57 protein-coding genes and 1 riboswitch (2 of these 58 cut by a window edge) are annotated in these 55,489 nt (G+C 60.9%); of the genes, 25 read left to right on the forward strand and 32 right to left on the reverse strand.

Translation table 11 applies throughout. The annotated features are described in order from the left end of the window. Positions 1-423, forward strand: the 3' end of a protein-coding gene (locus H3028_RS03360) for a mannose-1-phosphate guanylyltransferase/mannose-6-phosphate isomerase (protein ID WP_181295657.1). 1,023 nt of this gene lie to the left of the window's left edge; 423 of the gene's 1,446 nt are visible here — the last part of the coding sequence; its start codon lies beyond the left edge, outside the window; it ends in the stop codon at positions 421-423. 72 nt (positions 424-495) lie between these two features. Here the strand turns inward: H3028_RS03360 and H3028_RS03365 are convergent, their stop codons facing one another. Beyond that, a complete protein-coding gene (locus H3028_RS03365) occupies positions 496-684 on the reverse strand; it encodes a hypothetical protein (RefSeq protein WP_181295658.1) in 189 nt (62 codons plus the stop codon). A gap of 144 nt (positions 685-828) precedes the next feature. Between H3028_RS03365 and H3028_RS03370 the strand changes: the two genes are divergently transcribed. After that, complete coding sequence (locus tag H3028_RS03370; protein WP_181295969.1) at positions 829-1,038, forward strand: hypothetical protein; 210 nt, start codon at positions 829-831, stop codon at positions 1,036-1,038. A gap of 60 nt (positions 1,039-1,098) precedes the next feature. Here the strand turns inward: H3028_RS03370 and H3028_RS03375 are convergent, their stop codons facing one another. From H3028_RS03375 to purU, 3 genes are all read right to left on the reverse strand, one after another. Beyond that, positions 1,099-2,565, reverse strand: a complete 1,467-nt coding sequence (locus H3028_RS03375; protein WP_181295659.1) for a helicase HerA-like domain-containing protein — start codon at positions 2,563-2,565, stop codon at positions 1,099-1,101. A gap of 69 nt (positions 2,566-2,634) precedes the next feature. Continuing rightward, positions 2,635-2,832, reverse strand: a complete 198-nt coding sequence (locus H3028_RS21195; RefSeq protein WP_258237675.1) for a hypothetical protein — start codon at positions 2,830-2,832, stop codon at positions 2,635-2,637. A gap of 25 nt (positions 2,833-2,857) precedes the next feature. After that, on the reverse strand, positions 2,858-3,709 hold the full coding sequence (gene purU, locus H3028_RS03380) for a formyltetrahydrofolate deformylase (RefSeq protein ID WP_181295660.1): 852 nt from the start codon (positions 3,707-3,709) through the stop codon (positions 2,858-2,860). Positions 3,710-4,093: 384 nt separating this feature from the next. Here purU and mvaT point away from each other — a divergent pair, with 384 nt between their 5' ends. Continuing rightward, positions 4,094-4,471, forward strand: a complete 378-nt coding sequence (gene mvaT, locus H3028_RS03385) for a histone-like nucleoid-structuring protein MvaT (RefSeq protein ID WP_181295661.1) — start codon at positions 4,094-4,096, stop codon at positions 4,469-4,471. Positions 4,472-4,565: 94 nt separating this feature from the next. Here the strand turns inward: mvaT and sbcB are convergent, their stop codons facing one another. The 4 genes from sbcB to H3028_RS03405 form a co-directional block, all read right to left on the reverse strand. Beyond that, entirely contained in the window at positions 4,566-5,993 is a 1,428-nt protein-coding gene (sbcB, locus tag H3028_RS03390; protein ID WP_181295662.1) for an exodeoxyribonuclease I, read from the reverse strand. Between the two features lie 486 nt (positions 5,994-6,479). Continuing rightward, positions 6,480-6,914 (reverse strand): PilZ domain-containing protein, encoded by a 435-nt coding sequence (locus H3028_RS03395; RefSeq protein WP_168423545.1) that lies wholly within the window; start codon positions 6,912-6,914, stop codon positions 6,480-6,482. Between the two features lie 49 nt (positions 6,915-6,963). Beyond that, complete coding sequence (locus H3028_RS03400) at positions 6,964-7,392, reverse strand: DUF4124 domain-containing protein (protein WP_181295663.1); 429 nt, start codon at positions 7,390-7,392, stop codon at positions 6,964-6,966. A 39-nt stretch (positions 7,393-7,431) separates the two neighbouring features. After that, positions 7,432-7,809: a tol-pal system YbgF family protein gene (locus H3028_RS03405; protein WP_181295664.1), complete on the reverse strand. Its 378-nt coding sequence runs from the start codon at positions 7,807-7,809 to the stop codon at positions 7,432-7,434. A 173-nt stretch (positions 7,810-7,982) separates the two neighbouring features. On the opposite strand from H3028_RS03405, the gene pyk reads away from it, so the two are divergent. Next, positions 7,983-9,434, forward strand: a complete 1,452-nt coding sequence (gene pyk / locus H3028_RS03410) for a pyruvate kinase (RefSeq protein ID WP_181295665.1) — start codon at positions 7,983-7,985, stop codon at positions 9,432-9,434. Positions 9,435-9,515: 81 nt separating this feature from the next. Here pyk and H3028_RS03415 read toward each other — a convergent pair whose 3' ends face one another. Both H3028_RS03415 and H3028_RS03420 read right to left on the reverse strand, forming a co-directional pair. Continuing rightward, positions 9,516-10,457 carry an iron-sulfur-binding ferredoxin reductase gene (locus tag H3028_RS03415; protein WP_181295666.1) on the reverse strand — a complete coding sequence of 314 codons (942 nt, stop codon included), beginning with the start codon at positions 10,455-10,457 and terminating at the stop codon, positions 9,516-9,518. Beyond that, positions 10,450-11,580 (reverse strand): diguanylate cyclase, encoded by a 1,131-nt coding sequence (locus H3028_RS03420; protein ID WP_181295667.1) that lies wholly within the window; start codon positions 11,578-11,580, stop codon positions 10,450-10,452. The genes H3028_RS03415 and H3028_RS03420 overlap by 8 nt, the downstream gene beginning before the upstream one ends. Before the next feature lie 346 nt (positions 11,581-11,926). Between H3028_RS03420 and H3028_RS03425 the strand changes: the two genes are divergently transcribed. Further along, complete coding sequence (locus tag H3028_RS03425) at positions 11,927-13,450, forward strand: fumarate hydratase (RefSeq protein ID WP_181295668.1); 1,524 nt, start codon at positions 11,927-11,929, stop codon at positions 13,448-13,450. A 114-nt stretch (positions 13,451-13,564) separates the two neighbouring features. Here H3028_RS03425 and H3028_RS03430 read toward each other — a convergent pair whose 3' ends face one another. From H3028_RS03430 to H3028_RS03445, 4 genes are all read right to left on the reverse strand, one after another. Continuing rightward, positions 13,565-13,786 (reverse strand): VF530 family DNA-binding protein, encoded by a 222-nt coding sequence (locus H3028_RS03430; protein WP_181295669.1) that lies wholly within the window; start codon positions 13,784-13,786, stop codon positions 13,565-13,567. Between the two features lie 85 nt (positions 13,787-13,871). Continuing rightward, complete coding sequence (locus H3028_RS03435; RefSeq protein WP_181295670.1) at positions 13,872-14,453, reverse strand: DJ-1/PfpI family protein; 582 nt, start codon at positions 14,451-14,453, stop codon at positions 13,872-13,874. A 52-nt stretch (positions 14,454-14,505) separates the two neighbouring features. Beyond that, positions 14,506-15,666 (reverse strand): phosphatidylserine/phosphatidylglycerophosphate/cardiolipin synthase family protein, encoded by a 1,161-nt coding sequence (locus H3028_RS03440; RefSeq protein WP_181295970.1) that lies wholly within the window; start codon positions 15,664-15,666, stop codon positions 14,506-14,508. Positions 15,667-15,883: 217 nt separating this feature from the next. Next, entirely contained in the window at positions 15,884-16,789 is a 906-nt protein-coding gene (locus H3028_RS03445) for an acyl-CoA dehydrogenase (RefSeq protein ID WP_181295671.1), read from the reverse strand. Between the two features lie 192 nt (positions 16,790-16,981). Here H3028_RS03445 and olsB point away from each other — a divergent pair, with 192 nt between their 5' ends. From olsB to H3028_RS03460, 3 genes are all read left to right on the forward strand, one after another. Beyond that, entirely contained in the window at positions 16,982-17,728 is a 747-nt protein-coding gene (olsB, locus tag H3028_RS03450; RefSeq protein WP_181295672.1) for an L-ornithine N(alpha)-acyltransferase, read from the forward strand. Further along, positions 17,729-18,496, forward strand: a complete 768-nt coding sequence (locus H3028_RS03455) for a 1-acyl-sn-glycerol-3-phosphate acyltransferase (protein WP_181295673.1) — start codon at positions 17,729-17,731, stop codon at positions 18,494-18,496. Between the two features lie 317 nt (positions 18,497-18,813). Next, complete coding sequence (locus H3028_RS03460) at positions 18,814-19,413, forward strand: ACP phosphodiesterase (protein WP_181295674.1); 600 nt, start codon at positions 18,814-18,816, stop codon at positions 19,411-19,413. 18 nt (positions 19,414-19,431) lie between these two features. Here the strand turns inward: H3028_RS03460 and H3028_RS03465 are convergent, their stop codons facing one another. Beyond that, complete coding sequence (locus H3028_RS03465) at positions 19,432-19,884, reverse strand: flavodoxin (RefSeq protein ID WP_181295675.1); 453 nt, start codon at positions 19,882-19,884, stop codon at positions 19,432-19,434. Between the two features lie 245 nt (positions 19,885-20,129). Between H3028_RS03465 and H3028_RS03470 the strand changes: the two genes are divergently transcribed. The 3 genes from H3028_RS03470 (at position 20,130) to folX (ending at position 22,037) form a co-directional block, all read left to right on the forward strand. Beyond that, positions 20,130-20,777 carry a PilZ domain-containing protein gene (locus H3028_RS03470; protein WP_181295676.1) on the forward strand — a complete coding sequence of 216 codons (648 nt, stop codon included), beginning with the start codon at positions 20,130-20,132 and terminating at the stop codon, positions 20,775-20,777. Positions 20,778-20,935: 158 nt separating this feature from the next. Beyond that, a complete protein-coding gene (gene folM / locus H3028_RS03475) occupies positions 20,936-21,646 on the forward strand; it encodes a dihydromonapterin reductase (RefSeq protein ID WP_181295677.1) in 711 nt (236 codons plus the stop codon). A gap of 16 nt (positions 21,647-21,662) precedes the next feature. Continuing rightward, entirely contained in the window at positions 21,663-22,037 is a 375-nt protein-coding gene (folX, locus tag H3028_RS03480; RefSeq protein WP_168423530.1) for a dihydroneopterin triphosphate 2'-epimerase, read from the forward strand. 9 nt (positions 22,038-22,046) lie between these two features. Here folX and H3028_RS03485 read toward each other — a convergent pair whose 3' ends face one another. Then, entirely contained in the window at positions 22,047-22,418 is a 372-nt protein-coding gene (locus H3028_RS03485; RefSeq protein WP_181295678.1) for a sensory rhodopsin transducer, read from the reverse strand. Between the two features lie 148 nt (positions 22,419-22,566). On the opposite strand from H3028_RS03485, the gene H3028_RS03490 reads away from it, so the two are divergent. The 4 genes from H3028_RS03490 to H3028_RS03505 all read left to right on the forward strand — a co-directional run bounded on the left by H3028_RS03490 (position 22,567) and on the right by H3028_RS03505 (position 24,864). After that, entirely contained in the window at positions 22,567-22,860 is a 294-nt protein-coding gene (locus tag H3028_RS03490) for a DUF1244 domain-containing protein (protein WP_181295679.1), read from the forward strand. Then, on the forward strand, positions 22,857-23,216 hold the full coding sequence (locus H3028_RS03495) for a HopJ type III effector protein (protein ID WP_181295680.1): 360 nt from the start codon (positions 22,857-22,859) through the stop codon (positions 23,214-23,216). Before H3028_RS03490 ends, H3028_RS03495 begins: the two co-directional genes overlap by 4 nt. Before the next feature lie 222 nt (positions 23,217-23,438). Continuing rightward, positions 23,439-24,197: a sulfate transporter CysZ gene (cysZ, locus tag H3028_RS03500; RefSeq protein ID WP_181295681.1), complete on the forward strand. Its 759-nt coding sequence runs from the start codon at positions 23,439-23,441 to the stop codon at positions 24,195-24,197. 55 nt (positions 24,198-24,252) lie between these two features. Then, positions 24,253-24,864 (forward strand): flavodoxin family protein, encoded by a 612-nt coding sequence (locus tag H3028_RS03505; protein WP_181295682.1) that lies wholly within the window; start codon positions 24,253-24,255, stop codon positions 24,862-24,864. Positions 24,865-24,978: 114 nt separating this feature from the next. On the opposite strand, the gene H3028_RS03510 is transcribed toward H3028_RS03505, so the two are convergent. The 4 genes from H3028_RS03510 to H3028_RS03525 form a co-directional block, all read right to left on the reverse strand. Next, on the reverse strand, positions 24,979-26,088 hold the full coding sequence (locus tag H3028_RS03510) for an NADH:flavin oxidoreductase (protein ID WP_181295683.1): 1,110 nt from the start codon (positions 26,086-26,088) through the stop codon (positions 24,979-24,981). A gap of 66 nt (positions 26,089-26,154) precedes the next feature. Beyond that, positions 26,155-26,751: a TetR/AcrR family transcriptional regulator gene (locus H3028_RS03515; RefSeq protein WP_181295971.1), complete on the reverse strand. Its 597-nt coding sequence runs from the start codon at positions 26,749-26,751 to the stop codon at positions 26,155-26,157. Positions 26,752-26,908: 157 nt separating this feature from the next. Beyond that, on the reverse strand, positions 26,909-27,391 hold the full coding sequence (locus H3028_RS03520) for a glutathione peroxidase (RefSeq protein ID WP_181295684.1): 483 nt from the start codon (positions 27,389-27,391) through the stop codon (positions 26,909-26,911). Positions 27,392-27,494: 103 nt separating this feature from the next. After that, positions 27,495-27,980: a peptidylprolyl isomerase gene (locus H3028_RS03525; RefSeq protein ID WP_181295685.1), complete on the reverse strand. Its 486-nt coding sequence runs from the start codon at positions 27,978-27,980 to the stop codon at positions 27,495-27,497. 236 nt (positions 27,981-28,216) lie between these two features. On the opposite strand from H3028_RS03525, the gene H3028_RS03530 reads away from it, so the two are divergent. The 3 genes from H3028_RS03530 to H3028_RS03540 all read left to right on the forward strand — a co-directional run bounded on the left by H3028_RS03530 (position 28,217) and on the right by H3028_RS03540 (position 32,670). Beyond that, the gene (locus H3028_RS03530; protein WP_181295686.1) at positions 28,217-29,404 is read left to right on the forward strand and encodes an acetate kinase; all 1,188 of its coding nucleotides are present in this window, start codon (positions 28,217-28,219) and stop codon (positions 29,402-29,404) included. Positions 29,405-29,500: 96 nt separating this feature from the next. Continuing rightward, positions 29,501-31,597, forward strand: a complete 2,097-nt coding sequence (pta, locus tag H3028_RS03535; protein WP_181295687.1) for a phosphate acetyltransferase — start codon at positions 29,501-29,503, stop codon at positions 31,595-31,597. 134 nt (positions 31,598-31,731) lie between these two features. Then, positions 31,732-32,670, forward strand: a complete 939-nt coding sequence (locus H3028_RS03540; RefSeq protein ID WP_181295688.1) for an acyltransferase — start codon at positions 31,732-31,734, stop codon at positions 32,668-32,670. Here the strand turns inward: H3028_RS03540 and H3028_RS03545 are convergent. From H3028_RS03545 to H3028_RS03555, 3 genes are all read right to left on the reverse strand, one after another. After that, positions 32,667-34,808, reverse strand: coding sequence for a bifunctional diguanylate cyclase/phosphodiesterase (locus H3028_RS03545; protein WP_181295689.1), 2,142 nt, complete (start codon positions 34,806-34,808; stop codon positions 32,667-32,669). The two genes, H3028_RS03540 and H3028_RS03545, sit on opposite strands and share 4 nt — an antisense overlap. Positions 34,809-34,905: 97 nt before the next feature. Next, the gene (locus tag H3028_RS03550) at positions 34,906-38,616 is read right to left on the reverse strand and encodes a CHASE domain-containing protein (RefSeq protein WP_181295690.1); all 3,711 of its coding nucleotides are present in this window, start codon (positions 38,614-38,616) and stop codon (positions 34,906-34,908) included. A gap of 152 nt (positions 38,617-38,768) precedes the next feature. Continuing rightward, positions 38,769-39,425 carry an OmpA family protein gene (locus H3028_RS03555; RefSeq protein ID WP_181295691.1) on the reverse strand — a complete coding sequence of 219 codons (657 nt, stop codon included), beginning with the start codon at positions 39,423-39,425 and terminating at the stop codon, positions 38,769-38,771. A gap of 623 nt (positions 39,426-40,048) precedes the next feature. Between H3028_RS03555 and H3028_RS03560 the strand changes: the two genes are divergently transcribed. Next, positions 40,049-42,205 (forward strand): PAS domain-containing sensor histidine kinase, encoded by a 2,157-nt coding sequence (locus tag H3028_RS03560; protein ID WP_219919813.1) that lies wholly within the window; start codon positions 40,049-40,051, stop codon positions 42,203-42,205. A gap of 13 nt (positions 42,206-42,218) precedes the next feature. On the opposite strand, the gene H3028_RS03565 is transcribed toward H3028_RS03560, so the two are convergent. Next, a complete protein-coding gene (locus tag H3028_RS03565; protein ID WP_181295692.1) occupies positions 42,219-43,901 on the reverse strand; it encodes a fatty acid--CoA ligase in 1,683 nt (560 codons plus the stop codon). Positions 43,902-44,054: 153 nt separating this feature from the next. After that, positions 44,055-44,684: a LysE family translocator gene (locus H3028_RS03570; RefSeq protein WP_181295693.1), complete on the reverse strand. Its 630-nt coding sequence runs from the start codon at positions 44,682-44,684 to the stop codon at positions 44,055-44,057. 61 nt (positions 44,685-44,745) lie between these two features. Here H3028_RS03570 and H3028_RS03575 point away from each other — a divergent pair, with 61 nt between their 5' ends. From H3028_RS03575 to H3028_RS03590, 4 genes are all read left to right on the forward strand, one after another. Beyond that, a complete protein-coding gene (locus H3028_RS03575) occupies positions 44,746-45,708 on the forward strand; it encodes a 2-hydroxyacid dehydrogenase (RefSeq protein WP_181295694.1) in 963 nt (320 codons plus the stop codon). Positions 45,709-45,757: 49 nt separating this feature from the next. Then, positions 45,758-46,756, forward strand: coding sequence for a class I SAM-dependent methyltransferase (locus H3028_RS03580; protein ID WP_181295695.1), 999 nt, complete (start codon positions 45,758-45,760; stop codon positions 46,754-46,756). Positions 46,757-46,796: 40 nt separating this feature from the next. Beyond that, a riboswitch (yybP-ykoY riboswitch) is annotated at positions 46,797-46,927 on the forward strand. 92 nt (positions 46,928-47,019) lie between these two features. Then, complete coding sequence (locus tag H3028_RS03585; RefSeq protein WP_181295696.1) at positions 47,020-47,607, forward strand: TMEM165/GDT1 family protein; 588 nt, start codon at positions 47,020-47,022, stop codon at positions 47,605-47,607. Positions 47,608-47,691: 84 nt separating this feature from the next. Beyond that, positions 47,692-48,135: an ester cyclase gene (locus H3028_RS03590; RefSeq protein WP_181295697.1), complete on the forward strand. Its 444-nt coding sequence runs from the start codon at positions 47,692-47,694 to the stop codon at positions 48,133-48,135. Positions 48,136-48,156: 21 nt separating this feature from the next. On the opposite strand, the gene H3028_RS03595 is transcribed toward H3028_RS03590, so the two are convergent. From H3028_RS03595 to H3028_RS03610, 4 genes are all read right to left on the reverse strand, one after another. After that, entirely contained in the window at positions 48,157-48,966 is an 810-nt protein-coding gene (locus H3028_RS03595; protein WP_181295698.1) for a M48 family metallopeptidase, read from the reverse strand. A 183-nt stretch (positions 48,967-49,149) separates the two neighbouring features. Continuing rightward, entirely contained in the window at positions 49,150-49,770 is a 621-nt protein-coding gene (locus tag H3028_RS03600) for an SOS response-associated peptidase (RefSeq protein ID WP_181295699.1), read from the reverse strand. 74 nt (positions 49,771-49,844) lie between these two features. Then, on the reverse strand, positions 49,845-50,105 hold the full coding sequence (locus tag H3028_RS03605) for a DUF2007 domain-containing protein (RefSeq protein WP_181295700.1): 261 nt from the start codon (positions 50,103-50,105) through the stop codon (positions 49,845-49,847). Next, on the reverse strand, positions 50,106-50,288 hold the full coding sequence (locus H3028_RS03610) for a CPXCG motif-containing cysteine-rich protein (RefSeq protein ID WP_181295701.1): 183 nt from the start codon (positions 50,286-50,288) through the stop codon (positions 50,106-50,108). Between the two features lie 250 nt (positions 50,289-50,538). On the opposite strand from H3028_RS03610, the gene H3028_RS03615 reads away from it, so the two are divergent. Continuing rightward, positions 50,539-51,702, forward strand: a complete 1,164-nt coding sequence (locus tag H3028_RS03615) for a 1-acyl-sn-glycerol-3-phosphate acyltransferase (RefSeq protein ID WP_181295702.1) — start codon at positions 50,539-50,541, stop codon at positions 51,700-51,702. A gap of 25 nt (positions 51,703-51,727) precedes the next feature. Here the strand turns inward: H3028_RS03615 and H3028_RS03620 are convergent, their stop codons facing one another. Beyond that, on the reverse strand, positions 51,728-52,006 hold the full coding sequence (locus H3028_RS03620) for a hypothetical protein (RefSeq protein ID WP_258237676.1): 279 nt from the start codon (positions 52,004-52,006) through the stop codon (positions 51,728-51,730). A 428-nt stretch (positions 52,007-52,434) separates the two neighbouring features. On the opposite strand from H3028_RS03620, the gene H3028_RS03625 reads away from it, so the two are divergent. Then, the gene (locus tag H3028_RS03625; protein ID WP_181295703.1) at positions 52,435-53,811 is read left to right on the forward strand and encodes a DUF1329 domain-containing protein; all 1,377 of its coding nucleotides are present in this window, start codon (positions 52,435-52,437) and stop codon (positions 53,809-53,811) included. Between the two features lie 227 nt (positions 53,812-54,038). On the opposite strand, the gene H3028_RS03630 is transcribed toward H3028_RS03625, so the two are convergent. Both H3028_RS03630 and mqo read right to left on the reverse strand, forming a co-directional pair. After that, the gene (locus H3028_RS03630; RefSeq protein WP_181295704.1) at positions 54,039-54,623 is read right to left on the reverse strand and encodes a YajG family lipoprotein; all 585 of its coding nucleotides are present in this window, start codon (positions 54,621-54,623) and stop codon (positions 54,039-54,041) included. A 328-nt stretch (positions 54,624-54,951) separates the two neighbouring features. Next, positions 54,952-55,489 carry the 3' end of a malate dehydrogenase (quinone) gene (mqo, locus tag H3028_RS03635; RefSeq protein ID WP_258237701.1) on the reverse strand. Its footprint extends 968 nt past the window's final position, so 538 of the gene's 1,506 nt are visible here — the last part of the coding sequence; its start codon lies beyond the right edge, outside the window; it ends in the stop codon at positions 54,952-54,954.

Raw genomic sequence — 55,489 nt, forward strand, 5'->3', positions numbered from 1 at the left:
AAGAAGCTGGTGAACAAGCTCGACGCCATGAAGCGCCCCGAGACGCAGAACCATTGTGCCGTGTATCGCCCTTGGGGTTGGTACGACTCGGTCGATATGGGTGGCCGTTTCCAGGTCAAGCGCATCTGCGTTAACCCGGGCGCTCAGCTCTCGCTGCAGATGCACCATCATCGCGCCGAACACTGGATCGTTGTCTCCGGTACCGCTCAGGTCACCTGCAATGACAAGACGTTCCTACTTACCGAGAACCAATCGACCTACATCCCGGTGACTTCCATCCACCGCCTGGCCAACCCCGGCAAGATTCCGTTGGAAATTATCGAGGTTCAATCAGGCAGTTACCTCGGTGAAGACGATATCGAACGACTGGACGATGTCTATGGTCGCGCACCTGATAACATGGCAAGCCATTCAGTCCGCTGAATAGGCGGTGAATGAAAGCCGCGCCGGATCCGGCGCGGTTTTTTAGTGCCTAGAGAAAAGGACGCGGCGGGTTTACAGCGACAGCTCGCGAACAGATAGTTCGCTGCAGCCAAAACTGAGTACAACAACAAAAGACTTCGATTCCGGTCGTTTTTCGACAATCGCAGCCTGTGACAGTGCTTCATTAAGCAAATACTCATCTAGCCGCGAGCCTGGGGCATACGGAACATGGCCGACCCCACCAAGTGCTAACTTCTGCATACAGTTGTTTCTCCCCACCTGCTTGCAATGGCATCACTCAAGCCATTAAATAAGCAATCGTCTGATTTCCATCATCGTGCTGCTTACGGCATTGCCGCTTGCTGGCAACTGACGTCGAATTTCCAAGAAAGGAAAAGATCAAGAGTGACCAAAGAAGAACTACGCGCCGAGCTGGAACGACAGGCCAATCGATTCAAGACCGTATACGGCGGTGAAATAACCACCTATGCCGCGCAACCCGACCCTGAGCGGAAACCGTGGCGCAAAAAAGAGACAATCCACGACCAGGTCTTTAAGAAAGAACTGGAAAAAATCGAGAAAGAGCTGGCGGAACAGGACTCCGAAGGCCGATAAGCAGACGCTGCCACCGCGAATGTTCGGCATGAACGGCCTGTTCGGAATCTGCCGTTCGATTCAGCGCTTCCCACCGAGCAGGGACCCCATCAACCCTCTCGCCAGCTGCCGGCCCAACTGAGAAGCCACCTGACGCATCGCGCTCTTGAATACTCGCCCAGCGAGATCAGCGAAAGCGCCGCCTGCATCATTTTCCAACGGTGCCGCTTTCTCCTGCGACTCGGCTCTCGTCGCCTGTTTTGCCCGATCGAGCAAGATTTCGTAGGCGGACTCGCGATCAACTGCCTTATCGTAGCGAGTGCGCAATGGCGAACTCGCGATCAGCGCACGCCGTTCGTTTTCGTCAAGCGGCCCTACCCTCGACTGTGGTGGAGCGACGGCCACGCGTTGCACCATGGCAGGCGTGCCCTTTTCTTCGAGCCCACCGACCAGCGCCTCACCGATGCCAAGGTCAACCAGAGTATCCAGCGCAGAAAATGCAGGATTGGTTCGAAAGCCCTCGGCTACCGCACGCAAGGCCTTCTGCTCCTTGACCGTATAAGCCCGCAACCCATGCTGGATGCGCAGGCCCAGCTGGGCCAGGACCTCATTCGGCAAATCGGCCGGCGATTGAGTGACAAAATAGACGCCAACGCCTTTCGAGCGAATCAATCGAACGACCTGCACCAATCGATCCTGCAGTGCTTTTGGGGTGTCATTGAACAGCAAGTGCGCCTCGTCAAAAAACAACGCCAGCAGTGGTCGGTCCGCATCGCCGCGCTCGGGCAGTTGCTCGAACAGTTCGGCCAGCAACCACAGCAGGAACGTCGCGTAAACTTTGGGTGCCTGATGCACCAGCTGACTTGCGTCGAGCAGATGAATTCTGCCGCGCCCATCAGCTGCAGGCTGCAGAAGGTCTTCCAGCGCCAGTGACGGCTCGCCGAACAACGCTTCGGCGCCCTGCTGCTCCAGCGTCGCCAGGCGCCGCAACAGCGCCTGGGATGAAGCATTAGTCAGCAATGCCGCATCGTCGCCCAGCACCTCCGGGCTCTGCTTGAGATAACCGAGCAAGGCCTTAAGGTCCTTCAGATCCAGGAGCAGCAGCCCTTCGCGATCGGCGACCTTGAACGCTGCATAGAGTGCAGCCTGCTGGCTATCGGTCAGCTCGAGCAGACTGCCCAACAGAAGCGGGCCCATCTCGGTCAGCGTCGTGCGCAGCGGGTGGCCGCTTACGCCGTATACATCCCATAGCGTGACGGGATACGCCTGCGGTTGGTGACCGAGCCAAGGCATGCTGGCAATACGCTCGGCGATTTTCCCCTCAGGTGCCGCTGCGGCACCCAGCCCGCATAGGTCGCCCTTGATGTCGGCCGCAAAAACGGCGATACCGGCGGCGCTGAACTGCTCTGCGAGCCGCTGCAGGGTTACCGTCTTGCCTGTCCCCGTCGCGCCCGCGACCAAGCCGTGGCGATTGACCAGCCGGAGCGGATGAGTATTGGGCTCCCCGTTGGCCTCAGCACCCAGCACGAAGCGTTCGTTATCTGCCATCTGGCCGTCTCCAGAGCGGGATACTGCGGGAACGAGCGGCACCAACCAGATGCCTCGTCTATGTCTTGCTTAATCGTTATCCGGACCCGGCGAAGCTAGGTCTTCAGCCGCCTCGGCAGCGTACCGGAGGTGCTTCCACAGCGCCTCCGCACCTGGAAATTCGGTGCCGAGTTGTGGAGTAAGATGCTCCGGATCGTAGCGCTGCGTACATCCACTGCCAATCATAGGTGGCGCGTTTGCACCAGCTTTTGCCAATGGATCTGTCATGCGTCCCTCCCGCGCCGGGCGACGGTCAGTTGAATACCAGGGTCTTGTTGCTGTGCACCAACACGCGCTCCTGCAAGTGATAGCGTAGACCGCGCGATAGCACCATCTTTTCCACGTCTTTGCCCAACCGAACCATGTCTTCGATGCTGTCGCGGTGGCTGACACGTACCACGTCCTGCTCGATGATCGGCCCCGCGTCCAGCTCCTCGGTCACGTAGTGGCAAGTCGCGCCGATCAGTTTGACGCCTCGCAGAGAAGCCTGGTGATAGGGCTTGGCGCCGGCGAACGAAGGCAGAAAGCTGTGGTGGATATTTATCACGCGTTGCGCGAACTCTTCGCACAGCTCGGCCGGAAGTATCTGCATATAACGGGCAAGCACAATCACATCGGCGTGTTGCTCACGCACGATACGCGACACCTCGGCGAACGCCTGATCTTTGCGTCCCGGTTCGACTGGTACATGAAAGTAAGGAATGCCATGCCACTCGACCATGCTACGCAGATCGTTGTGGTTGGATATCACGCAGGGAATATCGCAATCCAGTTCACCGCTGTGCCACCTATGTAACAGATCGGCCAAGCAATGCGATTCCCGACTGGCCATCAGCACGGCACGCTTACGCTGTTCCGAATCGGTGATGCGCCATTCCATGGAAAATTCTCGCGCTATCGGCGCGAACGCCTGACGGAACCCTTCGAGATCGAAGGGCAGCGAGTCAGCACGAATTTCATGGCGCATGAAAAACCAGCCGCTCTGGTGATCAGAGTGATGATTAGCTTCTGTGATCCAGCCATTGTAAGTGGCGAGGAAATTGCTGACCTTGGCGACAATGCCAACGCCATCGGGGCAGGCAATAACCAGCCTGAACGTGCGCATTAAAGGTAACTCCGCGTTATAAAGTCGCGCATTCTAGCGCAGCGCTGAAAACGGCAACCACATAATTGAGCCGATCAGACGCTGGTAGGCCCGCCGCTGCAGAACGCACAACGGGAGGCCTAACTCATTTACTGACAAAACGGCTAACCGACACGGGCAAAGCCAAGGAAGGTCGCCAGGGTGTCTTCAGCAGATAAACAGCGTGAGTCTCGCCAAAACGCTTATCTCCTTCATCTGCCGGCTGATGAACTAACTGAACGACATTAGCAGTCAAACGAAAGCCGGAGAAAACCCACTAATCTTTATTCAAGTGATATTTACTTGTGCATTGCGCCTGTCTATGATTGCTAACACATGCGTTCAAACCTATACCAAGGAAGTGATATGTCGCTGATCAACGAATACCGCGCCACTGAAGAAGCTATCAAGGAACTCCAGGAACGCCTGAAGTCTCTTTCTGCAGACGATAAGCTGAAAAAGGAGCTTGAGTTCGAAGGCAAACTGCGCGAGCTGATGGGCGAATACCAGAAGTCGCTCCGCGATATCATTGCTCTGCTCGATCCGGATGCCAGAAATAGCAAAGCACAGCGCACCGCGAAGGCGCCGGCCGCCACCAAGCGTGCCCGTCGCGTAAAGCAATACAAGAACCCGCACAACGGTGAAGTGATTGAAACCAAAGGTGGCAATCACAAAACTCTGAAAGAGTGGAAAGCACAGTGGGGTTCCGACGAAGTTGAAAGCTGGGCCACCCTGCTCGGTTAATTTATCGCTTTACTCCTGAAGCCATCTGATGTGCCATGCCATGCCATGCCAGGCCTGGCGCATCAGATGGCTTTTTCGTAACTTCTGATTAACCTCAGCGAATGTAGCGTCGACGCAATTCGCGTGCATGCTCGGCCCATTGCTGCAGTAGCTGCACCTGTTTCAGGTTGGCTGATTCCAAGAGCACCTGCAAACTGCCCTCGAACTGCGTCAGGGTGTTTGGCGCGCCAAACTCGGGGGAAGTCAAACGCTGCCGACAGAACTCCGCCCATTGCAGCTGTTCTGCTGCCGAAAGGCATTCGGGGAAATTGCGTGCACGGTAACGAAAATGAAGTTCAGGTAGACGGGCATCATCAAAGGGAGGCTTCCCGGCCGAACTTTGCGATGGCACATGATTCCTGACCTGTTCGCACAGGCTCCGGTCCCGCTCACCCAGAAAACCTTCGTAAAGTTGCTGTTCCGGGTCTGCCAAGCCGGAAAACGCCTGCTCCTCGTATATATCGGCAAGTTTCACGCTCCACTCTGCCTGCCGACTGCGTAGGTCACGGGCCCTTGACTCGCAGCATTGAATATCCAGCCCCAGCCGATCGATATCCGATTTGCGCAAGACACTCATTGGCGCCAGTACAGGGCAGCGATTGACATGCACCAGCTTCAGCGGCGTCGGAAGCTTCTCGCCGAGGTCCTCCCGGCGGGTATACAGCCGCTCGCGAAGATCCTCAGCCGCTTCCTCCCATAAGGGCGAGCACTCGGCGTTAAGGTCGCAAACGATCAGTGCGTTACGGTTGCGAGGATGCCAGGCCAACGGCAGTACGACTGATAGGTAATGCCGGGCGGCGGAGAAGCGTCCGGAGATATGCACCATCGGTTTCAGCAGCTCGATCTGTTCGACAACGGCGTTCTTGCGGCGCAGTTTGTACAGATAGTCATAGAGCTTCGGCTGGCGTTCTCGTATCAACCGAGCCAGGGCGATGGTCGCCCGAACGTCCGACAAGGCATCGTGCGCTTGCAGATGCTCAAGGCCGTTGGCCACACTGAGGCGCTCCAGCTTGAGCGATACCCGACCGTCTTCTTCTGGCCAGACTAGCCCTTCGGGACGCAGCGCATAAGCGGTGCGTACCAGATCGATGAGGTCCCAGCGGCTGTTGCCGCCCTGCCACTCGCGCGCATAGGGGTCGAAAAAGTTGCGATACAGGCTGTAGCGCAGCACCTCATCATCGAAACGCAGAGTGTTGTAGCCGGCGCTACAGGTACCCGGTTGCGCCAGCTCCTGATGCAGCCGGGCGATGAACTCGGCTTCGCACAGTCCCTTCTCCATCAAAGTCGCCGGCGTGATGCCGGTCACCAGGCATGCGGCTGGATGCGGCAGGATGTCATCACTGAGGCGGCAGTAGATATTCAGCGGCTCGCCAATTTCCTCCAACGCCTCGTTGGTGCGGATCCCGGCGACCTGCAGCGGCCGGTCGCAACGCGGGGAAATACCAGTGGTTTCAAAGTCATACCAGAAGATGCTGGATGTCACGGGAGCCTCTCTTTGGGTCTTCAGGCACCAGTCTAGCGCGCCGGAGCAATTGAGGACCGGATAGCCTGCTCGCTCTGTGCAACAGGCCCACGCGAAGGCGATCATCCGAGTGTTCGGTTTTACTATTTGGATTCGAGCAGGTTCTGGCCGATAGACGTACGATGCTTTCATAGCAGTCATAACCGGCCGCCGGGGAATCATGGTCAGCGGATCGAATCTGGCACCGGCCTGATCCGCGCTCGAGCCGAGCCGAGCTGGCCTTTATGCCTCGTGCCTCGTGCGCTGGCGTTGCCTTGGATCTGCTGATGCTTGGCGCTGCCGTTTATTTTCGCGCTGGGCAAGCTCGCTACAGGCGCGGGCGCTCCGCTGCTGTTTTTCGCGACTATCTGACCTATGAGGAAGGCGGTGGGGTGGCAAGCGGCCGCCTATGTAACGAAACGGCGGTGCTATAAAAGATGGCCCGAAACAGTGCCGGCACCGGGCCGTTCAGGTCCCGTGACAACGATCCTCATCGGTGGCCCTGCTGGGCGGCGCATCGCTGAGCGGCAGACGAGCCGGAGGAATACTGAGCAAGGGGCGAAAACTGAAGTAATGGCGCAACGCGTCAATCATATCCCGGATTTCGCTGGGTGCTGTATCCAGCACGAAGCCGGAGTCGAAGCTGCCGGGGGTGACATCCTCACGCGACCAGCGGCAGATCGCACTGAAGTCGATGTAACGCAGCTGGCCGTGCTGGCCGGGAATCTTCAGGCGCATCTCGAAACGCGCGTCGGTCATCATCGGATAGGGACTGATGAGCATCAGCCCGGTCTCCGATAGGTTGCCGATGAAACCCAATGGCTTATCGGTGAACCGGTTGAAAACATTGAGGTAATACGGCAGCTGGTGCCGCTGGATACTGCGTTGATTGAGCATGTTCATTGATTCCGGGCCTGTCGCCAGTTTGATGGCTGCGACCGTTGCCGGTCGCTCAGCTGCAGTTTTGACTGATACGACTGGCCAACTGCCGCCGCGCCGCCCCTATTTCCTCATCACTGTAGTAGACCCGCCCACCATTTGCATCGGCACGAAAGTAGCGCCCGCCACGGGACAGACGCGACAATTCTTGGCGCAACTCACGACACCTCTGCTCGCGCTTGACATGCTGTTCGCTAGCCGCCTGATTGGCTGCCTGCTGTTCTTGCCGACGGGCCTCGAAGAAACGTTCGGTGCGCGCCTCTCGTTCGCGAGTCGCGTCGTCGCGCTCGATAACCTGTGGCCGGACCTCGACCTGCTCGGCACCGGGACGCGGCCGCGAGTCAAAATGCACATTTCCCTGGGAATCGACCCAGCGGTAAATCTCCGCTATTGCCAGCGGCGAGGTCAACAAGGCTATAAAGAGTATCGGTGCGACGCGCATGGGGTCCTTCCCGTCCGGTCATCAACGACCGGCTTTGCTTCAGGGTGTGACGGCGTGGGTAACCACCCGCTCCTCCGGCTGATAGTGCCCCAACTGACGCAACGTCTCTAGCCTGGCGCGACCACGAAAGGCATATTCACTGGCTGGATAACGAGCCTGAATAAAGCGATAGGTCTGCGCCGCATCGACGAACAGTCCCTGACGCTCCAGACACTGACCACGCAACAACGATATTTCCGGCTGGACATTGTCGCGTGGCCGGCTGCGGCGCTCGGCCTGAGATAGCTCGAGCATCACCCCGTCGCAGTCGTCGGCCTGGTAATGCCGGTAGGCGGCGTCCAGGTGACGGTCGAGTGCAGTTCTGCTGCTACAGCCTACGCTGAGGATGGCCAGAAAAAGAATGACAAGGGTGCGCATGGGTAGATCCTCCGATACCGGCTTATCGACTACGGTCGTAAAAACTGCAGCCCATTCGCCGCACGGACGGCAACTCGTCCCCTTCGAGCCGCGCCAAAGAGTAGTGCAGGCCAACGATGACTACAGCCGCACGGCATAGTAGCCTCCAGACCATTCTGAAAAAGGAGCATTGAATGATCTCGCGCCGTACCAAAATCGTCGCCACCCTGGGGCCTGCCAGCAGTTCGCCGGACGTGCTGGAGAAAATGATTCTGGCCGGGCTCGATGTAGCGCGCCTGAATTTTTCCCACGGAGCACCGGACGAGCACCGCGCCCGGGCCCAGCTGGTACGGGACATTGCCGCGAAGCATGGCCGCTTCGTCGCGTTATTGGGCGACCTGCAGGGACCGAAGATCCGTATCGCCAAATTCAGCAACAAGCGTATTGACCTGGCCGAAGGCGATCACTTCCGCTTCTCCGTCACCCATCCGCGCGATGCCGGTACGCAAGAAGTGGTGGGCATCGATTATCCGGACCTGATCAAGGACTGCAGCGTGGGCGATGAGCTGCTGCTCGACGATGGCCGCGTGGTCATGCGCGTCGACAGCACCACGGCCGATGAGCTGCATTGCACCGTATTGATCGGCGGGCCGCTGTCGGACAACAAAGGCATCAATCGCCGTGGCGGCGGCCTGACCGCGCCGGCGCTGACCGCCAAGGACAAGGCTGACATCAAGCTGGCCGCCGAAATGGACCTGGACTACCTTGCCGTCTCCTTCCCGCGCGATGCGGCCGATATGGAACTGGCCCGCCGCCTGCGCGACGAAGCTGGCTCCAGCGCCTGGCTGATCGCCAAGATCGAGCGTGCCGAAGCGGTAGCCGATGACGAAGCGCTTGATGGCCTGATCCGCGCCAGCGATGGCGTGATGGTCGCGCGTGGCGACCTGGGTGTGGAAATCGGCGATGCCGAACTTGTGGGCATCCAGAAGAAGATTATTCTTCACGCCCGCCGCAACAACAAGGTGGTGATCACCGCGACCCAGATGATGGAGTCGATGATCCAGAATCCCATGCCGACCCGCGCCGAGGTGTCCGATGTAGCCAACGCCGTTCTGGACTACACCGATGCGGTTATGCTGTCGGCCGAGAGCGCCGCTGGCGAGTATCCGATCGAGGCAATCAAGGCGATGGCGCGCGTTTGCGTCGGCGCCGAGAAGCATCCCACCAGCATCAAGTCCGGTCACCGCCTCGGCCAGCGTTTCGAGCGCAGCGACGAGAGCACGGCGCTGGCGGCGATGTACACCGCCAACCACTTCCCCGGCGTGAAGGCGATCATCAGCCTGACCGAGAGCGGCTATACCCCGCTGATCATGTCGCGCATCCGCTCGTCGGTACCCATCTTCGCGTATTCGCCCCATCGCGAGACCCAGGCACGGGTCGCCATGTTCCGCGGCGTGCAGACCATCCCATTCGACCCGGCCTCGCTGCCCGCCGACAAGGTTAGCCAAGCGGCGGTGGATGAGCTGCTCAAGCGCAACATCGTCAACATCGGCGACTGGGTGATCCTGACCAAGGGCGATACCTATCACGGCACCGGTGGCACCAACACCATGAAGATCCTACGCGTTGGCGATTCGCTGACCTGATAGCCGGAGGCATGGCCTGCGTCGGGCCATGCCTTCCGAACGGTCGGTCCCTTCTACCGACCCGGCGCGTCCTGCGCCTCGTCAGGCTCCAGTATCGCGCGCCACGAAGACGTCGCTCAGTATCTGCCCCCGGGGTATACCTGCCAGGAACAGGCGCTTGACGCAGTCATCGACGAAGGCGCCCGATCCACAGACCAGGGCGAATTCCTGACGCGACACTATCCGTAGCGATTGCAGGCGATTTTGCATCTGGTGCCGGTCGATCAATTCCACACTCAGGTTTGCGTACAAGCCGGCGACATGCTCCAGCGGCGCTTGCAGGTAGGGCTCGCCTCGACTGAAATGCAACAGCCGAATCGGCCCAGTGTGCCCCTGCCGCAACGCTTCTCGCAGAACGCTCCAGAGCGGCGCGAGCCCGGTGCCGGCAGCCAACAACGATAACGGCCGCCCCTGCCACTCGGGTTCGTAATGTAAGGCACCACCATGCAGCGGTCCGAGACGCAGGCTATCGCCGATGATCAACTCGCGCGCTGCCTTGCTGAAGGCACCGGGCCGGGAACAATCGAGGTGGAACTCGAGCCAGGCCTCTTCGACCGGCAAGCTCGCCAGCGAATATGGCCGCGCGACGCCCCCGTCGCTCCATAACAGCACGTGCTGGCCGGCGCGATAGCGCAAAGGCCGCTCGGGCATCAGCCGCAATCGCAATATTTCTTCGCCGAGCCAGTCGAGCGCCTCCACCCGCGCCGGCAGCCCCTCTCGCTCGGGATCGAATACCGCAACGCGGAGATCTTCGGTCACTCGGCATTGACAGGCGAGCCTCCAGCCCTGCATCCGCCGGCCCCCTTCGAGTGCCTCTGGCCGAGCGTCCTGCGGCTCACCCTCCAAGCACCGCACCAGACAGGCATGACAGCTGCCCGCTCGGCAGCTGTAAGGCACGTTCAGGCCTGCGCCGTTGAGCGCATCGAGCAGATTGCTGCCCTCGCCCACCGTCCAGGACCGAGCCCCATGGGTGATTTCAGGCATCGGCCATCGCCCAGCTCGCCTCACAGCGATTGCGCCCACTGTCCTTGGCCCGATACAGCGCCTCGTCGGCACGCTGCAGGGACTCGTCCAGCCCATCGCCGGCATTTAGCAGCGTCAGGCCAACCGATAAGCTGAGATGCCCCGCCTGCAGCTGCACATCCAGCGGCTGTGAGTTAGCGAACGCCTCACGCAGCCGCTCGCAACAGGCGCTGAATTGCTCGGCGTCGGTGTGCGGCAACAGCAGCACGAATTCCTCACCGCCATAGCGCGCAAGAATATCGCCGTCGCGCAGACATGACCGAGCCACCGAAGCGAAGGCCTGCAACACTCGGTCACCCGTGGCGTGACCGTGCAGGTCGTTGATCCGCTTGAAATGATCGAGGTCGATCAGGGCAAGGCCGGACTGATGCCCCGCCCGCAGCCGACTCAGTTCCGCCTCGGCCCGCCGGAGAAAATATCGACGGTTGTACAAGCCGGTCAGCTCATCGGTGGAGGCCAGATCTTCCAGTTGCCGCATCATTCCGCGCAGCGTTTCCTGATGCGCCTGCAGCGCGAAACGCCGCTGCCGCATGCGTTGGCGCAGCCTGTAGACGTACCCGACAAACAGACACATCCAGATCAGGGTGACTAGCAACACGCCGGTCTGCAGCAGCGCGGCCTGCGGATCGGCCAGATGGCCTTCGTGCGCATCGAACAGCGACATGCCGACGAAGCTGAGCAGCGCCAGCACGGCGTAGCGGGCAAAGATTTTCGGCGGAAGGAATACCGCAAACATTAGCACCAGCACATAAAGCACCAGCAACGAGCCGCGGTTATCACCCAGATTGAACAGAAAGAAGGTCAACCAGACCAACGCCACCAGCACCTGCGGCTCGGTCAGGCTGGGATCGCGAAAGCGCAGGTTATAGCCCCGATAGAAGATACCGAAGAACACCAACTGGCAGGCCAGAATCATCACCGAACCGATTACTGCGGTGTCCAGCGACGCCTGGTAAAAGCCACCGGCAACCGTGACCCAGGTCAGCAACAAGGCGAGACCGTACGTTCCGGCAGCCATGCCAAAACGCTTGATTACCAACTGCTGAAGCGCCTGCTGATCGCTCTCATCACGAGTCATGCGCATGGAATCCATCCCATAGTGGCAATTCGACGCACTTTACGCCGACCTTCGAAAAAAGCCCATAAGCAGCCATGTCGGCGTGACCGCAACACTTCGGCAGGCTCGATGGCAATCGCTTTGTCACCTTCCGCCAACTTGTCTTCGCTCGCGTTGCGTCTGTGCGAACCCGGCGGATCGATCCGTTCCCCAAGGGCTGAGCCGCGTCTGTTTTCTATCTGCATCCCTTCACCTATGGTCCGTCTGTGTCCACTGCGTCACGGCGGGTTATACTGCCGCGCCTTTTTAACCTGAGCGCGTCGGTTGCCTTCTCGGCGCGCCTTGTCTCCGCCCCGCCAAGAGGACGCGCTGCATGACCGTGATCAAGCAAGACGACCTGATACAAAGCGTTGCAGACGCTTTGCAGTTCATCTCCTATTACCACCCCGTCGACTTCATTCAGGCAATGCACGAAGCCTACCTACGCGAAGAATCGCCGGCAGCGCGTGATTCCATGGCGCAGATCCTGATCAATTCGCGGATGTGCGCAACCGGTCATCGCCCGATCTGCCAGGACACCGGCATCGTCACTGTATTCGTGCGCGTGGGCATGGACGTACGCTGGGACGGCGCGACCATGAGTCTGGACGACATGATTAACGAAGGCGTTCGCCGTGCCTACAACCTGCCGGAAAACGTCCTGCGTGCTTCGATCCTGGCCGACCCCGCCGGTTCCCGCAAAAACACCAAAGACAACACCCCAGCGGTCATCCACTACTCCATCGTCCCCGGCGACAAGGTGGAAGTGGACGTGGCAGCCAAGGGCGGCGGCTCGGAAAACAAGTCGAAGATGGCCATGCTCAACCCGTCCGATTCCATCGTCGACTGGGTGCTCAAGACTGTGCCGACCATGGGCGCTGGCTGGTGCCCGCCGGGCATGCTCGGCATCGGCATTGGCGGTACCGCCGAGAAGGCTGCGGTGATGGCCAAGGAAGTGCTGATGGAGTCCATCGACATTCATGAACTGAAGGCCCGCGGCCCGCAGAACCGCATCGAAGAGCTGCGCCTGGAGCTGTTCGAGAAGGTCAACCAGCTGGGTATCGGCGCGCAGGGCCTGGGCGGCCTGACCACCGTGCTGGACGTGAAGATCATGGATTACCCGACCCATGCCGCCTCGCTGCCGGTGTGCATGATCCCCAACTGCGCCGCCACCCGCCACGCACACTTCGTGCTGGACGGCTCCGGCCCTGCCGAGCTAACCCCGCCGCCGTTGGATGCCTACCCGGAAATCGTCTGGGAAGCCGGCCCGAGCGCGCGCCGCGTCAACCTCGACACCATCACCCCGGAAGACGTGCAGAGCTGGAAACCGGGCGAAACCGTTCTGCTCAACGGCAAGATGCTCACCGGCCGCGACGCCGCGCACAAGCGCATGGTCGACATGCTGAACAAGGGCGAAGAGCTGCCGGTGGACCTCAAAGGCCGCTTCATCTACTACGTCGGCCCGGTCGATCCGGTCGGTGACGAAGTGGTCGGTCCGGCTGGTCCGACTACCGCCACCCGCATGGACAAGTTCACTCGGCAGATCCTAGAAAGCACTGGCCTGCTGGGCATGATCGGCAAGTCCGAGCGCGGCCCGATCGCTATCGACGCGATCAAGGACAACAAGGCCGTCTATTTGATGGCCGTCGGCGGCGCCGCCTACCTGGTCGCCCAGGCGATCAAGAAGTCTAAGGTGCTAGCCTTCGCCGAGCTCGGCATGGAAGCCATCTACGAGTTCGAAGTGAAGGACATGCCAGTCACCGTCGCGGTGGATGCCAACGGCGAGTCGGTGCACATCACCGGTCCGGCGATCTGGCAGAAGAAGATCGCCGACAGCCTGGCGGTCGAAGTGCAGTAACCGGCTGTTGAACGACAAAGCCCGGCTCAGTGCCGGGCTTTTTTTATTGCGCTCTATGCAACTCTCAAGGGTCCATCGAGCATCCCGTGTCGTCACGGCGCGATGTATCGCTCTTCAAGCCTTCGAGCGGCACAGCTGGACGAACAGTTGCTCTACCTTCGCCCGCGCCCAGGGCGTCTTGCGCAGGAATGTCAGGCTCGATTTGATGCTCGGATCGCTCTTGAAACAACGGATATCGACCCGCTCGGCCAGGCCGTCCCAACCATAGTGCGCCTGGAGCGCGACAAGAATCGACTCCAGCGTCATGCCATGTAGCGGGTCTTTGGCTTGGGTCATGGTGGTCTCGGCGGCTGGACGTCAGCAGTGATTGATGGGATGAAAAAGGCCCACCGAAAGGTGGGCCTTCGAGCGGAGCGCTATATTACAGGCTGATGCGCGTACCGAGCAGCTCCAAAAATGCCGCCAACCAGGCAGGATGGGCTGGCCACGCCGGGGCGGTGACCAGGTTGCCCTGGGTATGCGCCTGGTCGACCGGGATGTCGACGAACTCACCGCCTGCCAGCTTCACTTCCGGCGCGCAGGCGGGATACGCGCTGCAGGCGCGCCCTTTGAGTACACCCGCAGCGGCGAGCAGCTGAGCACCGTGACAAACCGCGGCAATCGGCTTCTTCGCCTCATCAAAGGCGCGCACCAAGTTGCACACTTGTTCGTTCAGGCGCAGGTATTCCGGCGCTCGGCCGCCTGGAACGACCAGACCATCGTAATCTTCGGCACGCACTGCTGCGAAATCGAAATTCAGCGCGAAATTGTGGCCAGGTTTCTCGCTGTAGGTCTGATCGCCCTCGAAGTCATGGATCGCGGTGCGCACCGTGTCGCCCGCCTTCTTGTCCGGGCAAACGGCGTGCACCGTGTGACCCACCATCTGCAGCGCCTGGAACGGCACCATGGTTTCGTAATCTTCGACGTAATCGCCGATCAGCATCAGGATTTTCTTCGCAGCCATCGAAACACACTCCCAGTCAGTGGATGGTCCACGGCCGATCAGCCAGCGCCGGTCAGCCGCTTCGGTTGAATATATTGATCACCAGTCGATCGAGCAGGCCCCACATACGCTGATACATGCGCTGATGCAGTGGCCGGGCGTGCCATTGCTGCAGATCGATCTCGAGACTCTGCAAAAAGTCTCGCTCGAAACACTCTGCTACAGCGGTGCTGAACGAGCTGTCCAGTGCCTCAAGATTGGCTTCGAGGTTCCAGCGCAGGTTCCAATGATCGAAATTGCAGGAACCCACACTCACCCAGTCGTCGACCAGCACCATTTTCAGGTGCAAGAAGTGTGGCTGATATTCGTGAATACGCACGCCGGCCCGTAGCAGTCTCGGATAGTAGCGCTGTCCCGCGTAGCGCACCGAGGGATGATCGGTGTTGCGGCTGGTCAGAAGCAGCCGCACCTCGACGCCACGCCTTGCCGCACGCATCAGTTCCCGGCGGACCCTGCCGGTGGGCAGAAAATAAGGCGTTGCCAGCCAGATCCGCCGCTCCGCACGCTGCAGATTTCTCAACAGGCTGTGCAGGATGTCGCGATGCTGTCGCGCCGCCGAATAGGCGACCCGTCCCAGCCCGTCGCCCGCATCTGGATTGGCTGGAATCTTCGGTAGCCGCTGTGGCAGTGGCAACTGCCAGATACGACGCTTCAGGCACAGCGCCCATTGGGCGTCGAATAGCCGCCGCCAGTCCTCCATCAACGGCCCTGTGATTTCCACCATCGCTTCGTGCCAGTACTCGTCCGGCTTGTCTGGGTTCCAGAACTCGTCTGTGGCACCTGCACCGCCGACAAAGCAGCACGCATCGTCCACCAGTATCAGTTTCCGGTGGTCGCGGTGCAGGTTGCGAAATTTCAGCCGGAGCTTCAGCGGGTTGTACTGACGCAGCTCGACGTCGGCGTCGGCCAAGCGCTGGCGCGCCTTCTGACCCAACCTCAAACAGCCGAACCCATCGAACAGACAGCGCACTCGCACGCCCCGCTTGGCAGCGGCCGCCAGCGTATCAATAAGACGATCCGCACATTGACCGTCCTCGACCAGATAGAGCTCGACGTCCACACGCCGCTCGGCCGCCTCGATGCATTGCAGGATTCTTGGAAAGAATGCCGGGCCGTCGATCAGCAACCGAAAGCGATTACCGTCTCGCCAAGGGAACACCTCCCCCGCGAGCATCACGGTAAGCGCCTCCGAGCAGCCGGCGCTGCGCTCAGGGTGCAGATTTCGATACAGCGGATAGACATTGAACTCCCTGTCCTGACGAGTACTCGGTGGCGTGATTCTTGAAAACGGCACTAACCCTCTGTGGGTGACTGCCGGTGCCGTTGCGACACGCCTGTTATAGGTCCCGTACGACGGCACAGAGTTCCCGTGCCGATCCTCCGTGTTGCGCTCAGGGACGCAATCCTTCGTCCGGGCTCAGGCCAAACACATCGGCGGCCCTGGTCTGCCGCGTGAGACGGGCACTGCGCGCCAGCTGCAACACACCACGGTCACGTTGCCATAGGCACATCCATGATTCGGGGCCGCTGGCCAGCGCCGCATCCAGATCGTTTTCCAAGGCTTCGAACTGCTGATTGAGCGAAGCCAGCAGCAGGTGCGTGGCCGCTTCTGCCGGCGGTAATCGCGAAACCTCCGCCGCCCCACCCAGCACACCCAGCAGCAGAAGCTGCAATCGCTGCGGCCAGCCGCAGTCCAGCCCCACCCCGTAGAGCCAACTGGCAAGCGCCGTCAGGACATACAGATCCTCCAGGGTGCGGAAGGGCTTGACGTAGTCGTCCCAGCCATCGCCGGCCAAACGCCGACAGGGCGCCTGTTCCAGACGCAGGCGACCATGCGCGATGTCCGGGATCAACGGTAACCGCTGGCCTTCTTCAATGTGCACGCCGCGCTCGCCGCAGCCAACCACACAGATGCTCAGCCTGGGGCGGTCATTCGCAGCCTCGTCGCGTGCCGGCACCAATAACCAGGCCGCCGCAGCGCCGGCAATGACGAAGTCCTTGCTGCCGGTAATTGTCAGCTCTTCCACCCGGGTCTGCATATCGGCCGGGCGCAGTTTGCGGTTCTCGGTGGCACATAGCGCGCCGAGCCCCCCGGGCGCGGCGGGCCAGAGCCGACGTAGCGCAGACTGATACCCCGCCAGAAACGCAAGCCCAGGTGTCGCCGCCAGACGCCCACCAAGCACGGCCAGCTCGAAGGATCCGCTCGCGCAACGCGACAGCAGCTCGGCGAACCAGTCGTCCAGCGCAGCGGGGGCAGGCAGGCGTTGCAACGGACCAAGCAACTCATGCCAGGACATGGATCGATCTCCTATGGATTTGCGAAGAGTTGGGCAATGGCACCCGCCGTCATCCAAGCATCACCGATCCGTAACAGAGGTGACACCGCCGCTGCCTAGCCTGAGCCGGCATCACTGATTGACGGAACGCCAACCATAACAATCAAGCGCTCCGAATGCATTGCCACGCCAAGGCTGACCAGGAGACAGAGCATGACCACCATCGCTTTTCCTCGCATTACGCGGCGCCTGCGGGCGGAACGCCTGTACGGGCAAACCGCGCTGCACGAAGCCCAGGCGTTGCGCTACCGGGTTTTCAGCAGCGAATTCGACGCTCGGCTGGAAGGCGCTGAAGCCGGCCTGGACCGCGACGAATTCGACGCGCACTGCAGCCACATCGGCGTGCGTGATCTCGACAGCGGCGAGCTTGTGGCTACCACGCGCCTGCTGGATAACCGGGCGGCGCTTCGGCTCGGGCGCTTTTACAGCGAAGGGGAATTCAGCCTGCACGGTCTGACGGAGCTGGACGCGCCGATTCTGGAAATTGGTCGCACGTGTGTGCATCCGGCCTACCGCAACGGGGCGACCATCTCCGTACTATGGGGCGAGCTGGCGGAAGCGCTGAACCAGGGCGGTTATCGCTACCTGATGGGCTGCGCCAGCATTCCCATGCGCGACGGTGGCGTTCAGGCCCAAGCCATCATGCAGCGACTGCGCGAGCGATACCTTCGCACCGAACTGCTGCATGCCAATCCGAGAACGCCGCTACCTGTGCTGGAATTACCAGAGAACGTGATTGCGGAAACGCCACCGCTGCTCAAGGCCTACCTGCGGCTTGGCGCAAAGATCTGCGGCGAGCCCTGCTGGGACCCTGATTTTCAGGTCGCCGATGTCTTCATTCTGCTCAAACGAGACGAGCTCTGCCCACGCTACGCAAGGCACTTCAAGGCTGCCGTCTGAATGGGCAGGCTGCGGCTCTACGGGCGGGTGCTCCGGCTGGGCGGGGTGCTCGCGCTTGGCCTGTCATTGGCGAGCGGGTTGAAGCTCCAGTCGCTGCTCGGGCTGGGCCCGTCGCCCGCGATGCGCCATCGGCTCTGCCGCTGGTTTCTGGAACGATTGGCCGCCGCGCTGCCGTTCGAGACTCGACTGATCGGCACCCGACCCGCCCAGCCGATGCTATGGCTCGCCAACCACCTGTCCTGGACCGACATTCCGCTGCTCGGAATGCTGCAACCTATGGCTTTTCTGGCGAAATCCGAAGTGCGCCAGTGGCCGCTGCTCGGCTGGCTCGCCGCCGAGGCCGGCACCCAGTTCATCCGACGAGGCAGCGGTGACAATGGTGCGCTAAACCGGCTGCTGAGCGCCGAGCTGCAGCAGGGCCGCAGCCTCCTGATATTTCCCGAAGGCACCACGTCCAACGGTGCGACCCTAGGTACCTTTCATTCCCGATTACTGTCGTGTGCGATCGAGACCGGCACTCCGATCCAGCCGGTAGCAATCCGCTACCTGCGCGACGGCCAGGTTGACCCCATCGCCCCTTTCATCGGTGAGGATGATCTGCCCTCGCATCTGTTCAGGCTGCTGAAGGCTGACGTTGCGGTAGTGGAAATACAGCTGCTTCCGCCCATCGGCAGCCGCGACATGGCGCGCAACCAACTCTGCCGCACCTGCCACGCCGCGATCGCCGAGGCGCTGTACGGCAATCCCTCGGTGAGCGCTGCGGCCTGATGCAAGCCGAACGCAAGGAAACGCTGCTAGACCTGTTCCCGTTTCGCTGCGAGCCGCGTTGCTGCGCCAAATGGCGCCAGGCCGGATGGCGTTCCGCGAGGCATGGGACGTCGATAATGGTCGCTCCCTTACCAAGTCCCGCAACGAACGTGGCGCCATTTATCGCGCAACCTGAAGGGCCGGGCCAGTTTTTGCGCGATACTGCGTTTCTCGTCGCTTTTTTGGAACGACCAAACTGCGCGACTCGCGCCTTGTCTCGCGCAATATTGGCTCCGTCGCGGCCGCGACGAAACGGGAACAGACCCTAAGCTCGTCACATGAACTATCTTGCACATCTCCATCTCGGCGGCGCGCAGCCTGGCGCGCTACTCGGCAGCCTCTACGGCGATTTCGTCAAGGGCCCACTGGGCGGCCGTTGGCCCGCCGACATCGAAGCCGGCATTCGCCTGCATCGCCAGATCGACGCGTTCACTGACAGCCACCCACTGGTGCTACAGGCCAAACAGCGTTTCCCCCGCGAGCGGCGACGTTACGCAGGCATCTTGATCGACCTGTTTTTCGATCATTGCCTGGCCGCGCATTGGCACGAGTATGCCGACGAACCTTTGCAGGATTTCACCGCCCGGGTGTATCAGGTGCTGCGTGAGGAACCCGAGCTGCCCGCCAAGCTGGCGCTGATCGTGCCACGCATGGCCGCTCAGGACTGGCTAGGCAGCTATCGGGAGTTCGCCGTCATGGAACAAGTCGTGGCTGGCATGAGCCGCCGGCTCTCTCGCCCGGAAGGGCTGGCGGGCGGTGTCGCCGAACTGGAACGGCTGTATGTGCCGCTCCAGCAGGATTTCCGCGAGTTCTACCCGCAGCTGCAGGCTTTCGCCCTAGGCGGCAACGGTCCGAGAGTCGACGGTCGGCTGGCGTAAACCGCGCCGCGCCTTCGCTCAGCCCCGCAGGGCTGACGCGAAGCGTTCCAGCCAGGGCTCGGCGTCAGTTTCGGGGGTGACCGTTTCACTCGCATCGAGACGCAGCATGTCCTGTACTTCGCGCACGCCGAGTTCGGCAAACAGCTCACGGACCAGTTCACCGGCACCGCAGAACGTGTCGCCATAGCTGGCGTCGCCCAGCGCGATGACGCCGCCTGGCAAGCCTTGCCAGTCCGGAAACTGATCGCGGATGGCTGAATACAGCGGGACGAAGTTATCCGGCAGCTCACCCATGCCAGTAGTGGCAGTCACGACCAGCAGCGCTTGCGGCGCAAACTCGATGACCTGGGCGAGTTGCGCGCGCGGGTCATGCCAGGTATCGAAGCCGGCCGTCTTCAGCACAGTGGCGGCATGGCGGGCGACGTCTTCGGCTGTGCCGTAGACCGTACCGGAGAGAATGGCAACTTTCATGGTGAACTCCGTTGCGAAATGAAGCGGACCATTATGCCGCATTGGGCGCATCGTCCTCGCGTGGGCAGTTCTACACTGGCAGAAGTGAGCGCTGCGACGTGGGAGCAGGGAATTACGCAGCATCAGCGTTGTCGCAAAGGCGAGCCAGACAGCGGATCTCAGGGGGGGGCATCCCCTCGAAGAGCGCACCGGAGCGACGAAGGCATGGGCAGGCCTGTCCTGCTGCCCTTGAGAGGGAAATCGAGATGCCGAAGAAAACTGTTCTCACCAGCGCCGAGCTGGCATATATAAACGAGCTCGTGAGCGGCTCGCCGGTCGAGCCGGGGGAAACGCGGGCCGGCTTTAAACTGGACGGCGGTGATAAAGCCAATGCGCTGCTGTTGCAACTGGCCGCAAAAGCCAACCTGACACTCGAAGCCGAGCTCGACGACTATTGCATGTCGTTCCCGCTCCAGCTGAACCAGGACGAGTTCCATACGATCCAGTTGCAACTCGCACCGCCGACAATCTATGAACGCGGACCGGTGCTCCGGGCCTGGCGCCTGCATCTCGATGAACCGCTGCCGCTGCTCTCCAACGACGGCAACGAGACAGCGTTGAGCGTCCATGAACTATCCCCCAATGGCCTGTTGGTAGACCCCGGTCCTAAGCACAAGGCGCCCAAACATCTTCACCTGCGCCTGGCGCTCCCGGGCGAGGCCTCACTCGAAGTCGACGCGCACCGGGTCCGCGATACCGAAGACGGAATGACCGCCTACGAGGTCGAATATCCACAGGACAAAGATGCCGAACGCATCCGCTCGTATCTGTATGAGCAGCATCAACGACTACACCCAGAGCTTCAGCCAGAGCTCCCCGACGAGGTGCTCGCCGACGCACCCGAGCGCTCCTAGCCACATAATTTGCTCAGCTTGTCGCAAGCCAAGCGAAAGCCATGACGCGCTGTGACCCGTAAGTGCCGTGGCGGGTACCTGGTGTAAGCTGGCAGGCCACGTATTCCGGCCTCAGATGAGCCGTGTACGACATTCAACCTTCGATTTCCTGTGAATCCATGACCGAGCCAACGGCCCCGATCCTGATTACCGGCGCCAGCCAGCGCATTGGCTTGCATTGCGCCGAGCGCCTGCTTGATGACGGGCAGCCCGTGATCATCAGCTACCGCACACCGCGAGCAAGCCTCGATCGGCTGCGCGAGCGAGGTGCCGTGACGTTGCCGGCGGACTTTTCCGGCGCTCCCGGCATTCATGCCTTTATCGCTGCATTGAAACAGCAGACCCGCACGCTGCGCGCGATTGTCCACAACGCATCGGACTGGCATATCGAGACACCGGGACAAGAAGCCGAAGTGTTCCAGCGTATGTTCGAGGTACACATGCTCGCGCCCTACCTGATCAACCTTCATTGCGCCGAGCTGCTGCAACACGGTGGCCCGGCGGACATCATCCACATCGGTGACGATGTCACCCGTGTCGGCAGCAAAAAGCACATCGCCTATGCCGCCAGCAAAGCCGGGCTGGACAATCTCACGCTTTCATTTGCGGCTCGTCTGGCGCCGGCCATCAAGGTCAACGGCATAGCCCCGGCCCTGATACAGTTCAACGAAGGCGACGATGACGAATATCGACGCAAGGCGCTGGCGAAATCCTCGCTGGGTATCGAACCCGGCGCTGAAGTGGTCTACCAGAGTCTGCGCTATCTGCTGGATAATCCCTATGTCACCGGCACCACGCTGGCCGTCAATGGTGGCCGTCACCTGATTTGATACGCGAAGGAATCCCATGCCCCGATTGGAACCCGCTATGGCGCGCATCCGCGTCAAAGACCTGCGACTACGTACCTTCATCGGCATCAAGGAAGAGGAAATTCTCAACAGGCAGGATGTGTTGATCAATCTGACGATGCTCTATCCCGCAGCCGACGCCGTGCGCGACAACGACATCGAGCATGCGCTGAACTACCGCACCATCACCAAGGCGATCATCCAGCACGTCGAAGACAATCGCTTCGCCCTTCTCGAGCGGCTCACCCAGGAGATCCTCGACCTGGTCATGGCGCATCCGCAAGTACGCTACGCCGAAGTCGAAGTCGACAAGCCCCACGCCCTGCGCTTCGCCGAATCGGTGTCGATCACCCTGGCCGCGCACCGCGACTGAATCGCTCCATCAGTCTCTGCCGTAGGCCAGGGTGGTCATCAGCGCCCGATCGCCGCTGCGGGCATCAAGTCGGGTGTGCTGGATAACCACCGGCACGCTGGAGACGAACACGCTGGCGTAATCAGTCTCGCGCGGCACCGCCTTCGGGGTGTTCAGGTCATCGAAACGAAGATGCAGGGTTCGCCGTGCAGGTACCCGTATTTCGTATGGGCCGACCGGCTCGCGATCAGCGAAGTACAACGTCAGCTCGATTTCCGCCTCCAGCGGTCCGGTATTGAGAATGCAGGCCGTCTCGTGGCTGCGCAGCGCTGGTTCGTCGGGCTTCGGCCCCAGCGCGGGCAGATAGCCTTCGGCAATTACCCAATGTCTTTTTCCGATCACATCCCGTCTCCTCGGCTGCGGACGACCGGTTGGCCATCCCTTTCAGCGGAGACGGGCAAGCGCGATAAAGTTCCCCGCCGCCATCTGGCTCAGGGCACGCGTCAAGGTTATGATCCCGCCCACGTCTGCAACGCCGAGACCCAGCAAAATGAATGATCAAGAACGCACCGAACTCGAAGCCGCCGCCTTTCGCCGCCTGGTCCAGCATCTGCGCAGTCGCCCGGACGCGCAGAACATCGACCTGATGAACCTGGCCGGCTTCTGCCGCAACTGCCTGTCGAAGTGGTACAAGGCTGCCGCCGATGACCTGGATATTGAAGTCAGCATCGACGAAGCTCGCGAAGAGGTCTATGGCATGCCCTACACCGAATGGAAAAAGCGCTACCAGAAGGACGCAACGCCAGAGCAACAGGCCACCTTCGACAAGAGTCAGAAGCCATGACCGATCTCAGGGATTTTCGCGCCAGCTTGCGCAACCGTAACCATCACTTCAGCGAGACATTGGCGTTCATCGCCAGCGCCTATGACTATCAGCCAAGCCGCTTCTTCAATGGCAACGTAGAAAATGCCGCCGGAGAAAACGAAGGCTCGTGTAAGGCGCTCGGGCTGGCCGTACTGGAAGGATTCACCACCGAGGAGGCGCTACTGGCGTTCGGTGAACATTATCAATCGGTCCTGGAGAATCCCAGCGGAACCGACCATCGCAACATCCGCGCCCTGATGGAAACGGGGCTGCCGGGTGTGCGCTTCGATCAGCAGCCGTTGCGGCGCAAACCGATCAATTTCGACGAGAAATAAAAAGAGGGCCTGCCAGGCACTTGGGGAAGGCTTGATAGCGGACGGCCCTAAACCAAAGAGGCGTTTTCCAGGCCAAGTCCGATCATCTGGCGCAACGTTGGCCATTGCGAAGTCTCGATTGCCTGGATAGGCGATCCCTATCGGGCAATTCTGGCAGTCGCCGGGCTTTTCCCACCGCAACAAAGCCGGTAAGGTCCGGACCGGTTTCCTTCGAGTATGCCTATGCCCATCGCTGCCCTTTCCGGCCCGCAGTACCTGCGTGAAGGTCTGAAGCTTATCCTGAGCCCAGGTTTACGACTGTTCGTCATCTTGCCGCTGACGGTAAACCTGCTGCTGTTCAGCGGGCTCGTCTACCTCGCCCTGCGTCAGTTTGGTGGGTGGGTCGATGCCTTCATGCCGAGCCTGCCCGAGTGGCTGACGTTTCTGGAATATATCCTCTGGCCGCTGTTCGTGATCTTGGTGGTGTTGATGGTGTTTTTCACCTTCACCATGCTCGCTAACATCATCGCCGCTCCGTTCAACGGCTTTCTTGCCGAGAAGGTCGAAACGGTCGCGCGGGGCGAGGACAGCTCGCCACCGTTCAGCTGGGCCGAATTGCTGGCGATGCTGCCACGCACCATCGGCCGTGAGGCGCGCAAGCTGGCCTATTTCGCACCGCGGGCGCTGGCATTGCTGATTCTGAGCTTCATCCCAGTGGCCAACCTTTTCGCCGCGCCGCTGTGGCTGTTGTTCGGCGTCTGGATGATGGCGGTGCAATACATCGATTATCCAGCGGACAACAACAAGATGAGCTGGGCCGAGATGATGGTCTGGTTGCGTCAACGGCGCTGGAAGAGCCTGAGTTTCGGTGCGGTGACTTACGCCGCGCTACTCATACCGGTGCTGAACTTGCTGATCATGCCGGCGGCGGTGGCTGGCGCAACCCTGTTCTGGGTGCGCGAAGGCGGCAGGAAGTATCCGGTGCCCGTCGCCGACCAGTGAACTGCGAACCACAGGGGTGTCTAGATTTGAACACCCTTGGTTCAGGAGTCCCGCAATGGCGCTTTCCGCCCTGGCTATCAACTGCACGCTCAAACCATCCTCCAACGCCTCTTCCTGCGGTCTGCTGCTGAGCCAGGCTGAACGTGAGCTGGAAAAGCTCGGAGTCACCTGCGAGCAGATACGCGCCGTGGATTTCAACATTAAACCGGGCGTGACGTCTGATGAGGGAGCGGGCGACGACTGGCCGGCGATCCGTGAAAAGATCCTCGCGGCCGATATTTTGTTGCTGGGCACGCCCATCTGGCTGGGACACCCATCCAGTATCTGTCAGCGGGTGCTTGAGCGACTCGATGCATTTCTCGGCGAAGTGGACGACCAGCAGCGGATGGTCTCCTACGGTCGGATTGCGTGCGTAGCCGTGGTTGGCAATGAGGATGGCGCCCACCATGTGGTGGCCGAGCTCTATCAGGGGCTGAATGACGTAGGTTTCACCATTCCCGCCAATGGCTGTACCTACTGGGTCGGGCAGGCGATGGGCTCGATCGACTACAAGGACGTGGACGATCCCGGCGAGAAGATCGCCAAGACCAACGCGATGCTGGCACGCAACGCGGTGCATCTGGCGACACTGCTCAAGCAGTCCGGCTACCCCGGCGCGTCGGAGTAGCGCCCGGGATAGGCGATGCCATGCCGCGCTTCACCAGGCTTGCAGACCCATCCCGCAACAGCGAGTCGAGCAGTGAGCCGACCGTCGTTACCGGATGGATGCTTACAAACCCGATCAAGCCAGAGTCTTCAGCGCCTCGCGGCTGAACGGCAGAATATCCTGCATGCGCCCTTCGCGGACTTTCAGTGCCCAGTCGGGATCGCAGATCAGGGCGCGCCCCACCGCGACCAAGTCGAACTCCTCCTTGTTCAGGCGCTCAAGCAGGCCTTCGATATTGGCCGGCTGCGCCACCTTGTCGGTCTTGACCATGAACTGAAGGAATTCGCCATCCAGGCCTACGCTGCCGACGGTAATCGTCGGTTTGCCGGTCAGCTGGCGGGTCCAGCCCGCCAGATTGAGGTCCGAGCCTTCGAACTCCGACTCCCAGAAACGGCGCGTCGAGCAATGAAAGATGTCTACACCCGCCGCCGACAGCGGCGCGAGAAACTCACCCAGCGCTTCCGGTGTGGCCACCAGGCGTGCGGTGTAGTCCTGCTGCTTCCACTGCGAGAAGCGGAAGATGATCGGGAAGTTCGGGCCCACCGCTGCCCGCACGGTCTCGATCAGCTCGATCGCGAAGCGTGAGCGATTGGCCAGGCTGCCACCGTATTCATCGGTGCGCTGATTGCTGCCCTCCCAGAAGAACTGGTCGATCAGATAACCATGAGCGCCATGGATCTCGACGCCATCCATGCCAATGGCCTTGGCATCGACAGCGGCCTGGGCAAACGCGGTGGTCACGTCCTGGATATCCTGCTTGGTCATACCATGCACGACGACCTGGCCGTCCTTGCACTTCTCCATCGGCCCGTATCCCACCACCTCCGGCTCCGGCTCGGTGCCCTTGCGGCGCACGTTGCCTACGTGCCAGAGCTGCGGAACGATCTTTCCGCCTGCGCCATGTACGGCCTCGACCACAGCCTTCCAGCCAGCCAGAGCGTCCTCACCGTAAAAGCGTGGCACTTGCGGATAGCCATTGGCGGCCTCGTGACCCACCGTAGTGCCCTCTGTAATGATCAACCCGACGCCTGAAGCGGCACGCCGGCGGTAGTACTCGACGACGTCTGCGGTTGGCACACCCTTCGGAGAGAAGGAACGGGTCATCGGCGCCATTACCACACGCGTCGGCAGTTGCAGGCTGCCGAGCTGGAAAGGCTGAAACAGGGCGTTTACGGCTGCGGTCATGGTTGTCTCCTTTGTTGATCATGGATGTTAAAGCGACCGGTCATCTCACCGCTCGCCACAAAAGAATCAGCGAAGCGTCAGTAGACGCTCCAGCTGGGTCAGGAAAACGTCCAGCGGCACGACACTGCGGCCCACTTTCATGCGCAGCAGGGCACCCTCCCAGGCATTGCCGATGAACTCGGCAAGCGCCTGGCAATCGGTAGTCGGATCGATTTCACCGGCATCCTGAGCTTGCTCGAGACACGCAGCCAGCACCTCGACGGAACGCAGCAGAATGACCTCAACCCGGCGCCCGATCGGTTGCGACAGCTCGGCCATCTCGAAACTGAGGCTGCCAATGAAACAGTGATATTCCGGGCACGCCTGGCGAGCGAAATGAGCGACCAGCTCAGCGTAATGACCGAGGATTCGCTCACGCGGGCTCAACGCTGTATTGGCAAGCGCAGCCTGGTCGCGCTCCAAACGTGGCGTATAGAGATGGTCCAGCGCCTGCAGGGCGAAATCTTCCTTGCTGGCGAAGTAGTGATAGAAGGATCCCTTGGGGATGCCAGCGGCCTGGACGATTTCCAGCACGCCGGTGCCGTGATAACCACGACGGGTCATCACCTGCGCGCCTTTGGCCAGGATCAGTTCGCGCTTGTCGATTCGAGCTCGGCTGTTCATGAAACCGAGCATATGACCGGTCGTCTCGTGCGAACAGCACCATCCATGGCGCTTATGGCGTCGCCATGATTCAGCAATAACAAGTGCGACAGGGTGTGAGGTGGTCGGTAAGAAACAGACGCAGCGGCAGATACCGCTGCGCAACGCGAGGTGGGCGTCAGGCGAGTGCGCTTTCGATCGCCTGGATCAACGCCGGATCATCCGGAGCAGTCCGAGGTGAGAAGCGCGCCAGTACGCGACCGTCCTTGTCGACGAGAAACTTCTCGAAGTTCCAGGTGATGTCACCGGGAAAATCAGCCCCTTCGCCTGCCAACAGACGGTACAGCGGATGACGTTGCGGGCCGTTGACCTCGAGCTTGCCACTCAGCGGAAAAGTGATGCCATAGTTCTCGTTGCAGAACTGCAGAATCTCCGCGTCGCTGCCGGGCTCCTGCGCGGCGAACTGATTGCATGGAATGCCAAGCACTCCGAAGCCACGATCCTGATAACGCTGATGCAGTGTTTGCAGGCCCGCATACTGAGGGGTCAACCCGCATTCGGACGCCACATTGACCACCAGCGTCAGCTGATTTCTCAGCGCCGCAAGGGGCAGCTCCTGGCCAGCGAGGCCGGGTAGAACCAACTCGTGGAACGCGCTCATTCTCTCTTCTCCAGAGGGTAAAAAAGCGCTCCGGTATTACCGAAGCGCTTCCATCGGCCGATCATCTCGATCGAGCCTTGCCACCCGCCTTGCGGCGAGCGAATCAGTGCTGGTGGCCACCTTCGCCATGGACGTGGCCATGAGCGACTTCTTCTTCGCTGGCATCACGTACGTCGACGATCTTGACCTCGAAGTTCAGACGCTGGCCGGCCAGCGGATGGTTGCCGTCGACAATCACGTCATCACCTTCAACGTCACGGATGGTGACGATCTGCATGCCACCGTCCGGACCGGACGCGTGGAACTGCATACCTACTTCTAGCTCGTCGACACCCTCGAACATGGTGCGATTGAGAGTAGCGACCAGCTCCGGGCTGTACTCGCCGTAGGCATCTTGCGGCTCGATGGCGACCTTCACTTCATCACCGCCCTGCTTGCCTTCCAGGGCTCTTTCCAACCCGGCGATGATGTTGCCTGCACCGTGCAGGTAGACCAGCGGCGCGCCGCCGGCCGAGCTGTCGATCACCTCACCGGCGTCGTTGGTGAGTGTGTAGTCGATTGACACAGCCTTGTTCGCGGCAATTTGCATGAGGCAAAACCTTTGCTGGGGAATGTGATGCCAAAGTTTAACCGCGAGCTCCGCCGATTGCGAACCGAGCCCAGATAAACGGGGTCGACCTCAGACTTGACAAACTTCCGTAGCCTCTGCCTGGGACGGTGCCATGTACAACCTTTGGAGAACATCGGTTCTCCATGGCCTATGCCAGAATCCGGAGCGCAATCTAGTGATGTATTCCAACAATATAAGCGTCCCGAGGAGCACCGATGTCGGCTCGAAACATCCTGGTGATTAACTGCGGCAGTTCGTCGATCAAATTCGCCCTGGTCAACGAAACGCAAGCGGCCTTCCCACTGCAAGGTCTGGCTGAACGTCTCGGCAGCCCCGAAGCCGTACTTCATTGGCAGCTAGGCGACGCCAAACAAAGCCTGGATATCCCTGGTGCCGATCATCGCGCCGCGCTGGAGCGCTTGCTCCCCCTCGCGCAGGAGGCCGCTGGCGGCAAACTCGATGGTATCGGCCACCGGGTGGTCCATGGCGGCGAGCATTTCACCGGTTCCAGCCTGATCGACGAAGATGTGCTCAAGGCGATTCGCGACAGTGCACAGCTGGCACCGCTGCACAACCCAGCCAATCTGGTCGGCATCGATGCCGCGATCGCCCTGTTCCCCGGCCTGCCGCAGGTGAGCGTGTTCGACACGGCTTTCCACCAGACAATGCCCGAACATGCATTCCGCTACGCCGTGCCAGAATTTCTCTATAAGGAGCACAGCGTCCGCCGCTACGGCTTCCACGGCACCAGCCATAACTATGTAAGCAAGCGCGCCGCCGAAATGACCGGTCTTGCAGTCGATGACAGCTGCTGGCTTACCGCGCATCTGGGCAATGGCTGCTCGACCTGCGCCATCGTCAATGGAGAAAGCCGGGACACCAGCATGGGCCTCACCCCGCTGGAAGGCCTGGTAATGGGCACGCGCAGCGGCGATGTCGACCCTAACCTGCACAGCTACCTCAACCGAACCCTGGGCTGGAGCCTCGAGCAGATCGATCGCGTCCTCAACCACGACAGCGGTCTGAAGGGCCTGTCGGGGCTGTCCAACGACATGCGTACCCTCTACGAGGCACGCGTTGCTGGCCATCCGGGCGCCAATCTGGCCTTTGAGGTGTTCTGCTATCGCCTGGCGAAATCGCTGGCGGGCATGGCCTGCGCCTTGCCGAAGCTCGACGGTCTGATCTTTACCGGCGGCATTGGTGAGAACTCGGTAGCGGTCCGCAGCCGCACGCTGGAACACCTGAAGCTCTTCAAGTTCGAGCTCGACGAAGAAGCCAACGCACGCTGCACCCGCGGCGTCGGCGGGGAAATCCAGGCGGCAGGCAGCCCCCGTGTCCTGGTAGTGCCCACCAATGAAGAGCGACAGATCGCGCTGGATACGCTGGCATTGCTTGACGCCTGACAACGCCCCGACCCGAATGCGCATCACACAATCCGACGTCCGTGATGGCGTCGGGTTTCCTCTGCGCCATCGCCCTTCGCTCGACAGGAGAACATCATGCACACGCTCTTCCTTGCCCCCAGCGGTTTTGGCGGCGGTCTCAATTCCATCAGCCTCGGCCTGATTCGCGCGCTCGAACGTGCAGGGCTGAAGGTCGGTTTCTTCAAGCCCATAGCTCAACCCTTCCCGCTCGACCAGGGCCTCGAGCGGTCCTGCGTATTGGTGGAGAAGGCGCTGAACATTGCTTCGCCCGAGCCGCTGCCGCTGGAACAGGTGGAGCGCCAACTGGCCGATGGCGAACTCGATCTGCTTCTGGAAGATGTAGTCAGCCGTTATCAGGAGGTCGCCGCAGGCAAGGACGTGGTGATTGTCGAGGGTATGGTGCCAACGCGGGAATTCAACCACACCTCTCGAATCAATACCCATTTGGCCAAGAGCCTGGATGCGGAGGTCATCCTGATCGCCGCGCAGGGCAGCGACACGCTGAAACGCATGGCTGAGCGCATCGAGATCCAGGCTCAGCTGTTCGGCGGTGCCAAGGATCCCAAGGTGCTCGGTCTGATTCTCAACAAGGTCAAGAGCGACGACGGTGTGCCTGCTTTCGTCGAGCGCATCAAGGCCCAGCTCCCCCTGCTGGGTACTCCGGACTTCCAACTGCTTGGTGCCATTCCCTACGCCGAAGAGCTGAACGCCCTGCGCACCCGTGATATCGCCCAGCTGCTGAACGCCAAAATTCTTCATGCCGGGGAAGCCGAGCATCGCCGGGTCAGCAAGATCGTCCTGTGCGCTCGCGCGGTTCCCAATACCGTGCAGTTGCTTCAGCCAGGGGTACTGGTGGTCACCCCCGGTGACCGCGACGACATCATCCTCGCCGCAAGCCTGGCTTCGCTCAACGGCGTCGAACTCGCCGGTCTGCTGTTGTGCAGCGATTTCGCGCCAGATCCGCGCATCCTGGAACTGTGCAAGGCGGCGCTCGATGGCGGCCTACCGGTGATGACCGTGAAGACCGGCTCCTATGACACGGCCACCAACCTGTTCGCCCTGAACAAGGAAACGCCGGCAGACGACATCGAACGCGCCAGCCAAGTGACCGACTTCATCGCTCAGCACCTGCAACCCGAACTGCTGCATACACGCCTCAGCGTGCCGCGTAGCGAGCTGCGCCTGTCGCCTCCGGCGTTCCGCTATCAGCTGGTCAAGCGCGCCCAGCGGGCAAACAAGCGCATCGTGCTGCCGGAAGGCAACGAGCCACGCACCATCCGTGCGGCGGCCATCTGTCAGGAACGTGGCATTGCCCGTTGCGTGCTACTGGCCAAACCGGAAGAGGTTCAGGCGGTCGCCCGTGAGCAAGGCATCAGCCTACCCTCCAGCCTGGAGATCCTCGATCCAGAGCTGATCATCAACCAGTACGTCGAGCCCATGTGCGAGATGCGCAAGGCAAAGGGCCTGACGCCGGAAGATGCGCGCGGGCAGCTTCAGGACACCGTGGTGCTGGGCACCATGATGCTCGCGCTGGACGAGGTGGACGGTCTGGTTTCCGGCGCCGTACATACCACTGCCAATACCATTCGTCCGGCGCTGCAGTTGATCAAGACCGCGCCGGGCTACAGCCTGGTGTCCTCGGTGTTCTTCATGCTGCTGCCGGACCAGGTACTCGTCTACGGCGACTGCGCGGTCAACCCCAACCCGAGCGCCACCGAGCTGGCGGAGATCGCACTGCAAAGCGCCGAGTCGGCCGTTGCCTTGGGCGTCAACCCACGGGTGGCGATGATCAGCTATTCCACCGGGACATCAGGCAGCGGCGCCGAGGTGGAAAAGGTCGCCGAAGCCACGCGCATCGCTCAGGAGCGGGCGCCCCATCTGCCAATCGACGGGCCGCTGCAATACGACGCCGCCTCGGTCGCCAGTGTCGGCAAGCAGAAGGCGCCGAACAGCCTGGTCGCTGGTCAGGCGACCGTGTTCATCTTTCCCGACCTGAACACCGGCAACACGACCTATAAGGCGGTCCAGCGCAGCGCCAACGTGATCAGCGTTGGGCCGATGCTGCAAGGCCTGCGCAAGCCGGTCAACGACCTGTCCCGTGGTGCATTGGTGGACGACATCGTCTTCACCATTGCCCTCACCGCCTTGCAGGCCGACAGTCAAAAGGCCTGATACGCGGCACGCCGACACGCCCGGCCCGTCGAGGCCGGGCATGTCGAACCCTCCAACCCTGTGATAGGTCACTTGCAGTTCAGCGCACAATCAGTACTCTTGCCGCCTTTATTGACGGGTATACGAGCCAATCGATGCTGAGCGTCCTTCCTGCCCCTCTGCGGGGCATCCTCGCCGGCCTGACCCTGGCGCTGAACACGCTGTTCTGGTGCTGGCCGCTTTTCGCCCTCTCGCTGCTCAAGCTCGTCCTGCCGATTCCCAGGATACAGCGCGCGCTGCGCTTCGGCATGCATTGGATTGCCGAATCCTGGATGGCGGTCAACGGTTTCTGGATGAACCAGGTGCGGCGCACCCAGTGGGATGTGCAGGGCCTGGAAAAAGTCGACATGCACCATTCCTTTCTGGTCACCAGCAATCACCAGAGCTGGGCCGATATCCTGATGCTGCAGTATCAGCTGAACCGGCGCATGCCGATTTTGAAGTTCTTCCTCAAGCAGGAACTGATCTGGGTTCCGGTCATTGGCTTATGCTGGTGGGCGCTGGAGTTTCCCTTCATGAAGCGCTTCAGCAAGGAGTACCTGACCAAATACCCTGAGAAGCGTGGCGAGGATCTGGCGACCACTCGCAAGGCTTGCGAGCGCTACCGGACCAACCCGGTGTCGGTGTTCAACTTTCTCGAAGGCACACGCTTCACAGAAGACAAGCACACCGAGCAGTCCTCGCCCTATCGTTACCTGCTCAAACCCAGAGCCGGCGGCATCGCTTTCGTGATTGATGCGATGGGCGAGCAGTTGACGGCACTGATCAACATCACCATCCACTACCCGGACGGTAATCCGAGCTTCTGGGATCTGCTCTGTGGCCGGATCGGCCGCGTGGTGATGCGGATCGACTCGCAGCCCATCCCGGCCGAGTTTCTGCATCGCAGCTACGACCAGGACGAGGACTATCGACTGAGCTTCCAGGAGTGGGTCAACGAGCTCTGGAGCAATAAGGACGCGCAGCTTGAGGCGATGCATCGCCAGTACCCATCGAATCGCTCACACGGCGCTGACGGAAGCGACCGGCGCTAGCCGGCCGTTTGATGATTCAGCTGCTGCCAGTCGATTGTCCGCGGGAATGCCAAGGCATCCTCGACGGCCAGTCCCGGTGCCACTAGAAAGCCCTGCATCACCTGGCAATCATGGGCTATCAGCCAATCGCGCTGGGCCAGGGTTTCGACCCCCTCGGCAATGACTTCAAGCCCAAGGTTACGCCCCAGGTCGATGATAGTGCTGACGACCGCGGCATCACGGGGCGAAACGAGCATGTTGGCAATGAACAACCGGTCGATCTTCAGCGTATCAAGATCAAAATGGCGCAAGTAGGCCAGCGATGAATAGCCGGTGCCGAAGTCGTCTACCGCCACTCTCACGCCCAATTCCCGCAGCTGCCGAAGCTTGTCGCAGCTCTGCTCAAGATCTTGCATCAGGGCACCTTCTGTCACCTCCAGTTCGAGCTGGCGAGGATCGAGCTGGTACTCGTCGAGCAGTCGGCGCAGCTCGTCTACCAGTCCGGCCCGGCTGAACTGCACGGGACTGACGTTAAAGCTCAGGACCAGCTTGTCACCGAATCGCTCGCGCCAATCACGACACTGCGCCAGCCCTTCACGTAGCGCCCATTCGCCAACACGCTCAATCAGCCGGGTCTCCTCTAGCAGCGGGATGAACACGTTGGGCTCGACCTCGCCGCGTCCGGCGTAATCCCAACGCAGCAAGGCCTCGAACCCGCGCAACTCGCCTGTTTCAAGTACTACCTGCGGCTGATAAGCCAGGGCGAAACCATTGCGCTCGATGGTGTTGCGCAGATTCTCCTCCATCATCAGGCGTGCATGGGCACGCCCGTTCATTTCGCTGGAGAAGAAACGATATTGTTGCCGGCCGTTGCGTTTGGCTTCATACATCGCCATGTCCGCTGAGCGCAGCAACTCTTCAACGCTCTGGCCGCAATCCGGGAAGTGCGCGATACCGATGCTGGCACCGAGGGTGACATCGGTTCCCTCGATGGTATGCCGAACCGAGATCAGCTCGATGAGCTTTTCCGCCACCTTGGCGGCGTCCTCAGGATGCTCCAGGGAATCCAGCAACGCGGTGAACTCGTCCCCCCCCATGCGCGCGATGATGTCGTAGGGACGCATACAGGTTTCCAGAACCCGCGCCACACGACATAGAATCTCGTCGCCCGCATCGTGCCCCAGCGAATCGTTGATGCGCTTGAACCCGTCGAGGTCGATATAGAGGATGGCCATACGCTTGCCGTTCCGGTCGACCCGCGCCAAAGCCGAGTCCAGCGCCTGATGAAAGCCTCGGCGATTCAGCAGCCCGGTCAGCGAATCGGTGACCGCCTGGGTTTCCAGCTGCGTGTGCAGGTTGCGCACCACCGACATATCCAGCGCGATGACCACCATCGACCGCTGCTGTCGAGGCAGTGGCGAAGAAGACAAGGCCACCGGCAGGGTGCCGCCATTGGCGGTGTATAACTGCGCTTCGTGCAGACGGAATGTACTGCCACTACGCCATTGCTTGTAGAAGTCAGTGTCGCGCCAGGCCTCGGGCATCTGCGGCGCGGCGAGATGATCGATCAGGGCCGTGCCCTGCAGGGCATCGATGCTGGTGTGCAGCATCTGCGCGATCGCCGGATTGGCGAAGCTGATGTAGCCGTCCTCGCCCACCACCAAGATGCCCTCGGCGGCGTTGTTCAGCACCGAGGCATTGAACGCTCGTGCACTGTCGAGCTGTTGGGTCAGTAGCTGCAGGTCGCGCCGGTTGTGTTCGTGGCTGAGCAGGGTGTTGATCTTGTGCTTAAGCACCTGCGGGTCGAAGGGCTTCAGGATGAAGTCGACCGCCCCCGTCGCGTAACCGCGCAACACGGACTCCCGCGTATGTGCGATGGCCGAGACAAATATGATCGGGGTGTAGCGCGTATGGGGGCTGCCGCGCATCAGGCGCGCAACCTCGAAGCCATCCATGCCTGGCATCTGCACGTCCAGCAGCACCAGCTCCACGTCCAGATCAAGCAGCGCCTGCAGCGCCGCCTCCCCAGAATTGACCGTATGCACCTGCCAGTCGCCATCGCCTAGCAGAGCTTCCATCGCCACCAGATTGGCCTCGCGGTCATCGACGACCAACAGGGTGCGGGTGCGAGGTTGTGATTTGGCTTGTGCCCGCGCCATTTATCCGACTCCCCGGCCCGACGCGAAATTGATTCCGACTTCGACGGCGTCGGCACGAACGCCAATTGGGCATGAACGATACGTCACAAACCTCTCCTTATAGACTTTCATGGGAGCCGTCATCTCGCCCCAGGCAACGTCGCAACAACTCGACCAGTTTGGCGCTCTCAATCGGCTTGAAGAGAAAATCGTCGGCGCCTGCGGCAATGCCCTCAGCTCGAATGGCCGGGTCGGCACCGGCTGCCAGCGCCACGATCGGCACCTGACAACCATAGTCGTTTCGGAGTTGGCGAATCAGTGCAGGGCCGTCATTGTTCGGCAGTGCCATGTCTACCAAGGCCAAATCAAACGCGTCGTCATCGAAACGCTCTAGCGCCTCGGTACTCGTCGTGGCGGGAACAACCTGCAGGCCCTGCTCATCGAGCATCGCGCTGATGGCGTAGATCGCCCGCACGTCAGAATCTACCAGCAATACCCGCTGCCCGAGCAACGGATGCCCTATTTCTTCGATGCCCAGCGCCGCGGGCTCTGCCGCGGGAGGCTTCAATGCATCTTCCATATGCTCCAGTCCTTCTGTTTTTGACAACGCAACTGATGAATAGCGCCGAAGCCGCTGCAGATTCTTTTCCGAAAGCGGTTCACGGCTATTCAGCACCACTCGTACATCCTTCAACGAGCGCAAACGGTCGAGCGCCTCGAGCAGATCGAGGCCATCTTCGCCATCCAGGTCGAAGTCGATGATCAACACCGTGAAGGTGTGCTCCGCATAGGCTAGCCGAGCCTCTTCGCTACGCTCGCAGTCGGTGACTCGGTAGCCGAGACGTTCGAAATGCTCACGTAGCTGCCGGCGCCGTTCCGAATCGGTTTCGACCAGCAGCAATCGCGTCGAGCTGCCTTCCTGTCTCGCCAGATCAACGAACAGGCGCTCCAGCTCCGACTGAGCGACGGGCTTGAGCAGGTAACGAGAATTATCATCGGACCAGCCTTGCGGCTGTGGCACACAAGAAATGATGTATACCGGCGTGTCCCGGTGCCGGGGATCGGCTCGCAGCACCCGATGAAGTTGCCAGCCACTGATATCGGGCAGCAGGATATCGAGAATGACCGCTGCGAAACGGTCCCGTTCGAGCGCGTCGAGCCCCTCCTGTCCAGAGCCGCAGATGACGCTGGAAAAACCATGGGATTGGCCAACCTCGGCCACCACCGACGCGAAATCGGCATCGTCTTCAACGATCAGCAGACCGGCACCCTGACCGCGGCGATGGGACGTCCGCAGCGTCCGGACCTCAGTGGTCGCAGCCAGCTTCAGCGGGACCTCGACGGTGAAACTTGATCCCTGACCCGGGGCGCTTCTGAGATGAATACCGCCGCCCAGCACTTCGGCCAGTTGCCGTGCGATCGCCAGGCCCAGTCCCGTGCCGCCGTATTGCCGACTGATCGAACCGTCGATCTGCTGGAAAGCCTGGAAGATTCGTTCGTGCTGGTCCTCGGCGATACCAATGCCGGTATCGGTCACGCAGATCTGCAGCGTGTCTTCATCCGCAGGCAGCTCGGCTGGTTTGCGCGCAACATGGATATCCACAGAGCCCTGTTCGGTGAACTTCAAGGCATTGGTGACCAGATTGCGCAGGATCTGTTGCAGCCGGGCCCGGTCACTGATGATTGATGCGGGCACATCCGGATCGATTCGAGACGTGAGGGTCAGCCCGTTCTGCTCGGCCATCGGCTCGAGCCCGATCACGACTTCCGCCAGCAGCTCGGTCACATCAAGCGGCTCCGGCTTGATCTGCATATGGCCGGCCTCGATCTTGGCCAGGTCGAGCACGTCGTTAATCAGCTGCAGCAGATCCTGTCCGGCACGATGAATGATGTCGGCATGACGAACCTGCTTGTCGGTCAGGTTGCTCGCGGCGTTCTGTCTCAGCTGATCACTCAGGATCAGGATGCTATTGAGCGGTGTGCGAAGTTCGTGGGACATGTTCGCGAGGAACTCGGACTTGTAGCGATTCGCGACGATCAGCTCGTTCGCTTGATCCCGCAGGCGTCGCTCCGCAGCCTTGCGGTGCCCGATATCGATCACCACGGCCTGCACCAGTTGTTCTTCGCCGCTGCGCAGCGGCGAAAGGCCGATCTCCACAGGCAACAGGCGGCCATCTCGGTGCCGACCGAACAGCTCACGGTTGTCACCCAACCGACGCGACTCGGGCTCCTGTGCGAAACGATGGCGCACCTCGTGGTACGTCTTGCGCATCGACTCGGGAATCAGCAGCTCAACCGGCTGGCCGAGCAGCTCTTGTCGGCTAAAGCCGAACAGCAGTTCAGTCTGCCGGTTGACCATGACGATACGTCCGTCATGGTCGAACAGCAGGAAGGCGTTCGGCGAGGCTTCGACCACATTGCGGAAACGCTCTTCGTCACGCTTGCGCTGCTGCAGATCGACCAGATTGAGCAAATGGTGAACACCATCATCGCGCCTGAAGCTGGTCAGACTCAGCGACACCGGTATGGGGGTGCCATCCTCCCGCAGTGCCTGGCTTTCCTCGTGGCTGGCTTCCAGCCGCTGCACGCCAGATGATTCGCCGAGGGCGCCGGGAACATAACGGTTGAGGCGCTCACCAGCGAGCAAGCCGGCGCTGCTGCCAAACAATGCCGCGGCGCTCTGGTTGGCCAGCTCTATTCGGCCCTGGTCATTGCACAACAGTGTCGCAACTGGCAGTTGTTCGATCAGCTGACGGAACCGTGCCTCACGCTCCTGAAGCTGCGCACCAAGCGCCTGACTGCTGCGCAGGGCCCGTTCACGCAGATACAGGTAACCGCCAATCAGCAGGGAGAACAGCAACGCTGCGGTCAATGCCGCCGCCAGATCGAAGGCTCCGCTGGTCCGTTCCAGGATGGCTTCGTATTCCGGTGTACTGGCTACTTCCAGCTGCCAACTGCGGCCGTACAGGTAGATGTTTCGGGTGCGATGGAAGCTCGCGTCGCTGCTCACCGGCGCACGACCCACCAGCAAAGGTTCATCCGGGGCTGCGGCATCGAACAGCTGCAGCTGGAACAACTTGCTGCGCGAACCCAGCACGCCTTCCAACAGATCGGTAAGCCGGAAAGCACCATGTAACGTCCCGGCAAAGGCGCTCTGACGCTCTTCGAGGGTTGTGATGGGTACGCCAACGCGATAGAGCGGAAGGTATAGCAATATACCCCTCTGGGCGTTCTCCTCTGTTTCCTGCTTCAGACGCAGAGGACCAGTGAGCATCGGCGTGCCAATGTTGCGCGCAGCGATGATGGCTTCCCTACGGGTCTCTTCGCTCAACATGTCGAAGCCCAACACCCGGCGGTTTCGCCAATCAACCGGGTGGATATAGTCCGTAATCAGATACTCGTCGCGCTTCCCGGGCGGGTACATGCGGAAATCGCTACGGCCGTTCTCTTGCATCCTGGCAAGGACCGCTGGCAGGTCGTCCGCGCGCACGTAACGAGCCAGAGCGATCGCCTGGATGCCGGGGTAGAAATCCTGAAGCTGCAACTGGTCCGCCGCCCGGTTCCAGTCCCCGAGACTGACGTCGTCGCTGCCGACGAAAAGCCCGGCCAGGCCGCGCATGACCATCTCGTAGGCACGCATGCGCTCACGCAGATTACTTTCGACGTCATTGACCGCCAGGTTGAACCGCTGCGCCTGCTCAGCACGAATGCGTGTTTCCTGCGCATGCCACTGCCAGACGACCCATCCTCCGAGCCCGGCCATCAAGGCCAACGTAACTACCAATGGCAGCCAAGGCTTACGAGAATGGAGAGCGGAACGATCATCCATTCGACCTCCTCAGTGCCACTACATGGCTCGCTGTCACCAGCTTCAGAGTCGCGGATCGGCGGGAGGTTCAATAGCAAATGGAAAAAGGTGTAAAACTGACGCCACTTAAATGGCGTAGACGAGCCCATTGCAGGCTCGTCTGCTCGAAACGGTTAAAGCGGACGCAGATTGATCTCTACACGGCGATTCTGAGCCCGTCCGGAAGCGGTATCGTTGCTGGCGATCGGCTGGCTCGGGCCGGCGCCATAGGACGAGATCCGCGAAGCGGCGACGCCGTTGCCTTCCAAATAGGCGGCGACACTACGTGCACGGCGGTTGGACAGTTCCTGATTGAGTTGTTGCGAGCCAGTGCTGTCGGTATGGCCGACGATATCAATGCCGTTCTTGTTGAATTCCTTGAACACTTGGACCAACGAATTCAGCGTCGGATAGAAGCTGCTGGAAATATCCGCCGAGTTGCTCGGGAAGGTGATATTGCCCGGCATGATCAGCGTCAGGTTATCGCCGTCACGCTGAACCTGGACGCCAGTCCCCTGCAGCGTCTGACGCAGCTTGGCTTCCTGGGTATCGACGTAGTAACCATAGCCGCCACCAGCGGCCCCACCGACTGTCGCCCCGATCAGAGCGCCTTTGGCGCGGTCCTTCTTGCTGGAGGTCGCGGCACCGATCACTGCGCCGCTGACCGCACCGATACCGCCGTAGATGCCTGCTTTGCCGGCCTCCCGCTCGCCGGTATAAGGATTGGTAGTACAGCCGGCCAGCAGAGCGATGGTGGCGGCGAATGCGGTCAGGTTGCTGAGCTTTTTCATGGTTACTTCCTTAATCTCAGGGACGCCAGCCTGCCGAAGACGATCCGTTAGCAGGCTGAAATGCATGGCTAGGTTAACACTGAGCCGGAGGCAGAACCGGAACGTGCCGACGAAACCCGGCGCGGTTCAGGGGTGGAAAAAGCTTCTTTCATATCTCGTCATCCAACCGCATCTGTAGCCCATACTCCCTTCACCATGGCATGCATCGAGACGATACAGCCGCGCCGGATCGATCATGCATTGGTGGCATAATTGCCGCCTACGATGACATACCAAAGCCGCAAGCCAAACACGTCGTCAACGACCGGTATCCGGCTTTGTTCGGCGTATCGGGCACACCGAACAAAGCCGTATTGCTGCTTCAGAACGTCCCAGGGGAACTGTTCACCCATGGATGCGAGGCGGCACCGGTCAGTTCGTAAGTCTGGCCGGACGGCCAGAATGGCCGAGATGCGCTTGGGCGTGAATGATGCAGACGTTTCTTCAATCACAGTTACTGACTCGGGAAGGAGTCGCGTCCGGATTGCCACCAGGTCCGCACGACCACTTGCCGGTCAGCGGATCGTAACGATCATGCTGTTGCATTGCAGCGGGCCGACGGGAAAGATTTCGCCGATCAGCGAATGATCGTGTTCAACACCTTATCCTCATTAGATCGATCTTCCGCATCAGCTATCAGTAACCTAGACAACACGCAGAAGCGTGCCATTCAGCCGGAGAGCCGAGCCATCGACATAGCGGATCTGCAGCGGATCTTTGATGCCCTGCCTGGAATCTTTCTTGTGGTTGCCAATGATGCCGACTACACGATGGTCGCTGCGAGCGATGAGCGCTTGCGGGCAACCATGACGCAACGTGAGGACGTCATTGGCCGCCCGCTGTTCGAGGTTTTCAACGGCGGCGAATCGTTTAACCCGCCGGGCGTCAGCCTGCTGCGCGCGTCGCTGGCCGAAGTGGCGCGCACGGGTCGCCCTCAAGAGATGAAGACGGTCGGCTATCCACTGCGACGCCCGCAGGGCGATAGTTATGAAAATCGATACTGGGACGTGGTCAATGTGCCGGTGCTGGATGAGCAGGGGCGGGTCTGTTTCATCATCCATCAAGCCGAAGACGTCACAGAAAGCCTGCTCGAACAGGAGTCGGCAGCGCTGCGCCTGCGCGAGAGTGACGAGCGCCTGAATGCCGCGCTGCTAGCCTCCGGAACCGGCACCTTCTATTGGGATTTGCGCAACAACCGCCTGGACATGGATCTTCCCATGCAGCGGCTGGTCGGCCTGGAGGGCCTCACCTCGGGCTGGCTCGACGACTTGCTCGACACCATCCATCCGGACGATCGAGACGGCATTACCCAGCAGTGCGAGCGCTGTGCGCGCTACGGCGATGACTTCGAAATGCAGTTCCGGGTCCGACTGCCAGGCGGTAACGAGCGCTGGATCTTCGACAAGGGCCAGACATTCACCGATGCCAACGGCAGGCCCTCTTACATGGTCGGGGCCTGTCTCGATATTACCCAGCACAAACGTACCGAACGCGCATTGCACCGTCTCAATGAGACCCTGGAGCAGCGTGTCAACGCAGAGGTCGCCGCACGCGCGAAGACCGAGGCAGCACTGCGTCAGTCACAGAAGATGGAAGCAGTCGGCCAACTGACCGGCGGCCTCGCCCACGACTTCAACAACCTCTTGGCGGGGGTGATCGGCTCGCTGGAGCTTCTATCGCTTCGCCTGCAGCAAGGCCGCACCAACGATCTGCAACGCTACATCCGCAGCGCACTCACATCCGCGACTCGGGCAACCGCTCTGACTCACCGCCTGCTGGCGTTTTCGCGCCGGCAAACGCTTGACCCCAGCCCCACCGAGGTGAACGCCCTGATCGAAGGGATGATGGAGCTGCTGCAGCGCACAATCGGTCCCATGGTGAGCTATTCGACGCGACTGCGCGACGATCTCTGGCTGACCCTATGCGATACCAACCAGCTAGAAAACGCGCTGCTGAATCTGACCATCAACGCCCGCGATGCCATGCCTGATGGAGGCCAGTTGACCCTAGTCAGCGAAAATCTTTGGCTTGACGGCCCCCTCGTCCAGGAGCTGGGGCTGCAAACCGGCGAGTATGTCGCGCTCGGGGTCCACGATACGGGCGTGGGGATCCCGCCAGAGAAGCTCGGCTACGTCTTCGATCCGTTCTTTACCACCAAACCCCTCGGTGAAGGCACCGGCCTCGGCTTGTCCATGGTCTACGGGTTCGCCAAGCAATCAGGCGGCGGCGTACGTATCGAGAGCACGGTGGGAGAAGGGACCCGTGTCTGGATCTACCTGCCCCGCCACCACGGCCAATCGGCCAGCCTGAATGCGCCGACCTCCGCCGACCTGGCGCCCGCTTCGGTCGAAGGTCGCACCGTCCTGGTAGTGGATGACGAACCCAACGTGCGCGCTCTGGTGATGGAAGTCCTGCAGGACATGGGCCTGAACACCCTCGAGGCCGCCGACGGCCATAGCGGCCTGCGGATTCTCGACAGCGATGTGCATCTGGACCTGCTGATTTCGGATATCGGCTTGCCCGGTGGCATGAACGGGCGCCAGCTCGCTGATGCCACACGGGAAAAGCGCCCCTCCATGCGCGTGCTGTTCATCACCGGATACGCCGAGAGTTCGGTGCTGCAACGCAGCACCGCCATGTACGATTACGAGGTCCTGACCAAGCCATTCACCATCACGGACCTCGAAGAAAAGGTCCGCGGCATGCTGGAACCTGAGCAAGGAAAACCCAGGGCCTGCTGAGGTTTCGCTGGCCCTAGACCGAGGAGATGGCGCTGTTGCCTTCTTGCAGCCAGCTGGCGATATCGACCCGAATGCGTTTCTTGTCGAGCTTGCCGACACTGGTCTTGGGAATGTCAGCGACTACCGCGATCTGCTGCGGGATAGCCCACTTGTTGATCTGTCCCTGCTCTACCGCAGGTTCAAGAAAGGCCTGCAACGTCTGCGCATCGAGCTGTTTACCCGCGCCAAGCACCACCAGAGCGAAAGGTCTTTCACCCCAGCGCTCGTCGGGGACACCCACCACCGCCACGTCGCGTACCGCCTCGTGGCGGCTGATCAGCCCCTCCAGCGCCAGGGAAGAGATCCACTCGCCGCCGGTCTTGATCACGTCCTTGATGCGATCGCGGATGTCGATGTTGCCCATCTCGTCGATGGTGGCCACGTCACCGGTATGCAACCAGCCGCCGGCCCACAATTCCTCGCTCTTCTGCGGGTTGCCAGCGTAGCCCTGAGTCAGCCACGGCGCACGCAGCACCAGCTCGCCTTGGGCCACACCGTCGGCCGGCAGAAAGCTGCCGTCCGGCGCCTGAATGGCTGCATCGACCAGTACCACCGGAATCCCGGCCTTGAGCCGGTAGCTGGTCTGCTCGTCTTCACTGGCCTGACGCAACTCGTCGTTGATATGGGCGCCGGAAATCAGCGGACAGGTTTCCGACATGCCATAGGCGGCTACCAGCTGCATGCCGCAGGCACGGGCCGATTCGTAGAGACCGCGGGTCAGTGCGCTGCCGCCGATGGTAATTTTCCACCCGTTGAAATTCGTGCCCTGCGCGCCCTTGGCGTTGAGTAGCATCTGCACTATGGTCGGTACGCAATGAGAGAAGGTCACTTTTTCGCGACGCCACAGTTCGATCAGCAGTTCCGGATCATAACGCCCCGGATAGACCTGCTTGAGCCCCATCATTGTCGCCACGTAAGGCAAGCCCCAGGCATGCACGTGGAACATCGGCGTGATTGGCATGTAGACGTCTCCCGCCGCCATCAGCTGGGGATTCTCGCGACAGCCGACCGTCACCGCGCCGGCGAGCGTGTGCAGCACCAGCTGGCGGTGGGTGAAGTAGACGCCCTTGGGGTCACCCGTGGTGCCAGTGGTGTAAAAGGTCGTGGCAACCGAGTCTTCATCGAAGTCCGGGAAGTCGTAGTGTGGCTCGGCGGCCGCCAGCAGAGTTTCATATTCGCCGACGCAGTTCGGCAATTGGCAGTTTTTGTCCTCTGCATCGGTAATCAGCAGGGTTTTGTCGACCGTGGTGAGCTGCCCGGCGATTGCCTGATACAGGGGTGCGAATTCGCTGTTGACGAGAACGAAGCGATCCTCGGCGTGATTCATGGTGTAGAGGATCTGCTCGGGAGACAGCCGTACGTTGATGGTATGAACAACCGCGCCGATCATCGGGATCGCGAACATGCACTCGAGATAGCGATGGCTGTCCCAATCCATCACCGCCACGGTATCGCCGGCCTTGACCCCCGCGGCGGTCAACACGTTGGCAAGCCGAGCGATACGTTGGTTGAGCGTGCGGTAATCAAAACGCAGCTGGTCGCGGTAGACGATCTCGCGCGTGCGCTCATAGCGCCGACCCGACAACAATAGGCTCTTGATCAACAGGGGGTACTGGTAGGCATTCGCGGCGGGTTTGATCACTCGGGTCTGCAACATAGGGCTTCCTATTATTGATGTTATGAGACGCACTCTAGCTCTGGCACCGGACATTCGCCGCGCAAGCCAGCGCGCGGCGCTCCACTTCGACAATCAACCGGACAACCGCTCAACGCATCGAGGCCTCGCTGTGCATCGCAAGCAGACCGCAAATCAGGCGATCTCACTTGCCGCTAGGCGGATACCAAGACCGATCAGCACCGCGCCAGTGACACGATCGAACCAATGGCCCATACGGGCGAACCCTGCCCGCACGCGCTCACGGCTGAATAGCCAGGCCACCAGGCAAAACCACACGCCGGTGGCGAACGCCAGATATAACCCATAGCCCGCCTGAACGGCGAGCGGTGTATGAGGGTCGATAACTACTGTGAATAGAGAAAGAAAAAACAGCGTGGCCTTAGGATTCAGGCCATTGGTGACGAACCCCAGCATGAAAGCTCGCCGGTGAGAATGTGGCGCCCCTGCACCCGACGGAGGCAGATCACCGACCCCAACGGGCCTTGCGCGCAACGCCTGAAAGCCCAGATAGAACAGATAACCGGCCGCCAACCACTTGAATAGGTTGAACAGCACGATCGACTGCGAGACGATCAGGCCAATCCCGAGCAATGAATAACTCACGTGCAACAGAATGCCGCTGCCCACACCGATGGCTGTCCAGCTGCCGCTTCGCTGACCACGAGTCACGCTTTCACGCACGACCACGGCAAAGTCTGGCCCGGGGCTGGCCACGGCAAGCAGGTGAACCAGCGCCACGGTGAGAAACTCCATCCAGTACATCTAGCCACTCCGCTATTCCCAGGGCGGGACATCCTCCCGCTGATTCATACGAGTAAAGTCCATGAGCAATAGCCGCGCTGTATTCCTCGACCTATCTCCTCTCGACCAGGGCGACCTGGATCTGACGCCGTTGCAGTCAGCCTTTGGTGAACTGATCTGCCATGCGCAGACCAGCGACACGCAAATTATCGATCGGCTGCAAGGCGCGGAAATCGCCATCGTCAACAAGGTCGCCCTGAGCGACGCGGTGTTCGCCGCCTGCCCGGACCTAAAGCTAGTTCTGGTTGCCGCCACTGGAGTAAACAACATCGACCTGGCCGCCGCCAAACAGCGCGGCATTACGGTGTGTAATTGCCAAGCCTATGGCACCGCCACCGTGGCCCAGCACACGTTAATGCTACTGCTCGCGCTGGCCACGCGACTACCTGACTACCAGGGCGCCGTGGCCCGTGGCCGCTGGCAGGAAAGTGGGCAATTCTGCCTGCTGGACTTCCCCATCGTCGAATTGGCCGGCAAGAGCCTCGGCGTGCTCGGTCATGGCGAGCTGGGTAGCGCCGTAGGACGGCTGGCCGAGGCATTGGGCATGCGCGTACTGACCGGCAATCTGCCAGGGCGGCCCCCACGCGCCGATCGCCTGGATCTCGACGAGCTGTTGCCGCAGATCGACGCACTGACCTTGCACTGCCCACTGACCGAACAGACACGCAACCTCATCGGCGCCCGCGAACTCCAGCTGATGAAGCCCTCAGCGTTCATCATCAACACCGCCCGGGGTGGCCTGATCGACGAGCAGGCGCTGGCGGATACACTACGTAGCGGGCATCTGGGCGGCGCCGCCACTGATGTGCTCACCAGCGAACCACCGGCCAATGACAACCCGCTGCTGGCCGCAGACGTACCGCGCCTGATCGTGACGCCGCACAGCGCCTGGGGCAGCCGCGAAGCCAGGCAGCGCATCGTTGGCCAGCTATGCGAGAACGCCGAGGCGTTTTTTGCCGGCGCGCCGCAACGACAGGTCGGCTGACGCTCTGCGGTCAGACTGCTAAGCTCGCCAGCTTTTGCCCGGAGACCTCATGGACCCCCGAAGCGAAGTACTGCTGCGCCAGGCCGAACTGTTCAATGGCGGCCTGCTGCTCGCCGGCTTGCCGGCCGATGATCTGCTCGGCCAGTTGCCGAGCGCCAGGGGCTGGAGCTGGCATGCCGGTGAGCATAATCAGCTGCAAGCTCGCTTCGCTGGGCGCTGCACATTCGGCGTCGAGCCGCCTGCCGCCGCTTTCGACGCAGCGGTGCTATTTCTACCCAAGTCACGCGAACTGACCGATTACTTGCTGAGCGCGCTCGCGGCCCGCCTGGCGGGCAGTCTGCTGTATCTGGTCGGAGAAAAACGTGCCGGGATCGAGCGAGCCGCCCGACAGCTGGCGCCGTTCGGCGAAGCGCGCAAACTTGACAGCGCCCGCCATTGCCAGCTGTGGCAGGTCAAGGTGGTGAACAGCCCGCCCGCGCCAGAGCTGCACACCCTCGCTCAACGCTTCGAGCTCGAGTTGGCGGACGGCCCGCTGCAAGTCATCAGCCTGCCCGGCGTATTCAGCCACGGCCGTCTCGATCGGGGCACTGCGCTGCTGCTGGAACAGCTCGACGGCCTGCCAACCGGGCGGTTGCTGGACTTCGGTTGCGGTGCCGGGATCATTGGCGCGTCGCTGAAAAGGCGTTATCCGGGGAATGAAGTAGTACTGCTGGATGTTGACGCGTTCGCCGTCGAAAGCAGCCGCATGACGCTGGCGGCCAACGACCTGGATGCTGAGGTCATCGCCGGGGATGGCATTGACGCGGCACCGGACGACTGTGCCGCAATCATTAGCAACCCGCCGTTCCATCAGGGTGTACATACCCATTACGCAGCCAGCGAAACGTTGTTGCAACGCGCCGCCAGCCACCTGCGATCTGGCGGCGAGCTGCGCCTGGTCGCCAATTCCTTTCTCAAATATCCGCCGTTGATCGAGGCCCATCTGGGCGCCTGCGAGACCCTGGTCAATGCGGACGGCTTTCGCGTTTACCGTGCGCAACGCTCGTGAACGTTCACGGGGCTGACTTGCACAACGCGCCGCGCTTGGGCAAACTCGCGCCCGTCCTGGGGGAGTAGTCTCCGGCGAGCGCCCTGCTCGCCCGGCATGCGTCAACATACTTGGTCCGCAGACCATGGTGCATGCGACCCGCGCGACCTGCCTGCAGCTCGCGCTCGGTTTGACAAGACCCATGACACGTACACCTGACCCGGGGCGGGCAGGCGGTGCGTGTCATGGTGATTTTGTCGACCCGCCCTCGCAAGGAAGTTCGTTTGGAATCGTTCTATATCCCCACCTTGATCGTTGCGCTCGCCGAAATTGGCGACAAGACACAGCTGCTCGCACTGTTGCTGGCAGCCCGCTATAGGCGCCCGCAGCCGATCATCTGGGGCATCGTTATCGCCACGCTGGCCAACCATGCCGCTGCAGGAGCCATCGGAAACTGGGTTTCGTCGCTGGTCTCCCCGGCCATCCTCAGCTGGATTCTGGCCGCATCCTTTGCAGCCGTGGCGTTGTGGACGCTGGTGCCGGACAAACTGGAGGAGGACGAAGCCTCACGCGGTCGCCAGTTTGGCCCCTTCGTCGCCACGCTAATCGCCTTCTTTCTGGCGGAGATGGGAGACAAGACCCAGGTGGCGACCGTCATGCTCGCTGCGCAATACCCCGATTTCATCCTGGTGATCATAGGCACCACGCTGGGCATGCTGATCGCCAACGTACCGGTGGTACTGGCCGGCAATTTCGCCGCAGACCGCATGCCACTCACGTTGATTCGCCGAGTCGCCGCCATCGGTTTTGCCGCTTTGGCACTGTATGCGGTCTACCAGGCCTTGAGTTTGAGCGGCTCGCTTCCAGTCTGATACGCAGCGCAAATTGCCGCGCCGCCCGTGCTGTTAGAGTGCGTGCTCACCGCGTTCTGGCGGCACTTGAGGGGAGCAGGCGGCATGTCACCGGAGGAACGAAAACGGCGCGTTCGGCAGCATATCGATCTGAGCTGGTGCAAGGGTCGACTGGCGCTGGCCGAACAGCTACAGAGCCGTTACTTCAGCTACAAGAGTTCGTTCATCACGCAACCGGTCAACAGCGGCGGCTTCGGCCTGATCGTGCGGGAAATTCGCCAAGCGATGCCAGACCTCGACGTGGTGGTGGATGAATGCCTCAGCGAAGGCAATCGCGTAGTGACCTCCAGCACCTTGTTTGGCACCCTGGAGAAAACCGTGTTCGGACATTCGCCGAGCGGCAAGATCCTCACCGTCGCCGCGATGTCCATCTGGACGCTCAACCCAGGCGGCGACATCGAGGAAATCAACACGCTGTTCGATCTGGAAAGCGCCCGCAAACAGCTGGGCATGGATAGCCCGATCCCTGTAACGCTGCCACCGAGCTGAGCCAGGCGGCAGCTGCAGGCATCAGCGGCGCTGCTGGTACAGCGGCATCACCTTCGGAATGTTTTCCTGCAGAGCCTCCGTGCGGCTGCCTGATGACGGATGCGTGCTGAGGAATTCCGGTGGCGCCGAGCCACCGGCGGCCGCCATCTTCTTCCATAAACTGACCGCCGCGTTCGGGTTGTAGCCCGCGCGCGCCGCCAGCTCCAACCCGATCAGATCGGCCTCGTTTTCGTTACTACGGCTGTTGGGCAACGTCATCAGATACTCGACGCCCATATTCGCCAGCTGCAGACTGCCAGTGCCTACGCCAAAGGCAGAGCCGATCTGCGTCGCCATCTGCACGCCATAAGCCTTGGACATAGCCTCTCGGCCATGTTCACGCAACGCATGGGCAATTTCGTGTCCCATTACCGCGGCGATCTCATCGTCGGTCAGGTTCAACCTCTCGATAAGCCCGGTGTAGAAAATGATCTTGCCGCCAGGGCCACAGTTGGCATTCAGTTCCGGGCTGTCGATAACGTTGACCTCCCAGTCCCATTGGGCTGCATCTGGGCGAAATGCCGGCACCTCGGCGATCAGCCGTTGGGCGATGGTATTGACGCGCTTGGTAATCGGGCTGCTTTTCTCGAGCATGCCCTTTTGCGACGCCTCGCTCAGCGTTTGCTGATAGGACTGGGCGTACATCTGATTGACCTGCTCGGTCGACAACATGCTGAACATGTACTGCTTGCGGTCGACTCCGACAGCGCCGCCACTGGTGGTATCGACCGCCTGACAACCGGCGAGCGCCGAGGCCGCCAGAAAAAGCACTAAAGAATGCGGCTTGAGCATGTCGCGTCTCCCTTGGATTCTGCACCGTATGCTAGAGCGAGCCCGCTTGCCCGGCAACCGGCTGCAACATGTCGCCAACGCAACGCCGGTTGGCAGACAGCGTTGCCGTCTTCCTCAGCAAGAACTGGCATCGACCCAATACGGCCGCCCCATATCAATACTTTCGATAGCCACTGCCAACGGCTAGTTCACTGGCGTCAGACATTCCGGCGCATCCAGCTTTGGATCGTTGACGAAGGTTGCCAAGGGACGCTCGCGCAGCGCCGGCTGCGGCGCGGTCAGCAGCGCCTGCAGCGCTTCGGGCGGGGTCTGCGGATCGAGCCACGCGGTCATGCTGGCCTGATCCAGCATCAGCGGCCGCCGCTGATTCGCGGCAGACAGCGTTACCACGGCCGCGCTGAGATAGGTGTGGCCCGGCACTGGATAGGCTTCCCAGATCGCCGCGAAGTAGATCAGCGAATCCTCTCCGGTCATCCAGTAGGGCCGTTTGCGCGCGGTGCCGCGCCATTCGTAAAAGCCGTTGGCAGGCAGCACGCCCCGGCGCAAGCGGAAGGCGTCGCGAAACATCGGCTGCTCGGTCAGCGTTTCCGCCCTCGCCTGCGCCGGGGTCCGGGTTAGGTCGGTGAGCCAGGCTGGAGTCAGCCCCCAGCGCACGCTGCTGAGTTGCAGCTCGTTGTCTGTCTGGCGCAGCAGCAGCACAGAAGCGCCGGGCGCCAAACTCCAGTGCGGTTGCTGATCCGCAGGGAAACCGGGGAGCGCGGCGAAGGCCGGACTCCAGCGAAACAGGGCATAGCGGCCACACATGGCAGAACTCGTTGGGAGGCGGATCGAAAGCAGCGACCTATCGGCGCGGGCGGTAGGCCGCTCATCGGCCCGAATTAGCAGATGAGCTCGCCTGGATAGCTTTCCGGCTCGTCGCCGGGCAGCGGCTCGGCGCCATTGTACTCAGCGATCAACTGTCGTGCGCGCTCGACCTGGTCATCGGCGACCATCAACCCGAGCAGACCGGCCGCCGGCAGCTCGCCGACCGCGCCGATCAGGTGCCGCCCGGTCAGGAACACTTCGAGGCCTTCGGCGACCAACATGCCGCGCAGCATCTCGGCTTCTAGCAAATCACGAGGTTCATACACGCGCTGCATCTAGTCATCCTCCCGCAGCACGTCGAGCTGCCAGTCGGTACCATCAGTTCGCAGATCGAACACAATCGGCCTGCAGCAGACCGGACAATCCTCGATATAGCGCTGATCACCGCCACTTAGATCGAGCAGCGCCTCAACCCCTTCGCCGCAATAGGGGCATTGATAATCCTGTGATTCCAGCATCAGCGTCTCCTGCGTGACTTGCCGCTATAATCGCCGTCCTTAGTCTGTTGGGGTCGTCCCAGCGCATTACCACCGCAGGGACGAGCCTGATGGTGCAATACGGCGTGAATCGACTCGCATTGCGAATAACCGGCTCGCTATTGCCCTGCGCTTACCCCGCTTGTGCCGTGCACCGCGTTGAAACATCAACAGACCTAACTTCGACCCCGAAATGTTTGGGGTTATTCAGTTTCCCCTTACAGAGAGCATGATGGACGAATTCGAAGCCATCCGACCCTACGCCGACGCTGAAGTCCCTGCCGTGATGGCGCGATTGTTTGCCGACCGGGAGTTCCTCGACATTCTGGCGCACTTTCGCTTTCCACGGCTGGCCGGCCCGATGGGCTGGATGCTTAAACCTCTTATAGCGCAACGCCTGAAACGCGAGTTCGCCAGCATTCATTCGGTCGACACGCTACAGGCACGGATCGAGATGTACCTCGACCGAACCATCGAGCGCGCCACCGATGGCATCACTTATTCAGGGCTGGAGAAATTGCAGCCCGGCTGCGCCTATCTGTTTCTAGCCAACCACCGTGACATTGTGATGGATCCGGCTTTCGTCAACTACGCAGTGTTCCAGGCGAAGATGCGCACACCGCGCATCGCCATTGGCGACAACCTGTTGCAGCGGCCATTCGTCAGCGACCTGATGCGGCTGAATAAAAGCTTCATCGTACGCCGCTCGGTCACTGGCCGGCGCGAGAAGCTCGCGGCTTATCAGGTGCTTTCCGCCTATATCAACCACTCGATTCGCAATGATGGCGAATCGATCTGGATTGCCCAGGCCGAGGGCCGCGCCAAGGACGGTGATGACCGCACCGACTCGGCAATCTTGAAAATGATGCACATGAGCCGCAAGGACGAGCCTTTCGCTGAGGCCATGGCGGCGCTGCGGCCAACGCCCGTATCGATCAGCTACGAATATGACCCCTGCGACCAGGCCAAGGCTCGGGAACTCTACATTCGCGCCAGCACCGGCACATACACCAAGGCGCCGGGGGAGGACGACACCAGCATCGCACTCGGTATCACCGGCTATAAAGGCCGCGTGCACGTCAACTTCGGCACCCCAATCACCGACGTCCCGGATGATCCCAAGCAGCTCGCAAGCGCGATCGACCGGCAGATTCTCTGCGACTATCGCTTGTTTCCGGTTAATTATCTGGCGTACGGGATCTGGGACGGACGCGATCCAGAGCTGGCGATACCTGAGCTCACCGAACTGTTCAGCCGGGAGGAAATTGCGCGTGCCGAGGCCGAATGGGGCAAGCGCCTGGCCGCCTGCCCAAGCGTGCAGCAGCCTTACCTGATCCAACAGTACGCCACACCGGTACGTAATCAGCACCGATTGAAGGCAGGCTTGAGCCTCTGATGGTCGAGTGATGCCCGGCAGGCAGCTAGATCAGCCGGGTGAGCGCAGAAAGCAGCCAGGCCAGCCCCAGGCTGCTGAAACCAAAGCCATAGAAGAACCGGTCGATGCGCTGAGTCGCCGCCGCCCCAACCACCTCGACGATCGGTCCACGGGTGCTGGCCGGATGCGCTGACTGGCTCGCGAGTTGCTGGCGCCAGCGCGTCGCCAACAGCAACCAGGCACCGCCGAGCGCGATCAGCAACGCCATCGAATTGAGCACAGGGCCGAGGCTGGCCAGCCCCGAAAAATCGATATTCAGTGACAACCGAACCTCCACGAAGACCTCAAAGCACCGGCCTTTGAATTGCCAAAAATTCGGCAACGGAGTCTACCGAAACGCGCCAGCGGGTTCAGCCGCTTCCCGACCAAGCGGAGCGCAACCAAACGATGGCAATTTGCCGGGTATTTGCGCCATTTATGCAGATAGGTGCCGTCTCGATTGTTGACTATAGTCCCTCCCAGCTTCACCCTCATCTTGCCTCGAACAACCGAAATAGAGCGTGCGCCTGGCTTGAGCAACCAGACGGGACTGCCGCGGAGTCGAGCAAACGGCAACTTGTGATCGCTGCGTCCCTGACGTGATTTTTACCGGGCCTGCAGCCCGCCACCTTTTTCGTGGAAGTCGCCACTTGCAAGCGCCGCGCTTACGGCATCGCTTGCAGGAACCAGTTACTGAATCAACAGGACCGAACAATGAATAAAAACAAGTTAAAGACGGGGGCCCTCACACTCTCTTTGCTGGCAAGCGCTCTGCTGGCAAGCGGAGCCCTGGCAGCGGTGTCCGAGTCGGAAGCGGCCAAGCTGGGCGACAGCCTGACGCCCATCGGCGCCGAAAAGGCCGGTAACGCCGTCGGCACGATTCCCGCCTGGACAGGTGGCTTGCCGCAGGACGCCGCCGGCATTAGCGCCGATGGCTTCGTCAGCGATCCGTATCCGAACGATAAGCCTAAGTTCACCATCACTGCGCAGAATTTCGAGCAGTACAAGGACAACCTGAGCCCCGGCCAGATCGCCATGCTCAAGCGTTACCCTGAAACCTATCGTCTGCCGGTCTTCGAGACCCGCCGCAGTGCCGCCGTACCCCAGCGGATCTACGACGCGGCGAAGAAGAATGCGACCCACACCGAATTGGTCCGCGGCGGCAACGGTCTGGCCAACTTCGACACAGCGGTCGCTTTCCCCCTTCCCCAGAATGGCCTGGAAGTGGTCTGGAACCACACAACGCGCTACCGTGGTGGCTCAGCCCGTCGAATCGTGGCCCAGGCCACTCCGCAGGTGAATGGCAGCTACAACCTGGTCAAATTCGTCGACGAGGTCGTCTACACGAACACCCTGCGCGACTACAACGCAGAAAAGCACGGCAACGTCCTGTTCTACTTCAAACAGCAGGTCACCGAACCGTCGCGACTGGCCGGTAACGTCCTCTTGGTCCACGAGACCTTGGACCAAGTGAAAGAGCCGCGCATGGCGTGGATCTACAACGCAGGCCAGCGCCGTGTGCGCCGGGCCCCGCAGGTAGCCTACGACGGCCCGGGTACTGCAGCCGATGGCCTGCGCACCTCCGACAACCTGGACATGTTCAACGGTGCACCGGATCGCTACGACTGGAAACTGGTGGGCAAGAAAGAGATGTACATTCCCTACAACTCCTATCGCCTGGATTCGCCGCAGCTGAAATATGACGACATCATCAAGGCGGGCCACATCAATCAGGACCTGACCCGCTACGAGCTGCACCGCGTCTGGGAAGTAGAGGCGACCTTGAAGAGCGGCGAACGCCATATCTACGCCAAGCGCCACTTCTTCATCGACGAGGACACCTGGCAAGCTGCGGTCATCGATCACTACGACGGCCGTGACACACTGTGGCGCGTCGCCGAGGCGCACTCCCAGTACTTCTTCAACGTGCAGGTGCCGCTGTATTCGATGGAAACCCTGTATGACCTGGTTTCCGGTCGCTACCTGGTGATGGGCATGAAGAATGAGGAAAAGAACCCTTACGTCTACAACTACGAAGCCAACTCCAATCAGTACACCCCGGCGGCCCTGCGTAACTCCGGCGTGCGCTGATCCGAGCGCTTAGGGCTATCCGCCCAATGGAAACGCCCCGGTCTGACGGGGCGTTTTCGTTTGTGCAGGTGGTAACTGCACTCGATTCTGCCTACGGCCGAGCGACAACCAGGCCGGCGAGGCCTGATTACTCTCCGCGCGCAACACTTCGAGCGCCCTGCAGAGCGCGCATCGCAAACAAAAAACCCGCATCGAATGCGGGTTTCTTTTTACAACCATGGTCGGTCTTACTGAGCCAGCACCTGACCGATGTTTTGGTCACGAAACGCGCGGCTCAGCGCATCGCTCAAGACCTCACTCACCAGTTTGGTGTTGGTCTGCTCGTTCGGCGCCATACCGAAACGCTGATTCAGCGAGGCGCCATAACGTCCGGTGTAGCGACGACCGCCGTTCTGCACCTCGACTCGGAACGTTGCGCCGATGGTCGCTTCGGTGACATAGAGTCCTTCCTTCGGCGATTGGTATTTCAGCTCGGCAAGCGTCAAGGTCAGCTGCGGAGCATTGTAAGCATTGGGCGACGGTGTGAAGCCGAGCAGGCGAACCGCTGCTTCTGCCTGAGCCTGAAGTTTGGGCATCACCTTCTCCTTCGGCACGATCACCGCGCTGGTTTCCGGATACAGGCCACCGCGGGTACCCAGTGTCGGAGATGGACGTCCGTCCACCACCCGCACCGATACCGGCTGCCCCTGACCGACAGGGTTGATGGTGCCGGTGATTTTCGGAGTTGGATCGAGTTGCTGCGGGCTATGTGCGCAACCGGCCACGGCCAGTACCGACACGGCGGCAAGACTGAACAACAGGCGTTTCAGCATGCTGTCTTTCTCCAGATTAGGAATGATGGCGCGCAGTATAACCAGCCCCGCAACTGCCTGACAGCGGATGCGCTAAAGACCCGTCCGGCAGCGGCAATGTTCCGCGGCAACCGCAATGTGCGATCACGCGTCGAGACCTTCAGGCAGCACACCCATGCCACTACTGACTGCCCTGCTCCGGCGCCCTGCCCCGTGCCATTACGTCCTGCTCGATGATCAGCCGATCTTGCCGCACACAACCTATCCAACGCGTTGCGTTCAGCAGATATGAAAAAGCCGCGCGGCTCATGCAAGCAGCGCGGCTTTGGATACCCCCGGTACGTCTGACCTAGTCGGCCAGCCCCAGACGCTTGTCGACCATGGCGGTTACGTCACGGTAAACCACCGGATCAGCTCCCAGCACTTTCTCGCGGGCCGGGAAAATCTCGTCAAGCTTGCGGGCCCAATCTTCGCTCTTGGCCTGCTCGGGGAAGCAGCGCTCAATGAGATCCAGCATGATCGACACGGTGACCGAAGCACCCGGAGACGCACCCAGCAATGCTGCAATGGAACCGTCCCGCGCCGACACCAGCTCGGTGCCGAACTGCAGGATGCCGCCTTTCTTCGGATCCTTCTTGATGATCTGTACGCGCTGACCAGCCACTTCTAGGCGCCAGTCTTCAGCCTTCGCCTCAGGATAGAAGCCACGCAAGGTTTCCAGGCGATCCTCCATGGACTGCCGGACTTCCTTGATCAGGTAGCGGGTCAAGTCCATGTTGTCGCGCGCGACGGCCAGCATCGGCTTGAGATTGCTCGGCCGGATCGACATCGGCAGATCGAGTGGCGAGCCATGCTTGAGGAACTTGGTGGTGAAGCCGGCATAAGGC

Origin of the sequence: Pseudomonas sp. Q2-TVG4-2 (assembly GCF_013620795.1) — a bacterium.
In the GTDB taxonomy this organism is placed as follows: domain Bacteria; phylum Pseudomonadota; class Gammaproteobacteria; order Pseudomonadales; family Pseudomonadaceae; genus Stutzerimonas.

Excerpts from the sequence above, each read along its gene's own strand:
- H3028_RS03365 (WP_181295658.1), bottom strand. The coding sequence starts at position 684 with ATGCAGAAGTTAGCACTTGGTGGGGTCGGCCATGTTCCGTATGCCCCA.
- H3028_RS03375 (WP_181295659.1), bottom strand. The coding sequence starts at position 2,565 with ATGGCAGATAACGAACGCTTCGTGCTGGGTGCTGAGGCCAACGGGGAG.
- H3028_RS21195 (WP_258237675.1), bottom strand. The coding sequence starts at position 2,832 with ATGACAGATCCATTGGCAAAAGCTGGTGCAAACGCGCCACCTATGATT.
- purU (WP_181295660.1), bottom strand. The coding sequence starts at position 3,709 with ATGCGCACGTTCAGGCTGGTTATTGCCTGCCCCGATGGCGTTGGCATT.
- mvaT (WP_181295661.1), top strand. The coding sequence starts at position 4,094 with ATGTCGCTGATCAACGAATACCGCGCCACTGAAGAAGCTATCAAGGAA.
- H3028_RS03395 (WP_168423545.1), bottom strand. The coding sequence starts at position 6,914 with ATGAACATGCTCAATCAACGCAGTATCCAGCGGCACCAGCTGCCGTAT.
- H3028_RS03400 (WP_181295663.1), bottom strand. The coding sequence starts at position 7,392 with ATGCGCGTCGCACCGATACTCTTTATAGCCTTGTTGACCTCGCCGCTG.
- H3028_RS03405 (WP_181295664.1), bottom strand. The coding sequence starts at position 7,809 with ATGCGCACCCTTGTCATTCTTTTTCTGGCCATCCTCAGCGTAGGCTGT.
- pyk (WP_181295665.1), top strand. The coding sequence starts at position 7,983 with ATGATCTCGCGCCGTACCAAAATCGTCGCCACCCTGGGGCCTGCCAGC.
- H3028_RS03415 (WP_181295666.1), bottom strand. The coding sequence starts at position 10,457 with ATGCCTGAAATCACCCATGGGGCTCGGTCCTGGACGGTGGGCGAGGGC.
- H3028_RS03420 (WP_181295667.1), bottom strand. The coding sequence starts at position 11,580 with ATGCGCATGACTCGTGATGAGAGCGATCAGCAGGCGCTTCAGCAGTTG.
- H3028_RS03425 (WP_181295668.1), top strand. The coding sequence starts at position 11,927 with ATGACCGTGATCAAGCAAGACGACCTGATACAAAGCGTTGCAGACGCT.
- H3028_RS03430 (WP_181295669.1), bottom strand. The coding sequence starts at position 13,786 with ATGACCCAAGCCAAAGACCCGCTACATGGCATGACGCTGGAGTCGATT.
- H3028_RS03435 (WP_181295670.1), bottom strand. The coding sequence starts at position 14,453 with ATGGCTGCGAAGAAAATCCTGATGCTGATCGGCGATTACGTCGAAGAT.
- H3028_RS03440 (WP_181295970.1), bottom strand. The coding sequence starts at position 15,666 with ATGCTCGCGGGGGAGGTGTTCCCTTGGCGAGACGGTAATCGCTTTCGG.
- H3028_RS03445 (WP_181295671.1), bottom strand. The coding sequence starts at position 16,789 with ATGTCCTGGCATGAGTTGCTTGGTCCGTTGCAACGCCTGCCTGCCCCC.
- olsB (WP_181295672.1), top strand. The coding sequence starts at position 16,982 with ATGACCACCATCGCTTTTCCTCGCATTACGCGGCGCCTGCGGGCGGAA.
- H3028_RS03455 (WP_181295673.1), top strand. The coding sequence starts at position 17,729 with ATGGGCAGGCTGCGGCTCTACGGGCGGGTGCTCCGGCTGGGCGGGGTG.
- H3028_RS03460 (WP_181295674.1), top strand. The coding sequence starts at position 18,814 with ATGAACTATCTTGCACATCTCCATCTCGGCGGCGCGCAGCCTGGCGCG.
- H3028_RS03465 (WP_181295675.1), bottom strand. The coding sequence starts at position 19,884 with ATGAAAGTTGCCATTCTCTCCGGTACGGTCTACGGCACAGCCGAAGAC.
- H3028_RS03470 (WP_181295676.1), top strand. The coding sequence starts at position 20,130 with ATGCCGAAGAAAACTGTTCTCACCAGCGCCGAGCTGGCATATATAAAC.
- folM (WP_181295677.1), top strand. The coding sequence starts at position 20,936 with ATGACCGAGCCAACGGCCCCGATCCTGATTACCGGCGCCAGCCAGCGC.
- folX (WP_168423530.1), top strand. The coding sequence starts at position 21,663 with ATGCCCCGATTGGAACCCGCTATGGCGCGCATCCGCGTCAAAGACCTG.
- H3028_RS03490 (WP_181295679.1), top strand. The coding sequence starts at position 22,567 with ATGAATGATCAAGAACGCACCGAACTCGAAGCCGCCGCCTTTCGCCGC.
- H3028_RS03495 (WP_181295680.1), top strand. The coding sequence starts at position 22,857 with ATGACCGATCTCAGGGATTTTCGCGCCAGCTTGCGCAACCGTAACCAT.
- cysZ (WP_181295681.1), top strand. The coding sequence starts at position 23,439 with ATGCCCATCGCTGCCCTTTCCGGCCCGCAGTACCTGCGTGAAGGTCTG.
- H3028_RS03505 (WP_181295682.1), top strand. The coding sequence starts at position 24,253 with ATGGCGCTTTCCGCCCTGGCTATCAACTGCACGCTCAAACCATCCTCC.
- H3028_RS03510 (WP_181295683.1), bottom strand. The coding sequence starts at position 26,088 with ATGACCGCAGCCGTAAACGCCCTGTTTCAGCCTTTCCAGCTCGGCAGC.
- H3028_RS03515 (WP_181295971.1), bottom strand. The coding sequence starts at position 26,751 with ATGAACAGCCGAGCTCGAATCGACAAGCGCGAACTGATCCTGGCCAAA.
- H3028_RS03520 (WP_181295684.1), bottom strand. The coding sequence starts at position 27,391 with ATGAGCGCGTTCCACGAGTTGGTTCTACCCGGCCTCGCTGGCCAGGAG.
- H3028_RS03525 (WP_181295685.1), bottom strand. The coding sequence starts at position 27,980 with ATGCAAATTGCCGCGAACAAGGCTGTGTCAATCGACTACACACTCACC.
- H3028_RS03530 (WP_181295686.1), top strand. The coding sequence starts at position 28,217 with ATGTCGGCTCGAAACATCCTGGTGATTAACTGCGGCAGTTCGTCGATC.
- pta (WP_181295687.1), top strand. The coding sequence starts at position 29,501 with ATGCACACGCTCTTCCTTGCCCCCAGCGGTTTTGGCGGCGGTCTCAAT.
- H3028_RS03540 (WP_181295688.1), top strand. The coding sequence starts at position 31,732 with ATGCTGAGCGTCCTTCCTGCCCCTCTGCGGGGCATCCTCGCCGGCCTG.
- H3028_RS03545 (WP_181295689.1), bottom strand. The coding sequence starts at position 34,808 with ATGGCGCGGGCACAAGCCAAATCACAACCTCGCACCCGCACCCTGTTG.
- H3028_RS03550 (WP_181295690.1), bottom strand. The coding sequence starts at position 38,616 with ATGGATGATCGTTCCGCTCTCCATTCTCGTAAGCCTTGGCTGCCATTG.
- H3028_RS03555 (WP_181295691.1), bottom strand. The coding sequence starts at position 39,425 with ATGAAAAAGCTCAGCAACCTGACCGCATTCGCCGCCACCATCGCTCTG.
- H3028_RS03560 (WP_219919813.1), top strand. The coding sequence starts at position 40,049 with ATGATCGTGTTCAACACCTTATCCTCATTAGATCGATCTTCCGCATCA.
- H3028_RS03565 (WP_181295692.1), bottom strand. The coding sequence starts at position 43,901 with ATGTTGCAGACCCGAGTGATCAAACCCGCCGCGAATGCCTACCAGTAC.
- H3028_RS03570 (WP_181295693.1), bottom strand. The coding sequence starts at position 44,684 with ATGTACTGGATGGAGTTTCTCACCGTGGCGCTGGTTCACCTGCTTGCC.
- H3028_RS03575 (WP_181295694.1), top strand. The coding sequence starts at position 44,746 with ATGAGCAATAGCCGCGCTGTATTCCTCGACCTATCTCCTCTCGACCAG.
- H3028_RS03580 (WP_181295695.1), top strand. The coding sequence starts at position 45,758 with ATGGACCCCCGAAGCGAAGTACTGCTGCGCCAGGCCGAACTGTTCAAT.
- H3028_RS03590 (WP_181295697.1), top strand. The coding sequence starts at position 47,692 with ATGTCACCGGAGGAACGAAAACGGCGCGTTCGGCAGCATATCGATCTG.
- H3028_RS03595 (WP_181295698.1), bottom strand. The coding sequence starts at position 48,966 with ATGCTCAAGCCGCATTCTTTAGTGCTTTTTCTGGCGGCCTCGGCGCTC.
- H3028_RS03600 (WP_181295699.1), bottom strand. The coding sequence starts at position 49,770 with ATGTGTGGCCGCTATGCCCTGTTTCGCTGGAGTCCGGCCTTCGCCGCG.
- H3028_RS03605 (WP_181295700.1), bottom strand. The coding sequence starts at position 50,105 with ATGCAGCGCGTGTATGAACCTCGTGATTTGCTAGAAGCCGAGATGCTG.
- H3028_RS03610 (WP_181295701.1), bottom strand. The coding sequence starts at position 50,288 with ATGCTGGAATCACAGGATTATCAATGCCCCTATTGCGGCGAAGGGGTT.
- H3028_RS03615 (WP_181295702.1), top strand. The coding sequence starts at position 50,539 with ATGGACGAATTCGAAGCCATCCGACCCTACGCCGACGCTGAAGTCCCT.
- H3028_RS03625 (WP_181295703.1), top strand. The coding sequence starts at position 52,435 with ATGAATAAAAACAAGTTAAAGACGGGGGCCCTCACACTCTCTTTGCTG.
- H3028_RS03630 (WP_181295704.1), bottom strand. The coding sequence starts at position 54,623 with ATGCTGAAACGCCTGTTGTTCAGTCTTGCCGCCGTGTCGGTACTGGCC.